At 71.0% G+C, this 56276-nt stretch carries 52 protein-coding genes (2 of these 52 only partly in view); 15 read left to right on the plus strand and 37 right to left on the minus strand.

Annotation, left to right across the window (positions count from 1 at the left end; translation table 11 throughout):
* Positions 1-109: the 3' end of a serine/threonine-protein kinase gene (locus ACQYVW_RS05380; protein WP_434935553.1), read on the plus strand. The gene continues 2714 nt to the left of window position 1, outside the view; 109 of the gene's 2823 nt are visible here — the last part of the coding sequence; its start codon lies off the left edge, out of view; its stop codon occupies positions 107-109.
* Position 110: 1 nt separating this feature from the next.
* On the opposite strand, the gene ACQYVW_RS05385 is transcribed toward ACQYVW_RS05380, so the two are convergent.
* Positions 111-734, minus strand: coding sequence for a thymidine kinase (locus tag ACQYVW_RS05385; RefSeq protein ID WP_434935555.1), 624 nt, complete (start codon positions 732-734; stop codon positions 111-113).
* A gap of 197 nt (positions 735-931) precedes the next feature.
* Between ACQYVW_RS05385 and ACQYVW_RS05390 the strand changes: the two genes are divergently transcribed.
* From ACQYVW_RS05390 to ACQYVW_RS05400, 3 genes are all read left to right on the plus strand, one after another.
* Positions 932-2908, plus strand: a complete 1977-nt coding sequence (locus ACQYVW_RS05390) for a UvrD-helicase domain-containing protein (RefSeq protein ID WP_434946286.1) — start codon at positions 932-934, stop codon at positions 2906-2908.
* Positions 2909-2969: 61 nt separating this feature from the next.
* A complete protein-coding gene (locus ACQYVW_RS05395) occupies positions 2970-3896 on the plus strand; it encodes a 5'-nucleotidase, lipoprotein e(P4) family (protein ID WP_434946287.1) in 927 nt (308 codons plus the stop codon).
* Positions 3897-4240: 344 nt separating this feature from the next.
* On the plus strand, positions 4241-5926 hold the full coding sequence (locus tag ACQYVW_RS05400) for a serine/threonine-protein kinase (protein WP_434946288.1): 1686 nt from the start codon (positions 4241-4243) through the stop codon (positions 5924-5926).
* Positions 5927-5944: 18 nt separating this feature from the next.
* On the opposite strand, the gene ACQYVW_RS05405 is transcribed toward ACQYVW_RS05400, so the two are convergent.
* From ACQYVW_RS05405 to ACQYVW_RS05485, 17 genes are all read right to left on the minus strand, one after another.
* Complete coding sequence (locus ACQYVW_RS05405) at positions 5945-6574, minus strand: hypothetical protein (protein ID WP_434946289.1); 630 nt, start codon at positions 6572-6574, stop codon at positions 5945-5947.
* A gap of 226 nt (positions 6575-6800) precedes the next feature.
* Positions 6801-7169, minus strand: coding sequence for a hypothetical protein (locus ACQYVW_RS05410; protein ID WP_434946290.1), 369 nt, complete (start codon positions 7167-7169; stop codon positions 6801-6803).
* A gap of 224 nt (positions 7170-7393) precedes the next feature.
* Positions 7394-7732, minus strand: a complete 339-nt coding sequence (locus ACQYVW_RS05415) for a hypothetical protein (RefSeq protein WP_434934886.1) — start codon at positions 7730-7732, stop codon at positions 7394-7396.
* Between the two features lie 76 nt (positions 7733-7808).
* The gene (locus ACQYVW_RS05420; RefSeq protein WP_434946291.1) at positions 7809-8345 is read right to left on the minus strand and encodes a hypothetical protein; all 537 of its coding nucleotides are present in this window, start codon (positions 8343-8345) and stop codon (positions 7809-7811) included.
* A gap of 154 nt (positions 8346-8499) precedes the next feature.
* Positions 8500-8850: a hypothetical protein gene (locus tag ACQYVW_RS05425; RefSeq protein ID WP_434934882.1), complete on the minus strand. Its 351-nt coding sequence runs from the start codon at positions 8848-8850 to the stop codon at positions 8500-8502.
* A 156-nt stretch (positions 8851-9006) separates the two neighbouring features.
* A complete protein-coding gene (locus ACQYVW_RS05430; RefSeq protein ID WP_434934880.1) occupies positions 9007-9216 on the minus strand; it encodes a hypothetical protein in 210 nt (69 codons plus the stop codon).
* Between the two features lie 125 nt (positions 9217-9341).
* Positions 9342-10070 (minus strand): type III secretion HpaP family protein, encoded by a 729-nt coding sequence (locus tag ACQYVW_RS05435; RefSeq protein ID WP_434946292.1) that lies wholly within the window; start codon positions 10068-10070, stop codon positions 9342-9344.
* Positions 10071-10081: 11 nt separating this feature from the next.
* Complete coding sequence (locus ACQYVW_RS05440) at positions 10082-10585, minus strand: hypothetical protein (protein ID WP_434946293.1); 504 nt, start codon at positions 10583-10585, stop codon at positions 10082-10084.
* On the minus strand, positions 10582-11937 hold the full coding sequence (locus ACQYVW_RS05445) for a FliI/YscN family ATPase (protein WP_434946294.1): 1356 nt from the start codon (positions 11935-11937) through the stop codon (positions 10582-10584). Before ACQYVW_RS05445 ends, ACQYVW_RS05440 begins: the two co-directional genes overlap by 4 nt.
* Positions 11934-12626, minus strand: coding sequence for a FliH/SctL family protein (locus ACQYVW_RS05450; protein ID WP_434934873.1), 693 nt, complete (start codon positions 12624-12626; stop codon positions 11934-11936). The genes ACQYVW_RS05445 and ACQYVW_RS05450 overlap by 4 nt, the downstream gene beginning before the upstream one ends.
* The gene (locus tag ACQYVW_RS05455) at positions 12616-13251 is read right to left on the minus strand and encodes a hypothetical protein (RefSeq protein ID WP_434946295.1); all 636 of its coding nucleotides are present in this window, start codon (positions 13249-13251) and stop codon (positions 12616-12618) included. Before ACQYVW_RS05455 ends, ACQYVW_RS05450 begins: the two co-directional genes overlap by 11 nt.
* 8 nt (positions 13252-13259) lie before the next feature.
* On the minus strand, positions 13260-14051 hold the full coding sequence (sctJ, locus tag ACQYVW_RS05460) for a type III secretion system inner membrane ring lipoprotein SctJ (RefSeq protein ID WP_434946296.1): 792 nt from the start codon (positions 14049-14051) through the stop codon (positions 13260-13262).
* 19 nt (positions 14052-14070) lie between these two features.
* On the minus strand, positions 14071-14463 hold the full coding sequence (locus ACQYVW_RS05465; RefSeq protein WP_434934868.1) for an EscF/YscF/HrpA family type III secretion system needle major subunit: 393 nt from the start codon (positions 14461-14463) through the stop codon (positions 14071-14073).
* A gap of 130 nt (positions 14464-14593) precedes the next feature.
* Positions 14594-14926, minus strand: coding sequence for a hypothetical protein (locus tag ACQYVW_RS05470; RefSeq protein ID WP_434946297.1), 333 nt, complete (start codon positions 14924-14926; stop codon positions 14594-14596).
* 145 nt (positions 14927-15071) lie between these two features.
* Entirely contained in the window at positions 15072-16334 is a 1263-nt protein-coding gene (locus ACQYVW_RS05475) for an FHA domain-containing protein (protein ID WP_434946298.1), read from the minus strand.
* Between the two features lie 68 nt (positions 16335-16402).
* A complete protein-coding gene (locus ACQYVW_RS05480) occupies positions 16403-18457 on the minus strand; it encodes an FHIPEP family type III secretion protein (RefSeq protein WP_434934862.1) in 2055 nt (684 codons plus the stop codon).
* A gap of 228 nt (positions 18458-18685) precedes the next feature.
* On the minus strand, positions 18686-19129 hold the full coding sequence (locus tag ACQYVW_RS05485) for a flagellar biosynthetic protein FliO (RefSeq protein WP_434934860.1): 444 nt from the start codon (positions 19127-19129) through the stop codon (positions 18686-18688).
* Between the two features lie 111 nt (positions 19130-19240).
* Here ACQYVW_RS05485 and ACQYVW_RS05490 point away from each other — a divergent pair, with 111 nt between their 5' ends.
* The 7 genes from ACQYVW_RS05490 (at position 19241) to ACQYVW_RS05520 (ending at position 26875) form a co-directional block, all read left to right on the plus strand.
* Positions 19241-20320, plus strand: coding sequence for a sensor histidine kinase (locus ACQYVW_RS05490; RefSeq protein ID WP_434946299.1), 1080 nt, complete (start codon positions 19241-19243; stop codon positions 20318-20320).
* Between the two features lie 3 nt (positions 20321-20323).
* Positions 20324-20920 (plus strand): response regulator transcription factor, encoded by a 597-nt coding sequence (locus ACQYVW_RS05495; protein WP_434934858.1) that lies wholly within the window; start codon positions 20324-20326, stop codon positions 20918-20920.
* A complete protein-coding gene (gene sctQ, locus ACQYVW_RS05500; RefSeq protein WP_434946300.1) occupies positions 20913-22025 on the plus strand; it encodes a type III secretion system cytoplasmic ring protein SctQ in 1113 nt (370 codons plus the stop codon). The genes ACQYVW_RS05495 and sctQ overlap by 8 nt, the downstream gene beginning before the upstream one ends.
* Before the next feature lie 48 nt (positions 22026-22073).
* Positions 22074-23075 (plus strand): hypothetical protein, encoded by a 1002-nt coding sequence (locus ACQYVW_RS05505; protein ID WP_434946301.1) that lies wholly within the window; start codon positions 22074-22076, stop codon positions 23073-23075.
* Positions 23076-23097: 22 nt separating this feature from the next.
* Complete coding sequence (gene sctS, locus ACQYVW_RS05510) at positions 23098-23364, plus strand: type III secretion system export apparatus subunit SctS (protein WP_280942213.1); 267 nt, start codon at positions 23098-23100, stop codon at positions 23362-23364.
* Positions 23364-24152, plus strand: coding sequence for a type III secretion system export apparatus subunit SctT (gene sctT, locus ACQYVW_RS05515; protein ID WP_434936637.1), 789 nt, complete (start codon positions 23364-23366; stop codon positions 24150-24152). Before sctS ends, sctT begins: the two co-directional genes overlap by 1 nt.
* Positions 24153-24436: 284 nt before the next feature.
* Positions 24437-26875: a protein kinase domain-containing protein gene (locus tag ACQYVW_RS05520; protein ID WP_434946302.1), complete on the plus strand. Its 2439-nt coding sequence runs from the start codon at positions 24437-24439 to the stop codon at positions 26873-26875.
* A gap of 18 nt (positions 26876-26893) precedes the next feature.
* Here the strand turns inward: ACQYVW_RS05520 and ACQYVW_RS05525 are convergent, their stop codons facing one another.
* From ACQYVW_RS05525 to ACQYVW_RS05595, 15 genes are all read right to left on the minus strand, one after another.
* Positions 26894-27928 carry a hypothetical protein gene (locus ACQYVW_RS05525; protein WP_434934425.1) on the minus strand — a complete coding sequence of 345 codons (1035 nt, stop codon included), beginning with the start codon at positions 27926-27928 and terminating at the stop codon, positions 26894-26896.
* Complete coding sequence (locus tag ACQYVW_RS05530; protein WP_434934424.1) at positions 27925-29220, minus strand: COG3014 family protein; 1296 nt, start codon at positions 29218-29220, stop codon at positions 27925-27927. Before ACQYVW_RS05530 ends, ACQYVW_RS05525 begins: the two co-directional genes overlap by 4 nt.
* On the minus strand, positions 29217-30038 hold the full coding sequence (locus ACQYVW_RS05535) for a hypothetical protein (protein WP_434934423.1): 822 nt from the start codon (positions 30036-30038) through the stop codon (positions 29217-29219). The genes ACQYVW_RS05530 and ACQYVW_RS05535 overlap by 4 nt, the downstream gene beginning before the upstream one ends.
* A gap of 13 nt (positions 30039-30051) precedes the next feature.
* The gene (locus ACQYVW_RS05540; RefSeq protein ID WP_434934422.1) at positions 30052-30534 is read right to left on the minus strand and encodes a putative periplasmic lipoprotein; all 483 of its coding nucleotides are present in this window, start codon (positions 30532-30534) and stop codon (positions 30052-30054) included.
* Positions 30535-30670: 136 nt separating this feature from the next.
* Positions 30671-31324, minus strand: coding sequence for an LpoB-related protein (locus ACQYVW_RS05545; RefSeq protein WP_434934421.1), 654 nt, complete (start codon positions 31322-31324; stop codon positions 30671-30673).
* Positions 31325-31599: 275 nt separating this feature from the next.
* The gene (gene mdoH / locus ACQYVW_RS05550) at positions 31600-33486 is read right to left on the minus strand and encodes a glucans biosynthesis glucosyltransferase MdoH (RefSeq protein ID WP_434946303.1); all 1887 of its coding nucleotides are present in this window, start codon (positions 33484-33486) and stop codon (positions 31600-31602) included.
* Positions 33474-34946: an OpgD/OpgG family glucan biosynthesis protein gene (locus ACQYVW_RS05555; RefSeq protein ID WP_434934419.1), complete on the minus strand. Its 1473-nt coding sequence runs from the start codon at positions 34944-34946 to the stop codon at positions 33474-33476. The genes mdoH and ACQYVW_RS05555 overlap by 13 nt, the downstream gene beginning before the upstream one ends.
* Positions 34947-35093: 147 nt before the next feature.
* Positions 35094-37124: a M3 family metallopeptidase gene (locus ACQYVW_RS05560; RefSeq protein WP_434946304.1), complete on the minus strand. Its 2031-nt coding sequence runs from the start codon at positions 37122-37124 to the stop codon at positions 35094-35096.
* Positions 37125-37263: 139 nt separating this feature from the next.
* Positions 37264-38850 carry a serine hydrolase gene (locus ACQYVW_RS05565; protein WP_434946305.1) on the minus strand — a complete coding sequence of 529 codons (1587 nt, stop codon included), beginning with the start codon at positions 38848-38850 and terminating at the stop codon, positions 37264-37266.
* A gap of 17 nt (positions 38851-38867) precedes the next feature.
* Entirely contained in the window at positions 38868-40004 is a 1137-nt protein-coding gene (locus ACQYVW_RS05570; protein WP_434934416.1) for a YkvI family membrane protein, read from the minus strand.
* Complete coding sequence (locus ACQYVW_RS05575) at positions 40001-41041, minus strand: N-acetyltransferase DgcN family protein (RefSeq protein WP_434946306.1); 1041 nt, start codon at positions 41039-41041, stop codon at positions 40001-40003. The genes ACQYVW_RS05570 and ACQYVW_RS05575 overlap by 4 nt, the downstream gene beginning before the upstream one ends.
* A 58-nt stretch (positions 41042-41099) precedes the next feature.
* A complete protein-coding gene (locus ACQYVW_RS05580; RefSeq protein ID WP_434946307.1) occupies positions 41100-43442 on the minus strand; it encodes a TonB-dependent receptor in 2343 nt (780 codons plus the stop codon).
* 98 nt (positions 43443-43540) lie between these two features.
* Positions 43541-44812, minus strand: coding sequence for a peptide MFS transporter (locus tag ACQYVW_RS05585; protein WP_434946308.1), 1272 nt, complete (start codon positions 44810-44812; stop codon positions 43541-43543).
* Entirely contained in the window at positions 44809-45822 is a 1014-nt protein-coding gene (locus ACQYVW_RS05590; RefSeq protein ID WP_434946309.1) for a dipeptide epimerase, read from the minus strand. The genes ACQYVW_RS05585 and ACQYVW_RS05590 overlap by 4 nt, the downstream gene beginning before the upstream one ends.
* A 71-nt stretch (positions 45823-45893) precedes the next feature.
* Entirely contained in the window at positions 45894-47912 is a 2019-nt protein-coding gene (locus ACQYVW_RS05595; RefSeq protein ID WP_434946310.1) for a serine hydrolase domain-containing protein, read from the minus strand.
* Positions 47913-48121: 209 nt separating this feature from the next.
* Here ACQYVW_RS05595 and ACQYVW_RS05600 point away from each other — a divergent pair, with 209 nt between their 5' ends.
* From ACQYVW_RS05600 to ACQYVW_RS05610, 3 genes are all read left to right on the plus strand, one after another.
* Complete coding sequence (locus ACQYVW_RS05600) at positions 48122-48838, plus strand: helix-turn-helix domain-containing protein (protein WP_434946311.1); 717 nt, start codon at positions 48122-48124, stop codon at positions 48836-48838.
* 172 nt (positions 48839-49010) lie between these two features.
* Positions 49011-49769, plus strand: coding sequence for a DUF72 domain-containing protein (locus ACQYVW_RS05605; RefSeq protein WP_434946312.1), 759 nt, complete (start codon positions 49011-49013; stop codon positions 49767-49769).
* Positions 49762-50493, plus strand: coding sequence for a DNA-formamidopyrimidine glycosylase family protein (locus ACQYVW_RS05610; protein WP_434946313.1), 732 nt, complete (start codon positions 49762-49764; stop codon positions 50491-50493). Before ACQYVW_RS05605 ends, ACQYVW_RS05610 begins: the two co-directional genes overlap by 8 nt.
* A 39-nt stretch (positions 50494-50532) precedes the next feature.
* Here ACQYVW_RS05610 and ACQYVW_RS05615 read toward each other — a convergent pair whose 3' ends face one another.
* Complete coding sequence (locus ACQYVW_RS05615) at positions 50533-51882, minus strand: NTP/NDP exchange transporter (protein WP_434946314.1); 1350 nt, start codon at positions 51880-51882, stop codon at positions 50533-50535.
* Positions 51883-51892: 10 nt separating this feature from the next.
* Positions 51893-52927: an SDR family oxidoreductase gene (locus tag ACQYVW_RS05620; RefSeq protein WP_434936011.1), complete on the minus strand. Its 1035-nt coding sequence runs from the start codon at positions 52925-52927 to the stop codon at positions 51893-51895.
* Between the two features lie 138 nt (positions 52928-53065).
* Here ACQYVW_RS05620 and ACQYVW_RS05625 point away from each other — a divergent pair, with 138 nt between their 5' ends.
* Positions 53066-53965 (plus strand): LysR family transcriptional regulator, encoded by a 900-nt coding sequence (locus ACQYVW_RS05625; protein WP_434946315.1) that lies wholly within the window; start codon positions 53066-53068, stop codon positions 53963-53965.
* Between the two features lie 520 nt (positions 53966-54485).
* Here ACQYVW_RS05625 and ACQYVW_RS05630 read toward each other — a convergent pair.
* The gene (locus tag ACQYVW_RS05630) at positions 54486-54863 is read right to left on the minus strand and encodes a hypothetical protein (protein WP_434936009.1); all 378 of its coding nucleotides are present in this window, start codon (positions 54861-54863) and stop codon (positions 54486-54488) included.
* 198 nt (positions 54864-55061) lie between these two features.
* On the minus strand, positions 55062-56276 hold the 3' portion of the coding sequence (gene rpoD, locus ACQYVW_RS05635; protein WP_434936008.1) for an RNA polymerase sigma factor RpoD. It continues 648 nt past the right edge of the window; 1215 of the gene's 1863 nt are visible here — the last part of the coding sequence; its start codon lies beyond the right edge, outside the window; the stop codon is at positions 55062-55064.

A 56276-nucleotide genomic window follows, 5' to 3' on the forward strand; every position in this document is an offset into this window, starting at 1 on the left:
ACTGCAGGTGCAGCTCGCCCAGGCGCGACCCGAGGGCGGCGCGCTGCCGCGCGAGATCGATGGCCTGCAGGCGGCCTGCCTGGGCCTCGCCGGTACGCGCGCGCGCTGATTCAGCGCAGGGGCAGGGGCGGTTGCAGCGGCTCGATCCGTCCCTCGCCGCGCGAGATCCGCTTGAACTCGGCGCGGCTGACCGAGACATAGCGCTCGTTGCCGCCGATTTCCACCTGCGGCCCTTCGCTGACCGCGAAGCCCTGCTCGTCCACGCGCACCGTCATGGTGGCCTTGCTGCCGGTGTGGCAGATGGTCTTGATCTCGCTGATCTCGTCGGCCCAGGCCAGCAGGTACTGGCTGCCCTCGAACAGCTCGCCACGGAAATCCGTGCGCAGGCCGTAGCACAGCACCGGCACGCGCAGGGCATCGACCACCTCGCCCAGCTGCCAGACCTGCGCGCGGCACAGGAACTGCGCCTCGTCCACCAGCACGCAATGCAGCCGGCCGTGCGCGGCGATGTCGCGCTCGACCAGCGCCTGCAGGTCGTCCTCGCGCCCGAAGGCCAGGCCGTCGGCCTTCAGCCCGATCCTGGATGCCACCGTGCCGGAGCCGGCGCGATGGTCCAGGCGCGGGGTCATGATCAGCGTGCGCATGCCGCGTTCGCGGTAGTTGTGCGCCGACTGCAGGAGGGTGGTGGTCTTCCCGGCATTCATCGCCGAGTAGTAGAAATAGAGCTTGGCCATGGGCGGAATTCTAGCGCCCGCTGCCCGGCTCCCTTCCGTTCGCGGGAACCCGCGTCCCGCGCAGCGGGCGGGGGCGGGATGCGACGGAAAGGCCGGCCCGCGGCCCGCGGAGGGGGTTGGCGCCCGCGGCCGCCCGGCAGCCCCCGGCGCGCGATGCCGCCCGGGTAGAATGCCCGGCCGATTCCAGCAGTCGCACGATGCACGGCCTCAACCCCCAGCAATCCGCCGCGGTCACCCACTGCGACGGCCCCCTGCTCGTGCTGGCAGGCGCCGGCAGCGGCAAGACCCGGGTCATCGTCGAGAAGATCGCGCACCTCATCGCGACCGGCCGCTACCCGGCCAAGCGCATTGCCGCGATCACCTTCACCAACAAGTCGGCGAAGGAAATGCGCGAGCGCGTGGCCAAGCGGATCCGCGGCGACGCGGCCGAGGGCCTGACCGTCTGCACCTTCCATTCGCTGGGCCTGCGGATCCTGCAGGCCGATCCGGACAAGGTCGGCCTGCGCCGCGGATTCTCGATCTTCGACAGCGACGACACCCTGGCGCAGATGAAGGACCTGATGCCGGGCGCCAAGCCCGACGCGGTGCAGGCGATGCAGTCGCTGGTCTCGAACATCAAGAACGCCGGGCTGTCGCCGGAGCAGGCGGCGGAGGCGGCGCGCAGCGCGCGCGAGCACGAGGCCGCTTCGCTGTACGCGCGCTACCAGCAGCGCCTGGCGGCCTTCAACGCGGTCGATTTCGACGATCTGATCCGCCTGCCGGTGCAGTTGCTCGAATCCGACGAGGACGCCATCGCCGGCTGGCGCGAGCGCATCGGCTACCTGCTGGTCGACGAGTGCCAGGACACCAACGACGCGCAGTACCGCCTGCTCAAGGCGCTGGCCGGGCCCAAGGCCAACTTCACCTGCGTGGGCGACGACGACCAGAGCATCTACGCCTGGCGCGGGGCCAATCCCGAGAACCTCACCCAGCTGGGCACCGATTACCCCAACCTGGTGGTGGTCAAGCTCGAGCAGAACTACCGCTGCTCCAACCGCGTGCTGCGCGCGGCCAACGCGCTGATCGCCAACAATCCGCACGAGCATCCCAAGACGCTGTGGAGCGCGCAGGCCGACGGCGAACGCATCCGCGTCTGGGAGTGCCGCGATGCCGCGCACGAGGCCGAGCGCGTGGCCGGCGAGATCCACTTCATCGCCACCGCGCGCAAGGTCGAATGGGGCGAGTTCTGCATCCTGTTCCGCGGCAACCACCAGTCGCGCGCGCTGGAGAAGGCGCTGCAGCTGTTGCGCATTCCCTACCACCTGTCCGGCGGAACCGCCTTCCTCGACCGCGGCGAGGTCAAGGATGCGCTGGCCTGGCTGCGGCTGCTGGCCAATCCGGAGGACGACTCGGCTTTCCTGCGCGCGGTGCAGTCGCCCGGCCGCGGCATCGGCGCTACCTCGCTGGCCAAGCTGGCCGAGATGGCCCGCCATGCGCAGCTGCCGCTGTCGCGCGCAGCCGAGTCGATGGGCCTGCTGAAGCAACTGCAGCCGCGCGTGGCCAACGCGCTCGGCGCATTCACCGACATCGTGCGCGGACTGCGCCGCGACGCCGCGCAGCTGCCCGCCGCCGACCTGGTGCGTGCGCTCAACGAAAAGTCCGGACTCATCGCGATGCTGCGCGAACAGTGCAAGAGCGACGAGCTGTTCCGCATCCGCCGCGGCAACCTCGACGAGCTGGCCGACTGGTTCGAAGGCGCCAAGGCCGCGGGTCCCGGCGAGCTGGCCGCGCAACTGGCCCTGCTCTCGCACGCCGACAAGGGCGATCCGGGCAACCAGGTGCGGCTGATGAGCCTGCATGCGGCCAAGGGCCTGGAGTTCCGCTACGTGTTCATCGTCGGCATGAACGAGGACACGCTGCCGCACGAGGCCAGCATCGACGAAGGCCGCCTCGACGAGGAGCGCCGGCTGCTGTACGTGGGCATCACCCGCGCCAAGGAGCAGCTGTGGCTGTCCTACCCCCGCGAGGCGCAGCGCTGGGGCGCCAAGCTCAGGCTGGCGCCCAGCCGCTTCTTCGAGGAACTGCCGGCGGCCGAACTGCAGCGCGACGGCGCCGATCCGGTCGCGGATGCAGCGCGCAAGGCCGAGCGGGCCGACGTCGGCTTCGCCTCGATCCGCGCGCTGCTTGAGGATTGACCCCCCGCGACGGCACGTCCACGGGCCGCAACATCGCTTCGTTACACTCCAGTTCCGATCCATGTCCGAGGTTCTTCGCATGCGCGCGCACGTTTCCGCCGCACCGCTGCTTGCTGCAGCCCTGTTCGTCACCGGCTGCGCGTCGCTGCCCACGGCCTCCTCCCCGCCTGCGGACGCCGCGCCGACCGCCGCCACCGCGGTCGGGGCCGCGGCGGACGACAACCTCAACGCCGTGCTCTGGGTCCAGCGCTCGGCCGAATACCAGGCCAACACGATTTCCCTGTTCCGGGCGGCGATCGGGCAGCTCGACGAAGCGCTGGCGACGCCCGGCTGGGACGCGCTGGTGCCTGCCGAGCGCGAACAGTCCGCCCCACTGGCGGGCCTGCCGCCTGCCGTGATCATGGACATCGATGAAACCGTGCTCGACAACTCCCCCTACCAGGCCCGCCTGGTGGCCGGCGGCGGCGAGTACAACGAAGTGACCTGGTCGAGCTGGGTCGAGGAACGGAAGGCGCGTCCCGTGCCGGGCGTGCTGGAATTCGCGCGCGCCGCGCAGGCACGCGGCGTGACCATCCTGTATCTGTCCAACCGCGCCCAGCACCTGCAGGAGGCCACGCTGGCCAACCTGCGCGCGGTCGGCATGCCGGTCAAGGACGAAGGCGTGTTCCTCGGACTGGGCACCCACGTCGAAGGCTGCGAGCAACATGGTTCGGAGAAGCTGTGTCGTCGTCGCCTCGCCGGGCAGCAATATCGCGTGCTGATGCAGTTCGGCGACCAGCTGGGCGACTTCGTCGAAGTCATCGCCAACACCCCGCAGGCACGTGCCACCCTGCTCGACACGCACGGCCCCTGGTTCGGCGAGCGCTGGTGGATGCTGGCCAACCCCACCTACGGCTCCTGGGAGCCGGCGCTGTTCAACAACGCCTGGGGCGACTCGCGCGAACTGCGCAGAAGCCAGAAGCGTGAGGCGCTGGAATTGTCTAAATAAATCAACTACTTGCAAAGCTTAAATTAGGTATTGCATCAGGTGCCCGGGCGGGCTAGGCTGTCCCGGCCACAACACAGTCCTCCGGCATCGCCGGATTGCGCGGGAAACCAGCCGGTTTCCCGTTTTTTTGCAGCGATCGAGGCAGGCACGGGCGACGCCCTCTCCGGGCGTCTTGGCCTGGGTGCCAGCCCCCTGGCGCAGGGGCCTGCAGGCCGGCGCATGAGCCGGCCTGCGGCGAAAGCCGGCCACCCTAGGGTCGACCCCGGGTATCGGCCCGCAAGCGCCCGTCGTAGCGTGGGGAAACCACCGGCCCGACGGACCGGCCCAGACCGCGGGGTGTCGCCATGTCCTTCCCCTCGCTGCACGATGCCCTGTCGTCCCTGCTTCCCGGCGCCCGCGGCGGCCCGGAATGGCTGTTGCGCGCCGGCCTGCCAGGGCTGGTCGACGATGTGGACCACGATGACCGTCGTGGCGATCCGGCACGGGGCAATGGACCGCCCGACGTGGACGCCGATGCGATCTCGCGCCCGCCCCACGCGACCGAGAGCGGCGGCGGAGGCTTCCGGCACGCGCATGCCGAGGTCGGCATTCCGCCGCAGGCGCGGCAGGCGATGTCCGAGGCGCTGCGCGGGCCGGCGTCGCAACCGCTCGCGCCGCCCCCGGCCCAGTGGGACGCTTCGCTGCAGGCGCTGGCGCGCGAACTGCAGCAACTGCCGCCCAGCGTGATCCGTCAGCTCGGCGACGCGCTGTCCAGCAATCCTGCCGCGCTGCGCGCCCTGCCCGCGCAGCCCGAAGCGCTCGCCACCGTGCTGGCGTGGGGCGCTCCCGAGGCCGGACCGCCCATGCACGCCGCCGGCGCGGAGGCGCGCCGCCTGGCGCAGGGCGGCGAAGCCGCGCCTGCGGGCCGGGGCGGTCCCGAACCGGAAGGCCGCGAGTGGCGACTGGCGACGTCTGCGGGCACCGTGCCGGAGGCCCGCACCAGCGACCCGAGGAGCGTGGCCGCCGCGCTCGAGTCGCGCATCGCCATGGCCGGCAGCGAGGCCCGGCCGGGCCAGCCCGCCGAGGCGCAGCAGGCGCGCGGTTCGGATCCGGCCCTGGCTGGCACGGTCCGTGGGCAAGGCGCAACCGAGCTATCCATGCCTGCGACGGCGCTGCGCGCGGATCCCCAGTCGGCCACCCATCCAGCCGGTGCCCCAACCGCCGCCACTCAGGCCCCTACGACGGCGCATCCGGAGGGCTGGCCGATGCCGGGCGCGCGCGCAGAAGCGGCCGGCACCGCGGCCGAACGCGGTGCGCAGGCGCCTGGCCTGGGAGCGCTGGGCGGGGTCGCGGCCGGCGTGACCCTGGCCGCCGTCGCCACGCCCGCCGGCACGACCCATGCGCATGCACCCGACAGTGCCGTGCGGGCGCGCGGCGCGGAGGACGCACAAGGCCGCCGGCGCAAACGCGGCGACGCGGATGGCGAGGGCCATGGCGGAAAAGACAATGGGCGTGGACAGGGCGGCCAGCATGCCCCCGGTACCAAGGCAGATCGTGCCGGAGCTGCCGCGCCCTCCGCCGCAGCAGCCACCGCCGGCCAGGCGGCGGGCGCGTCCCTCGCCAATGACGCGACTGCGGCGACTGGCGCAGCGACGACAGGCGCGACGGCCGCCCGCGCAGACGAGCTCGGAAGCCCCGAGGCCACCGCCCTCGCCGCGCGTTCGCCGCTCCAGGCCGGCCCCCAGCCGCCCGGAGGCGCGATGGGGCACACGGGTGCGGCGCAGCCCCATCAGCAGACGCCGGAGAGGATCGCGGCCGGCGCTCCGGAACAGGCCCCCGAGGCCCTGCAGTCGCGCCATCGGCAATGGCTGTACTGGTCGCTGATCGTGGTGACCTACGCCTGCCTGGGCCTGGCCCTGGCCACGGTGGCGCCGGAGCTGTCCGGCCTGCCCATCGCCCAGGAATCGCTGGGGCTCTGGCGCAATGGATTGACCGGCGTGGGCCTGCTCACCGGGCTGTGGGCCTGGCAGCTCGCACGCCGCATGCGCTGAGGCCTGCGGGCCGCGGCGTCAGCGGGACGACGCCGACTCGCGCGTGTCGAGCGGCGGAAGCCGGGCGACATCGCCATCGCGCAGGTCGATACCGTGCTCCGACAGGAACTCGGCTGCCACCTGCTCGCCATAGCGGCGCAGTGCGTCGGACTGGCGCGTCTGCAGCAGCGTTCCGTATTCCCGACTGCGGATCGCGGTCAGGAGCGTGGCGCGGTCGGCGGCCTCCTGCCGGGCGGCTTCCCCGGCCGACGCCAGTCCCGCCATCAGCGACGAGGACGCGACCGTCTGCCGAATCGCGGGCAGTTGCTCCGGCCGTACCCGGTCGCGGTTGACCACCGCCCAGTGCACGGCGTGGTGCAGGGCCAGCACATCCAGCAGGTCGTCGCGATCGAGCCCGAGCGCGTCCATTGCCGCTCCTGTCTCCCGGAACGCACTGCCGTCTTCCAGCATGGCCCGCAGCCCCTCTGAGGTGGCCTGCTCCAGCGGACGGTAGTCGCGCAGGAACGCCTGCACGACCTCGCCGCGGACCGCAGCCGACTGCCGCAGCCGGGTGCCCGGCCGCCTTGCGGAAGAAGCGTCGTCCCAGCCTTCGCGATACAGACGCTCGAACTCGGCATCGAACGCCGGTGCCTGTGTCTGAGCAGACACCCGCGCCACGGTGTCCGCGGGCGCGGTACGGGCCGGGTCGCCGTCAGCGGGCGTGTCCGACGGTGCCACACCGCAGCCCGGGAGGGCCCACCCTGCCAGCAGCGCCACCAGGACCGAAGCGCGGCCGCTTTTCCCCAGTGCGCGTGCGCGCAAACCTGCGGGCTGCTTTCCAGGACTCATCGCCCGGGCATCATCCATTGCACCGCGGCACCGCCACGGGAACGCGCTACTGGCCGTAGCGTGCGCGGACCTGAGCGCCGTCGCGGCGCCCCAGCTCGGTGGCGACCTGTCGCAGCCAGCGGTCGGCGCTGGGCCGGCCATCGTCGCGCACGCGCCGTTCGTACTCCGGCAACAGCTCGGCGCGCCGCCGATCGATCATGCGCCGCAGGTCCTGCTCGAGCGCCGCCTGGTCCACCCGCGCACCAGCCCGGGGAGCCGCATCGGCCATCACCTTGCCACCGTTCTTCCGCCGCAGTGCCTCACGGTCGACCCAGTCCGGGCCATCGCCCGTGCTCTGGTTGCGCATCAGCGTGTGCTGCTGCATCAGGCTGGCCTGCCCACCGGCGTCGAACTGCGCATGCACTGGCGCAAACATGCACGCACCGGCCAACAGGGCTGCAGGGAGTACGGCATAGCGCCGGACCGGCGCGCGCGTCATTGGCTGCATGACTTCCTCCTGACGGATCGACGTGCCGAACCTAGCACCGCGAGGATTAACACCCCGCAAAAAGCGCACAGGCGGTGCGGCGCGGATACGACGACGGCGGGCATTGCCCGCCGTCGCGCGAGGCGCTGGGTTGGCCCAGCACCGTCTCCCGCTTACTGCTTGCGGGCCACCTGGGCCAGGCCCTCGCCCACGGACTTGATCGCGGTGGATACCGCCTGCGCGGTCTGCGAGAAGATCTGCGACTGGACCTGGAACTCGGTCATGGCCGCCATGTATTCCTCCGACTGCTGCTTGGCATCGCTGTCGTAGGTGCGCTCCATGGTCTGCTGCGCATCGATCATCTTGCCCACGCGCGAGGCGAGCATCTTGCCCATCGCGGCGGCCAGCGCCTCGAACCAGGAGCCGCCCTTGCCGGGCTTCATGTCGGCGGAATTGACTTCGCCGCTCTCGATGCGCGACGTGAACATGTGCAGGACGTAATTCTCGGTCATGACGGTAATCCTTCTGAAGATTCGAATCGGACGTGCCGGAGGTTTCCGGCGATTGCTCAAGTGCGGAACCTGCGCTTCAGTCCGATCCGGGCGGCCCGCGCAGGCGCCGCGACCGTGACCTGGTAATGGATTGCTTGCCCGCGACCGGGCCGTCGTCGATCGTCGCGCCCGCACCGTGCGTGGGCGCGTGGCCCGCGCGCTGCGAGGCCAGCCACTCCATGGCCGCGCGTTCTCCATCGCGCTCGATGCGCCGCGCGAGTTCGAGCGCCACCTGGGCATCGCGGCTGTGCAGCACGCTCCCTGCTTCGCCGAACTGCCGGATCAGGTTCTCGCGCTCATCGCCGTCCAGCAATCCTTCGCTGGCCAGGCTCTCGAGCGTGTCGACCCAGGCCGTGCGGTCGATCGTACTGGTCGCCGGCCGCAGATCCGCGCCGCTGACCGCCTTGCGCATGTGCTCGATGACGAAGTCCAGATCCTCGTCGTCACCCGGCTGCGCGGTGGCGCGCAGCGATTGTTCGAGCAGGTCGAAGATCTCGCGCTGGGTGTCGGACGCCGCAACCGCCGCCTCCGCCTCGGGCGCGCTGGAGGCCGCAGTGGCCGCGATCCCACCCATGCCGGCATGCACCTGCGCGCCGCCGAGGGCGGGACGGGCTGCTGCTCTGCGGGGCGGGCGGATGGCCATGGGCCAGGAATCCTTGGTTCGCCGTGCGGTGGAGATTCGAGTGTCCCGCCGCTCCGGGGCGGCGACAACTGGGGCCGACCCGAGGTCAGGCCGGCGCGGACGGCTGGCTGAGCGCGGGGATGGTCTGGAACAACTGCCGCATGCGCGTGCCTTCGCGACGCCCGAGGGCTTCGGCGGCTTCGGACAGCCAGGTCCGGGCCGCATCCTGCCCTTCGCGGTCCGTCCGCTCGCGGAATTCGGCTTCCAGGCGGGTCTTCTCGACCTTCAGGTCGGCGAGCAGGGTGTCGTACTGGCGCAGGATCGCGGCCTCGTCGGCCATGTCCAGGCTCCCCTGCGCACGCAGTTCGGCCAGGGTCTCGACGAACTCGCCACGACTCAGCGGCAGGTCGGGCGCCTGCGCGCCCGCGGCCGGCGACGATGTGCGTTCGGACGTCACCGCCTCACGCGCGAACGCCGATGCGTTCGCAGGCGGGGCGCTGTCTTCGTGCCGGGTCTGTACACGCTGGGGTGGGCGTCTTGCCATGCTCTGCACCGTCATCCGGAAAAGGAAGCAGCGGCCGGCAATGCCGGCCGCTGCAACAGGACACGCCGATCAGGCGCCGACGGCATCCAGGAAGCCGTTGCTGAAGGCGGAATTGAACACGCTGTCGAATGCGGAATTGCCCGAGCCGCCCGACTCGCTGAGGACGGAACTGACGATGCCGCCCGCCAGCTGACCAAGCATCGGGTTGCCGGTATAGGCCGTGACCACGGCACTGACCACGGAGGAAAGAACGTCGCTGAGGCCGCTGAGGAAGCTCATGGGGGTGACTCCTGTCTGAAGTTGGGATCGATTCTTCGCATATCGCTGGTCCGCGCCCTGGAGTCTGTTGAGAGCGCCTCCCGCGGCCAAGCTGGGGCGTTCCCGACCTGGGGCGAACCCTGGTGTCAGCCGTCGAAATGCGGATCAATCTCCAGCGTGCCGAGGTTCTGTTCGGCAAAGCGCCTGGCCAGGGCCGGCCCGGCCTCGCGGATGGCGTCGTAGCTGTCGCGCGAGCGGACATTGGCGCGCAGGCGCCAGCCTTCGGCGGTGCGGCTCAGCAGCAGGTCGGTGCCGGGCAGGGTCGCGTCGGACATGCGCAGCAGCACCTGGCCATCGCCGGCGCCCGTTGCCGTGCCGTCGACCGCAAGCTGGCGGACGTGGCGTTCGAGCATCTCGGCCAGCGCGCGTCCGCTGGCCATCGGCTGCGGGGGCGGCGCGCTCGCCGCCATGCCGGACGCGTCGCGCAAGGCGGCCTGCGCCTGCATCATGGCCAGCAGGTCCGCGCCGTCGATGGCGTTGGCGCTCATGCCATGGTGATCGGCACCACCCTCCTGCTGGCCGCGCCCCTCCACCGCGCGCAGTGCGGCCTGGTCGTCGGCGCGCTGGGCCGCCGCGTGGGACGCGAGGCGTCCCGACTCCGATGCGCCGGGCCGCGCCTCCTGCAGCTGGCGCTCCTGCGGCAGGCCCGGGCGCCCCTCCTGGCGACCGTTCTGCATCAGCTGGCGGAAGCGGTCGACCTGTTCCTTCGCGGGCGCTTCGCGTGGCCGGTCGAGCGGGCGCTCGGCATCGGCCTGGCGCGTGTTCTGCGCCGGGCGGTTGGAGATCGATGAACTGCCGGGATGATCGATACCCATGCGTGCATTCCTCAATGTCGACTGCGGCTGAAGTGGGCGGCCTGCACCAGGTCGGCGGCCGCGTCCTCTTCGCGACGGGCCTCCAGCGCCACCATCTCGCCGCGCCAGACGCCCTTGCGCTTTTCCAGCGCGTCCTCGCGCGCCTTGGCGCGAAAGAATTCCTGCATGGCCGCGGCCAGCGCCTGTTCGGCCTGCTGCAGCTTCTGCCGGGCCTGCTGCAGGCGCTGCTGCGCCGCCTGCTCCTGCTCGCCCAGCCAGTCGATGTGGGCCTCGCGCTGCTCCAGCGCCAGCGGAAACGGAATGCCGGGGGGCGGCGGCTCCATCATCCGCAGCCGCTGGCCCGCCCGTTCGCTGCGCAGCCGGGCGATCTCCTGGTCGATGCGATCGCAGGCGTCGCGGCATTCGCGCACCGCGCGCTGCCTCTCCACCACCACCAGGCGCGCCTTCTCGGTGCGGTGCGCGCGCAGCTGCAGCAGTTGCTGCAGCGGGTAGCGCTTTCGCGCGGCGCCGCTCATGCGAACAGTTTCCGCAGCGTGTCGGAGGACTGGGCGAACGGCACCAGCTCGTCAGAAGGCTGCTGCAGCAGCTTGCGCACCGGTCCGATGCGCTCGATCGCGAAGTCCGCGTCCGGATCGCTGCCGCGCTTGTATTCGCCCAGCTGCAGCAGCAGCTCGATGTCCTGGTGCTTGGCCAGGACCTTGCGCAGCTGCCCGGCGGCGCGCAGGTGCGCCTGGTCGACCACGCGCGGCATGGTGCGGCTGAGGCTGGTGAGCACGTCGATCGCGGGATAGTGGTAGGCCGCGGCCAGCTTGCGCGACAGGACGATGTGGCCGTCGAGGATCGAGCGCACTTCCTCGACGATCGGATCGCCGCCGTCCTCGTCTTCGGCCAATACGGTGTAGAAGGCGGTGATGCTGCCGGTCTCGTTGTTGCCGGCGCGCTCGAACAGCCGCGGCAGGGCGCTGAATACCGACGGCGGGAAACCGCGTCGCGCAGGCGGTTCGCCGATCGCCAGGCCGACGTCGCGCAACGCGCGCGCGAAGCGGGTCACCGAATCGAGCAGCAGCAGCACGCGCTTGCCCTGGTCGCGGAAATGCTCGGCGATGGCGGTGCCCACCCAGGCCGCGCGGCTGCGCTCGAGCGCGGGCCGATCGGAGGTGGCGACCACGATCACCGACTTCGCCAGCCCGGCCTCGCCGAGGTTGTCGTGGATGAATTCGTTGACCTCGCGGCCGCGCTCGCCCACCAACACGATCACGTTGACGTCGGCGTCGCCGCCGCGCGCGAGCATCCCCAGCAGGGTGCTCTTGCCGCCGCCGGCGACGGCGAAGATACCCACGCGCTGGCCCTCGCCCGCGGTCATCACCGCATCGATCGCACGCACGCCCGTGGAGAAGGGCCGCGCGATCAGGTTGCGCGTGAGCGGATTGGGCGACGCGGCGTAGATCGGCATCTCGACGCCGCCTCCCACCGGGCCGCCCCTGTCGATCGGCTCGCCATGCGCATCCAGGATCCTGCCGAGCAGGCCGGGGCCGGCGCGCACCGACGCCTGGCGGCCGCTGGCCACGATCTCGGTGGTGGCCGAAATGCCGTCGAGTGCGCCCAGCGGTGTGAGCAGGGTGTGCTGCCGCGACACGCCGACCACTTCGGCGGCGAGGTTGAAGTTGGGGTCGCCATCGCCCGGCGGATTGCGCAGATGGCACAGTTCCCCGATCGCGGCCTTGAGGCCGGTCGCGCGGATCAGGGTGCCGTAGGCCTCGACCACGCGGCCGACGCGCTGGATGGATTTCACCCCGGCCAGGGCGCTCAGCAGGGGATCGAGGGTCGCCTCGTCCTGCGCCTGCGCCAGCGGGCCGGGCAATGTCATCGTTCCGCCGCCGCCACGCCGACGCCGGCCAGCGCGGTCCGGATCGCCTCGATCTGCTGGGCGACGCCGGCGCGCACCTCGCCCGCCTCCGAAACCACCACGCAGCTGAGCGGGTCCAGGCTTTCGTCGTCCACCAGTTCGATCACGCCCACCGCGGGATGCGCCTGGCGGACCGCGCCCAGGCCCGACTGGACCGAACCCCGCACGTCGGGATGCACGCGGATGAGCAGGAACTGCTCGGCCTGCGCGGCTTCGACCGCCTGCATCACCAGCGGCGGCACCACGCTGGCCGCATCGAAGCCCGGCGCGATGCGGGCGACGATGGCACAGGCCAGCTCGGAGATCCGGCCCGCCGCCTCCCCCAGCACGCGCGCACGGCGCTCGTTGAGCGAGGTGAGCTGCTGGGTCATCTGTTGCTGGGCGCGCCGCAGGCCCTCGGCAAAGCCTTCGGCATGCCCGGCGTCGCGCGCCTGCGCGATCCCGGCCTCGACCTCGTCGTAAAGTGCATTGACCCGCTCGAGCAGGGCGTCGAGTTCCTCGAGCCTGGCCAGGTGCTGCGGCTTGAGCACGCGCGCCGAGAGCGACCGCTCGAATGCGCGCCGCTCGAAGATCGCGACGCTGCCGCCGCCGGCGGGCGCCGCGGATGCTTCCGTGCCGAGGGCCTCGGCCGATGTCGCGCTAGTCTCCATCGCGCCCCTCATGGTGCGATACGACCACCAGCAGCGCCTTTTCCGGCAGATGCGCGGGCGCGGCATCCTCGCGCGCGTGCAGCAGCCGCGTCCAGTCCGCGAGCGGATGATCGCGGCACTGGGCCCAGGCCAGCAGCTCGCCCCGTCCCTGCCGGTCGAGCACCTCGCCCAGCAAGGCCGGATCGGAGAGGAAGCGCGGATCCGCCAGCAGCGCTTCCCAGCACGAGGACAGGCGGGCGTGGACGCCAGGCTCAACGCGCCCGTCCCAGATCGAACGGTCCAAGGCGAGCAGATAGCTGTTGCCAAGGCTGCGCCGCAGCCAGCGCACCGGTTCGCGACGGACTTCGGCCCGGATCAGCGGCGCGTGCGCCAGCACGCCCAGGTCGCGCACGAGCGCCTGCAGCCGCGACCGCGGCCAGCGGCGCAGGATCGCGGTGCTGGCCTTCGCGCCCGGCGCCGGGGCGAACAACCCGTCCATGTGCGTGGCCGGCAGCGCACGCAGCAGCAGCCGCCGGCCCAGGCTGCTGGCGCGCGCCTGCGCGCACAGCTGCGGGTCCAGCCCGCCCTGCGTGTCGACTGCGTGCCAGCCGGGGTGGAATTCGCCGAGCAGTGCCTGCAGCGACATGTCGCGCCTCAGCCGTTCCAGAGCCTGCCGCTGTCGGCCGCGGACTCGCGCAGGCGCCGCTGCCGGAACTTGCCCCACGCGGCCCAGACCAGGCCCAGCAACGCCAGCACGCCCAGACCCAGGCCGATCGAGGTAGCGTTGGCGGCCGACATCGCCGCCGGCGCCGCCGTTCTCTGCGGTACCGCGGGCGCGCCGGGCATGGGCACGAATTCCACCGACACCTTGTTGATGTCCTCCAGGCCTTCGATGCCGTCCTTGACCACGGTCTTGATCCGCGTCTGCAGATTTTCGAGGTTGGCGCCGGGCTGCTGGAAGATCACCACCGATGCGGAGGAATCGCCGTCCTCGCCTCCGAGCGGATCGCGACGCGCCAGCGCGATGTGCACGCGGGCGTCGACCACCCCCGGGTAACCCGCCAAGGTACGCGCCAGCTCCTGCTGCCGGCTGCACAGGTAGCGCGCGTTCTCCTCGATCGAGGACGAGGCGATGCCTTCCTTCTTGAACACATCGCACATCGACACGTACTGCTGCCGCGGCAGGCCGCGGGCCTGCAGCACCTGCATGGCGTGGGAGAAATCCGCGCGGTCGACCCGGATCTCCCAGCCGGTCTTGCTCAATGAGGTCCGCTTCTCCGCATCGACACCGGCCGACAGCAGCGCGGCGAAGACCTCGTTGGCCTGCCGCTCCTCCAGATCCCCGTACATGGTGACCCGGGTGCAGGCCGCGAGCATCAGGCAGGCCAGCACGATGCCTGCGCGGACCAGCCCGGCCCGGCCGCGGTGGAAACGGGAAAGATCCATCAGCGGCGCTCCGCGTAGGTCAGGACTGCTGCCGGAAGAGCTGCTGCACACCATCGGACGTGCGGTTGGCCACATTGGACGTGAGCTGCGACTGGAACAGGAACTGATGGCATTGCATCGTCATCTCCAGCATCTGCCCAGGCGTCATCTCGGTGGCGCTTGCGGACATGGCGCGCGACAGGTCCTCGATCTTGCTGGCGGCGCCATTGAGGCTGTCGAACGCGTTGACCATCATCCTGGCGGTCGCCGATTGGCCCTCCGCCACCGGCGCGACCGACGGGGCGGTTGCGTCGTTGCGCACGGATCCCGCGCCGCCGGCGCGCTCGAGCGCCTGCGCGAACTCGCGGACATCCACCGCCGCGGCCTGTGGCTGCAGTGCGGGTGCCGCGGCCGGATTGGCGGCCGCGTCCATTGCCGCGACCTGGATTGCATCGATCATCTGGCTTGCTCCTGGTACCTGCGCCGGGGGGCGCGCTGCCTGCCATCGACCGCCACCGCCCTCGCCCCGCGACGCTGCGCCGCGGTCGCCGGGCATGCGGCGATTACTGCTTCCTGGCGACTGCGCTCAGCGACTCGGCCACGCTGTTCTGCGAGGTCGCGGCGTTGTTGGACATGAACTGCATCTTGAGGCTGGCCGCGGTCAGCGCCACCATCTGCGAAGGCTGGTCCGAACCGGTGCCGATCTGGTCGGACAGGGAGGTGATCTCGGACGCCTGCGCATCGAGCGTCTGCCCCCACGCGCGCGACATCGCTTCGTACCAGCTGGTGCCGCCGGATGCGCTGCTGCGCGTGCCGGACGGGCCGCCCGGTCCATTGGCGAACGTCGCCACGCCAACGAACTGGTTGATGAGGTTGTTGTCGGTCGGGATCGTCATCGCGATGACTCCTTGTGCATGCGAGGCGCGCGCCTCTGGGGGATTCGGGGGAAACGGACCGGTTGCACCTGCGGGCGGTCACGCCTGGACTGTAGCGGATAAATGCGTCGGCCAATCGTCACCTAGGGTTTACCGCAGGGGGTGTTCACATCGTGTCTGCGGCGCCTCGCTGCCGCCCGCGCTGCAGCGGCGCAGCCGACGCGGCCAGGCCGGACACGGACCCGACCGCGGGCTTCTTCTCCGCCGATTCGGCCCCGCCTTCGGCCGCTGGCACGGGCGCGGGCGCGGGCGCCGGCGCGGGCGCGGGCGACGGCGTCAGCTTCACCAGGGTGCCGTCTGCCTGGATGACATGGGCGAACTGCCCGATCGAGACCAGTTCGCCCCAGCCGGGCACCGTGGCGCCGTCGTGGTACACGTTGCCGTCCGCGTCGACGATGTGCGGGGTTTCGCCACGCACGATCGAGACGATGTGCGCCTTGCCCTCGGCTGCAGCGGGGGCCGCGTCGGCCATCGCATCGGCGGCCGGCTGCCGGAGGTTCACCGGTTCGACCTTGTTCACACCGGTCTCGACCATCGCGCGCGAGGTGAGGAAGTCGTGCAGCGCCTGCTGGTCGTCGCCGAGATCGCCGGTCACGCGGACGTTGTTGTTGCCGAGATAATCCGCGCGGACCGCGTAACCGCCTGTGCGCATCACCTCGGCCACGTCGACGGCCAGGTCCTGGCCGCTGCGCAGGGCGACACTGCCTTGCAGGCCCTCCTCGGCGATGCGCGACTGCAGGCGCGCGCGCGTGCTGCCATCGTCCACGGTACCCGACAGCACGGCGCGGCCGTCGACATCCTGGCGGATCTCCACGTCGCTGACCTTGAACTCGCGAGCCAGCTCGCGCAGCCGCTGCTCCACGTCGACCGCAGGCGGCGGCGCCGGCATCAGGGCCGCGGCGATCGCGAGCGCCGACAGCGCCAGCACCGCAACGCCCGCGATCAGCGGCATGCGGCTGGCGAACGCCGGCCGTCGCCGGGCCATCGGCGCGTCCACGCCCGGGGCCGGCGCGAGGCTCAACCACTCGGCCGCATCGGCGCGGCCAAAGGCGATCGCGGCCTCGCCGAGCGCGATCCGCTGCACCTGCGCGACCTCGACCGGGTCGCCCGGATGCAGGGTGCCGCCGGGCAGCTGCAGCGGCGCATCGAGCGCACGCAGGTGGAAGCGCCCGTCGACGACGTTCAGCAGTGCATGGTGCGGCGCCACGCCCAGGTCGGCCAGCACCACGTCGCAGTCGTCGCCGCTGCCGATGAGCACCATCTCGCGCCGCGACAGCGGACGCGAGGCGCCTGCATGCAGGCCGGCGACGATGCGCAGCACCGCCTCATGGTCGCTGGAAGGGGAAGTCTCTGTCTCGGGGGATGACATCGGATCGGGCTCCTGCGGGCGGGGGATCCCACGGGATGGTCATGGAACAGGACACCGTCGAAGGCAGGTCAGGCATTGATCTGCCCTGCCTGGACGATGCGGAGGTCAGGTGCGAGCTCCTGGTAGGACAGCACCGGGAGATCGAAGAAATCCACTTCCAGCAGCTTGCGCAGATGCCGGCGCACGTCGAGCGAGCACAGCAGCACCGGGCGCACGCCGGGCGCCTGCCGCGCCAGGTGCGCGCGCACCTCGTTGCCCAGGCGCGCGGCGAGCTCCGGCGAGATCGCCAGCTGGCTGGCGCCGCCGGCCACGCGCACCGACTGGCGCAGCTTGTCCTCGAGCTCGGGATGGATCAGCAGCACGTGCAGGTTGCGGTCGGCATCCGACCAGCGTTCGGCGATCTCGCGCTTGAGCGCCACGCGCACGTACTCGGTCAGCAGCACCACGTCCTTCTCACGGCTGCCGACGTCGGTGATCGCCTCGAACGCGTCGCGCAGGTTGCGGATCGGCACGCCCTCCTCGGCGAGCCGGCGCAGGACGTCCGCCACCCGCTGCGGCGCCACTACGCGCAGCATCTCCTTCACCAGGTCCGGATAGTCGCGCTGCATCTTGCCGAACAGGTTGGACGTTTCCTGGATGCCGAGGAAACTGCCCAGGCGGCGGCGCAGGGCTACGTCCAGGTGCAGCGACAGCAGGTCCAGCGGCGCCAGCGCGCCCTCGCCCGCCGCTTCGCTCCAGCGCCCGTGCAGCACGGGAAAGAAACCCGGCAGCGCATCGGCGCCCGGCGCCTGCGCGACGAAACCGCCGCTGCGCGGCAGGCGTCCCGACGCCACGCGCGCGCCATGCGCGCTGAGCCGGTACTCGCCCTCGTCCAGCGACGCCGACACGCGCACCACGGGCACCGGCACCGGCACGCCGAATTCGTCGCGCACCCGGCGCGCGGCCTCGGAAGCGCGCGCGCGCGGCGGCTCCTGCCCAACGACTGCGGCCAGCGTCGGCGACAGTTCGAGCAGCAGCGGCGGCGGCGGCGCAAACTCGTCAGTCTCCACCGGCTTGAGCGCGGCGGTGATCTCCTCGTCGCTGATCCGGAACATGCGCCGCAGGCTCTCGAACTCGTAGCGATAGCGCCAGGCGCTGTAGCCCAGCAGCGCCACGCCCAGCACCAGGAACACCGGCCAGGGGAAGCCGGGCACCAGGGTCATCAGCAGCGCCAGCAGGCCGGTGATCAGCGCCACGCGCGGCTGCGCACCGACCTGGCGGCTGATCGCGTCGCCGAGGTGGCGGTCGTCGATCTCGCCGGTGGTGCGGGTGACCACCAGGCCCGCGGCCATCGTCGCGAGGATGGCGGGAATCTGCGAGACCAGCCCGTCGCCGATGGTCAGGATGCTGTAGGTGTGCGTGGCCTGGGCCAGGCTCATGTCCTTCTGCAGCACGCCGATCGCCAGGCCGCCCAGCAGGTTGACCAGGATGATGACGATGCCGCAGATGGCGTCGCCCTTGACGAACTTCATGGCACCGTCGAGCGAGCCGTGCAGCTGGCTTTCGGTCTCGAGCAGGCGGCGCTTGCGGCGCGCCTCGTCCTTGTCGATCAGCCCGGCGCGCAGGTCAGAATCGATCGACAACTGCTTGCCGGGCATGGCGTCGAGGGTGAAGCGTGCCGCCACCTCGGCCACGCGCTCGGAGCCCTTGGCGATGACGATGAACTGCACCACAGTGATGATCAGGAACACCACCAGGCCGACCACCAGGTTGTTGCCCGCCACCAGGGTGCCGAAGGTCTCGACGATGTGGCCGCCGTCGGCGTGCAGCAGGATGGACTTGGTGATCGCGATCGAGATCGCGAGCCGGAACAGCGTGGTCAGCAGCAGCACGCTGGGAAAGCTGGAGAACGCCACCGGGTTGGGAATGTAGATGCCCAGCAGCAGCAGACCGAAGCCGATCGAGATGTTGACCGCCACCAGCGCGTCGATGACCACCAGCGGCAGCGGCAGGATCATCACGCTGATGATCAGCACGGCGCCGAAGGCGAGGATCACGTCGCTGTAGCCGAGCCCCTTGCGGGGCGCGGCGCCGTCGGGAGCGGCGAACAGGGTGTTCAACCAGCTGCGTACGCTTGTGGTCATCCATGGCCCTCGGGGGAAGGGGCGTCGACGACGCGGGACGCGGACGTCGCGGTCGTTCCGTCGCATCGGGGGCTGCGCGCGGATCGGGATCGCGGTGAACGCGTCACGACATGCGACTGCATGCCGCATCGTCGGGTGCTACATATATCGCCGCGATGTTATACGCGAGTCAACAGGATGTTGCAGAAGATCACGTTCGCGGGACTGTGACCGTGAACACGCGTCGCATCACGGGCGTTTAACCCGGTAACGTTGTAATAGCGACGGCGGCGCGGTCTGCTGCGGCGGGGAGCCGTCGGCGGCGGGTCCAAGGTCTTCACGATCGAGATCGGAGATCAAGGTGACCGCGCCGGCGCTGACACCGACGGCGAACGCGCGGCCGGCGCGCGAGCGCAGCACGACGATGCGCTCTCGCGGCCCGACCGGCAGCACCTGGACCACGGACAGGGGGGCATCGGGACCGGCAAGACCGAAACGCCTCCGCAGTACCCGCAGCAGGACGAGCAGGCAGACGATGATGAAGGCCAGTGGCAACACGATCGCCAGCAATTCCCAGACGTACGACGTGCCGGCCGGCTCCGGTGCGACGACTGCAGCGGCGCTGCCCGGCGAGAGCGCGGCCAGCAGGCACGACAGCAGCAGCGGCAGGGCGTGGCGTGGGCTTGGCGGCATCGGAAGCGTTCCGGCGGGAGGATGCGCGGGCAATGCCTGCGCGATGGCGGCATACCCTAGCAGGCGCGCCGCGTCTGCGCGTGTGCACGGCGGCCAGCGGAGCGCGGCTGCGTGAGCCCCCCGGCCGTGGGCCGTCGCTCCGCCGCCGCGGACGCCGCCTCGACCACGCTGGGCACCATCCTCGACGCGGTGCCGTTCGCCTGCGCGGCATTCTCATGCGCCAACGGCGCGCTGGTCGCCGGCAACCGCGGGTTCGTCGAGGCGTTCTCGGCGCTGCCGGGGTACCGCGACCGGGCCACGCTGCTGGACGCGCTGCGCGCCGGGCCCGACGACGGTGCCGAGGTGCGTGCACCGCACAGCGGGCGCTGGTACGCGCTGCACTGGCGCCCGCTGGCGCTGACGAAGGGCGAGGTGGACCTGCTCACCGCGGTCGACATCAGCGAGCGCCTGCAGGCGCTGGATACGCACAAGCACCAGCAGGAGAAGCTGCTGTTCACCTCGCGCCTGATGTCGGTCGGCGAAATGGCCGCGACCCTCGCGCATGAGCTCAACCAGCCGCTGGCGGCGATCGTGAACTATCTGAACGGCAGTCTGCGCCTGGTCGACCAGGCCGGCGGGCCGGCGCAGGTGGAGCGCGCGCTGCTGGCGGCGCGCACCCAGGCCGAGCATGCGAGCGCCGTCATCGCGCGCGTGCGCGAATTCGTGCGCGCACGCGAACCCCGGCGCGACGCGCACGACGTCGGCGTTATCGCAGGCACCGTGCTGGAACTGCTGCGGCTGGAAGCCGAACGCCAGCAGCTGTGCATCGAGCTGGCCCTGGCCCCCGACCTGCCCGCTGTCTTCGCCGACCGGGTGATGGTGGAGCAGGTGCTGCTCAATCTGGTGAAGAATGCCATCGAGGCGATGCGCGAGGTGCCGCCGGGCCAGCGCGCGCTGCGCATCGAAGGCCGCGTGAACCTCGACGACGAGGTGGAGGTACGCGTGCTCGATCGCGGCGGCGGGCTGAGTCCGGCCCAGAGCGAGCAGCTGTTCTCGCCCTTCTTCACCACCAAGTCCGACGGACTGGGCATCGGGCTGGCCATCTGCCGTTCGATCATCGAATACCATGAGGGCCGTCTGTTCTTCGAGGCTCGGCCCGATGGCGGCAGCGTGTTCGCATTCACGCTGCCACGGGCGGAAGGGAGGATCTAGGGAATGGCATCCGCGCGGGTCTATCTGGTCGACGACAACGACGGCTTCCGCGATTCCACCGCATGGCTGCTGGAGACCGCGGGTTTCGAGCCGCTGCCCTATGCCTCCGCCGCGGCGTTCCTGGCCGCCTACGAGGCCGACCGCCATGGTGCGCGCGAGGAGTGCCTGGTCTCCGACATCCGCATGCCGCAGATGAGCGGCCTGCAGCTGCAGGAAGAGCTGATCCGCCGCGGCGTCCGCCTGCCGCTGGTCTTCGTCACCGCGCATGGCGACGTGCCGCTGGCGGTGGAGGCGATGCGCAAAGGCGCCGCCAACTTCCTGGAAAAGCCCTTCAGCGAGCAGGCCCTGCTCCACGCCATCCAGGCGGCCTTCGCGGCCAGGCGCGAGCAGGCGCCGCTGCACAACCCGGCGCTCGGCAAGCTGAGCCCGCGCGAGCGGCAGGTCCTCGACCTGGTGGTCGCCAGCAAGCCCAACAAGATCATCGCCGACATCCTGGGCATCAGCATCAAGACGGTGGAACTGCACCGCGCGAACATGATGTCCAAGCTCGGCGTGCGTTCGCTTCCGGAACTGATGAAGGTGGCACTGGGCCATGGCTGAGCGCGCGGCATCCACCGGCAAGGGTGCGCGCAAGCGCGCCACGGCCACGACTGAGGCCCCCGCGGCGACGCGCGCGACGCGGGCAGTGGGCGGCCTGCTGCCGGCGGTCTCGCCGGCCCAGGCGGCGGCGCTGCGCAGCTTCTTTTCCGCGCCGCAGACCTGGAGCCTGTCCAACGGCGGGCTGCTGCAGTTCGTGCCCGGCCGGCCGGCGCCGGCGGCGCAGACCTTCGAGATCGACGCCGAGGGCACCCGCATCGGCCTGTGCCTCCAGCACCCCGCGCATGGCGATGGGCCGCACTGGAGCGACTACCAGGGCCGCTCGCGCGTGCTTGCCTGGAGCCTCGCCCACGAAGCGCAACTGATGCGTTTGAGCGAAGCCTTCGGCGTGGTGCTCACGCCGATCGCCGATGCGTGCGAAGCGCCCGCCGACGGCACCTCGCTGCTGTGGCTCGATTTCATCGTCGACGAGGACGCGCCTGAAGGGTCGACGTCGCGCATGCCCGCGCTGCAGGGTGCGCTGCGCCTGCCCGCGGCGTGGAGCGAGCGCCTGCTCGAACGCGCGGACCCGCCCGGCGACACCGGCCCGCAACTCGATGGCTGGCGCGCACTCGGCGTGCCGATCCGGCTGCAATGGCGGATCGCGCCGCTGCCATGGTCGGACTGGAGCGGGCTGCGTCCGGGCGACGTGCTCGTGGTCGGTCGGCGCAGCCAACCGCCCGCCAGCGAAGCCTGTGCCCACGGCCTGGCCTGGCCGCTCGAGCCCGCGACCGGCGGCTGGCGCGTCAGCGGCCCGCCCCGGCATTTTCCGACCAACCTGCAGGACACGTCCCCCATGAGCGATTCCACGCACGCCGGCGATGCCGGCACTTCGACCGATCCCGACGCGCTGGCGCGCCGCCTGCCGGTCGAGGTGAGCTTCGAACTGGGCCGCACCGAGCTGCGCGTGGGCGAACTGTCCGCGCTGCAGCCGGGCTACGTCTTTCCGCTGGCGGGCGCGCTGGAAGGCGCGAACGTCACCATCCGCGCGAACGGCCAGGCGGTCGGCCAGGGCGAGGTGGTGGCGGTCGGCGACACCCTGGGCGTGCGCCTGCTGGGCTGGAGCTGAGCGGCCCACACCGCCCGTCCCGCCCCACCGCGCATCGCAGGAGCGTCCATGGATCTGAGCAGCTATTCCCCCGCCCTCGTCCTCGTCGTCATCGTGTCGCTGGCGCTGGCGCCGTTCGTCGCGGTGATGGTGACCTCGTTCACCAAGATCGTGGTGGTGCTGAGCCTGCTGCGCAACGCGCTGGGCCTGCAGCAGGTGCCGCCGAACGTGGTGATCAACGGCCTGGCCATCGTGCTGTCGATCTACGTGATGTATCCGGTGATCCTGGAAACCTACGATGCGGTGAGCGCGCACCAGCAGGGACGCCCGGTCCCGGCGTCCGTGCAGAAGAAGATCGACGATCGCCAGCGCGAGCAGGACCTGCGCAACCAGGCGCTGGCGCGTCGCGCCGCCGAGCGCGCGGCACAGGCGCAGCCCGCGCCGGGACCGTCGCTGGCGCCGGCGGCGGACGGGCAGGCGGCCGCGAGTCCGGCCGCCGCCGATGCGCTGCGCGCCGAAGCCGAAGCCGCGGCGGCGGGCGCCGTCGCGGGCGATAACGTCCCCGGCCCGTTGTTTCGCAACGTGGTCACCGGCTCGACGCCCGAGGCCGGCGCCGCGCCGTCTCCTGCACCGGCCGCCGCGCAGGCCCCGGCGCCGCTGGCGCCACCGGGCAGCGATGGCGCGCGGCTGCTGGCCTTGTTCGAGGCGGGCAAGGAGCCCCTGCGCTCGTTCCTGATCCAGCATTCCAACCCGTCAGAGCGCGCCTTCTTCCTGCGCAGCGCGCAGAGCCTGTTGCCCGAAGAGCGGCGCGGCGCACTGACCGCCAACGACTTCATCGTGGTGGTGCCCGCCTTCACCGTGAGCGAGCTCACCGCCGCCTTCCAGATCGGCTTCCTGATCTTCCTGCCGTTCCTGATCATCGACCTGGTGGTGGCCAACATCCTGCTGGCGCTGGGCATGATGATGATGTCGCCCACCACCGTGTCGCTGCCATTCAAGCTGCTGCTGTTCGTGCTGATCGACGGCTGGGCCAAGCTGGTGCACGGCCTGGTGCTGACCTACACCCCCTGACGGACGCGCGACGGAGGCGAGGATGGGCGAGACGCTCGAGCTGACCCGGCAGGCCCTGTGGCTGGTGCTGATGCTGTCTGGACCGCCGATCGCGGCCGCGGCCATCGTCGGCCTCGTCGTGGCCTTCCTGCAGGCGGCCACCCAGATCCAGGAGCAGACCTTCGCCTACGCGCTCAAGTTCGTGGCGATCGTGCTGGCGCTGTTCGTCACCGGGGCGATGATCGGCGGCACCCTGTACACCTATTCGAACCGGATCTTCATCGAGTTCCCGAGCCTGACCCGGCGCTGATGGAGTTCTTCTCGTCCGCAGAGAACGCGATGCTGGCGCTGGGCCTCACCCTGCCGCGCATCATCGGCGCCTTCATCATGCTGCCGCTGATCAGCCCGCAGAACATGCCGGCGATGGTGCGCAACAGCTTCCTGGTCAGCCTCGCGATCGTGGCGCTGCCGATCGTGGTCGTCACCGCGCCGGCCGGCACCATGAGCACGCTGTCGTGGCCGGCGCTGGTGGTCAAGGAACTCTTCATCGGCATCGCCATCGGCTTCTGCTTCGGCATCGTGTTCTGGGCGATCTCGGCCGCGGGCAACGTCATCGACACCCAGGTCGGCATGAGCATGGCCACGGTGTTCGACCCGATCCAGGGCCACCAGACCTCGCTGCACGCGGAGTTCCTGTCGATGTTCGCCGCCTGGGTGTTCATGGCCAGCGGCGCCTTCCTGATCTTCCTCGACCTGCTGCTGGGCAGCTACGCCATCTGGCCGCCGACCTCCTTCTATCCCAACCTGCCGGCGGCGGGGATGAACCTGTTCGTCGGCCATTTCGGGTTCTTCATGACCACCATGCTGGTGCTCGCGGCGCCGGTGATGGTGATCCTGCTGATCATCGACCTGTCGTTCGGCCTGGTGAACCGCTACGCGCCGCAGCTCAACGTGTTCGCGCTGACCCTCCCGCTCAAGGCCTGGGCCGCGACCGGCATCATCCTGCTGCTGCTGGGCGTGTACGTGGAGGTGCTGGTGCGGCGGCTGCACGACAGCGAAGGCCTGCTGCAGTTGCTGCGGCGGACCTTCGGCGCCTGAGGTCGCGCCTGCGCAGGACGCATCGGACGCTGGCCCATGGGGCCGCCTGGCCACCGCGGTCCCTTCGCAGGAATCATCCGGCCGCCTGGGCGCCGCCGCCCTCGCCCGTCGCCCGCTGATCGCGCCGGATCGACAGTCACCTGCAAGCACGGGCACTGTATTTACCGCAGCGGACGGCGGGCGCAGCGCGGCTGGCACGGGCCATGCAGGGAGATCGCAGCCGCCGGCCTGCTTGTCCGCGCCCGGCGCCTGCGCAATGCTGTCGCCAACTGCAGAGGGAATGCATGACGATCGAAGACCTCCCGGCGCCGTCGCCAGCGGCCCCGCCGCCCGGTCTGTGGCGTTTCGGCGACGCCGTGCTCGACGAACAGCAGGCGTCGCTGCATGTGGGAGGCGTGCAGGTCGCCCTCGACCGCAGCAGCCACGACGTGCTGCTGGCGCTCCTGCGCCACTCCGGCGAGGTCGTCACCAAGGAAGAGCTGCTCGAGGCCGGCTGGCCCGGACGCGTGGTCTCGGAGAATTCCCTGGCCAAGGCGGTGAGCCGCCTGCGCCAGGCCCTGGGCGCGCAGGGCCAGGGCCTACGCGCAGTGCACGGCTATGGCTATCGCCTGGCGGCCGCGGTGGAATTCCGGGCGGCCAGTCGCGAGGCGGCGCCACCGCAGCGCGACGACGACGCGCTGCCGGCCGAAGGCGACGAGGTCGGGCAGCGCCCGGGCTGGCGCCTGGTGCGGCGGCTGGGCGGCGGCAGCGCGTCGACCGCCTTCCTCGCCCGCGATCCCGGCGGCGACCTGCGGGTCATCAAGTTCGCCCAGGGCGAAGCGGGGCTGCGCGGGCTCAAGCGCGAGGTCGCGCTGTCGCGCTACATCGCCTCGGTGAAGGCGGCGCTGCCCGATGTCGCCTGCGTGCTCGACTGGAACCTGTCGCAGCCTCCGTTCTTTATCGACCTGCCCTACTTCGCGGACGGCCACCTGGGCATCTGGGCGGGCAGCGCGGACGGGCTGGCGGCGATGGACCGCACGGCCCGCATCGCGTTGTGCGCGCAGCTGTGCGAGGCGGTGGCCGGACTGCATGAGATCGGCATCATCCACAAGGACCTCAAGCCCGAGAACCTGTATCCCTGGCGCGACGAGTTGGGCCAGCTGCGGCTGGTGATCGCCGACCTGGGCGCCGGCCAGGCGGCCACGTCGCAGCGCCTGCTGGAGATGGGAATCACCCTGAGCATGGCGGCCGGCCAGCTCGAGGAGCGCGCCGGCAGCGCGCTCTACGTCTCGCCCGAGGTACTCGCCGGCGGCGTCGCCACCCAGCGCAGCGATGTGTATGCGCTCGGCGTGCTCGTCTACCAGGTGCTGGTGGGCGACCTGCGCCGGCCGCTGGCGCCGGGATGGGAGGCCGACCTCGAAGACCCGCTGCTGTGCCAGGACATCGCCCTGGCCGCCGCGGCGAACCCGGTGCGCCGGCTGCCCTCGGCGTCCGCGCTGGCCGAGCGCCTGCGCACGCTCGGAGCACGACGCGCCGAACAACGCCGCCATCGGCAGGCCGAACGCGAGCAGGCGCAGGCCCGGCGCGTGCTCGAACGCCAGCGCGCGCGCCGGCCCTGGCTGTTGGCCACCGGTGTCGCGCTGAGCCTCGGGGCCGTGGCCAGCGGCTTGCTGTACACGCAGGCGCTGAAGGCCGGCCACGTCGCGCGCGAACAGGCGGCCATCGCCGATGCGGTCAACCGCTTCTTCAACGAGGACGTGCTCGCCGCCGCCTCTCCCTACGAACATGGCGGCCAGGCGGAACGGACCGTGCGCGAGGCCATCGACCACGCTGTGACCCGCATCAGCGAGCGCATCGGCGACCAGCCGGTGGTCGAGGCGACCGTGCGTCTCGCGATCGGTCGCGCGTATGGCGAGGCCATGATGATTCCGCAGGCGATCGAGCAGAACCGGCGCGCCGTGGCGCTGTTCGAACAGCACCTGGGCCCGCACGACACCCGCACCCAGCGCGCACGTTACCAGCTCGCGTCGGACCTGGTCGACGACTCGCGCTTCGACGAGGCCGCGGCGCTGATCCACAAGACCGACGCCCTTCGTGCCGCCCGCCAGCGTCCGGATCTCCAGACGGCGCTGGCCGCGCACCGCGCCAGCTGCTACTGGCACATCCGCAAGGGCGACTACGAAGGAGGCCAGGCGCCGTGCGAGAACGCCGTGTCCGCGCAGCTGGCGTTCGACGACCAGGACCACAACGCGCTGGTCAAGGTCCGCGCGAACCTCGCCGTCCTGCACAGCCGCGCCGGACGCGCCGCCCAGGCCGAGCGGCAGTTCGAAGAGTTGGCGGAGGCGTTCGCGGCGCTGGGCGACACCGGCAGCCCGACCCGCCTGCGCATCCTCTACCTGCACGGCATGAACCTGCTGGCGCTTGGCCGGCTGGACGAAGCCGGGCGGTCGCTGGCCGAAGCGCACCGGGGTTCGGCGGCCACCCTGGGCGCGGACAATCCGCACACGCTCGAGATCCAGGTGGGGCTGGCCCAGCTGCACATGGTGGCCGGCAGCCATGCCGAGGCCGTGCCCCTGCTGCGCGAGGCGCACGCGGCCTATGTCCAGCAGCTTGGCGAGGACAACCACTACACGCTGGCGGCGCGGCAGCAGCTGGAAGCCGCGCTGTGCGCCGTCGGCGGCCCGGCCGGCGCCGACGCGCGGCCGTGCGAGGCTACGCGGCCGGACGCCGCCTCCGAGGCTTGAGCCGGCCGCGGTCCGCGCCTACGGCTCCTGCGCCAGGAGGGCCTCGCGGAACGGCGCTCCGCCCAGGCTGAACTGCACATGCAGCGATTCGCCCTTGGCCAGGTGCGTTTCGTGGTGCGTTTCGCTTGCCTGGCCGAGGCGGCAGGCGCCGCGCCCCTGGGGATCGGCGCTGATGCTGACCCGTACGTCGCCCGCCGGCACCAGGAACCGTACAGCCTCCGACTCGTCCAGACGTGCGGCCCAGCGCCCGTTGATGTAGACCGCCGCATAGCAGGCGCTGCCCTCCCAGGCCTTGGCACGGGAGACTCGCAGCGTGCCGGAGGGGCCGCGGACCGGTTCCTGATAGGCGAGCACGCGCTCGGCGGGCACATCGGTCAGCGCCGCGTCCGGGATTCCGGCCTCGCGCAGCGCGACACGGGCGGCCTCGCGCGAGGCGAGCTTCTCCGCCGCCTGCTCGACGCTCCGCTGCTCGTGCGCCGCCGAGGCGACGTCGCGGTAGATCGCATGCGCCTGCACCTCCCCGCGCTTCAGGGTCTTGGTCTCGTAGCTGTCCTCGTCGACCAGGCCGATCACGCTCTCCCAGCCGAACGGCATGTCGAACGTCAGCGTGCCGGCGTCGGTGATCTGGCCCGTCGAGTTCGGTGCCATCTTGACGTCGAAGGTGAGCCTGCCGGGACCCGCTGGCAGGATCCGCATCCGCGGGATCTCGGAACCGTTGGTGCTGGTGCCGGTCTCGACCATCACCTGGCCGGGCACCTCCCACTGGATGCTGCGCGTGGCGCTGGCATAGCCCGGCCAGCCGGCGACGGTCTCGCCCGCGAACGTCCTGCCCACCAGCCGCGCATACGGACCCCAGACGGCGGGGTCGGCCTCGGTGGCATCCGGCGGTGCGATGCCCTCCTGCTCGGCGGACTGCGGCGCCGGCTCGGCAGTTGCGGCGCTCTGCGCGGTAGCGGTGTCCTGCGCGACCGCCTCCTGCGCCCGCGCACCTGGCTGCAGCGCCAACAGTGCGCACACGATGAGCGCTCCAGACCTGGCGATGATCGATGTCATGGCAGTTCCGCCCCCGCAATGGAATCGGTGTCGGCCTGGAAACGCGCGCCCATCTCTTCGCGGAAGCGGGCGTCGCGCGCCTGGTTGCGTCTCGACAGGGACTTGCGCTCGGCCGCGGAGAGGTTGCTGACCGGCTGCGCGCGCAGCGCGCCCGGTTCGCGGGTCCGGTACACCAGCAGGCGACAGGACCCGGCCGTGGCGTCCAGCACCGGCGCGGGCACCTCGTAGGCGTCCCCGTCGGCGGTGATCTCCGCGACCGCCGGGGCCGGCGCGCCGGCGGGAAGGAAACCGCCGTGGATGCGGTCGGGCAGGTTCTCCCAGGCGCGGATGTCGGCCTTGGCCTTGGTCGCCGAGCTGAGCAGGATGGCGGCCACGCCCACGAGCGCGAGTGCGCCCGCCGCACCGCTGTCGCCGCTGCCCAGCGCCGCCTGCACGCCGAGCATGCCGACCTCGGCCACCGTCTCGCTGCCCTGGCGGAAGCTGGCCTTGCCGTTGAGCACGACGTCGATCTGGCGTCCGCCCAGGGTATTGGCCTGCCAGCCCAGGTCGCCCAGCACCGGCAGCGCCTGCCCGCCGGCCGTGACCGAGGCGAAGGGGTTGTCGCCGGCCTGGAACTTCAGCGCCTCGCCGTAGGGACCGGTCGCGATCTTCACCGGCGAGGTTCCCGACTCCACCAGCAGCAGCGTGCCGCTGCCCGCGGGCGGCGGCTGCAGGCCTTCGGGCTGCTGGGTGGCGGCGCGCTGGTAGAAGTCCTCGGCCATGGCGGGATCGCCGGCGCAGCTGGAAGCCCAGCCGGCCAGCAGCGACATCATCCCGAAGTCGCCGGCATAGGTTTCGTCGTTGGAGATCGTGTCCTGGTACTCGGCGGAACGGAAACTGGCGCGGGCGTTCTCGTGATCGCCCTCGGCCAGGAACAGCAGGCCGCGGTAGTAGTAGGCCATCGCGCGCTCGTACGGTTCGCCCTTGTAGTCCTTGACGCCCTCGGACGACCACAGCGAACGCGCCTTCTTGGCCGAGTCGGAATTGGCATAGACCAGCTCGATGCGCTCGATGGCGGCATCGAAGGCGCGCGCCGCGATGTCGGGCCGGCGCTGGTCGATGGCTTCCAGCCCGAGCCGCTGCAAGTTGAGCACGGCCCCCCACTCGCCTTCCTCCAGCAGGGCGTCGTAATAGGGAAGCAGGCTGTCGGGCACGCCCGACGCGACTTCCTGCGCCAGCGCCGGCAGGGTGCAGGCCAGGCCGAGACAGGCCGCGAGCGAACGGGCCAGCAGGCCATGACGGGGCGCGCTCATCGCCGCACCCCCACGGCGAACTGGCGCCCGGTCTCGATGGCCAGCAGCCGGGCCACCTCGGCATCCGTGGCGATCGCCGTCCCGGCGCGCTCGAAGCCGTTCGCGGTCGCCACCCAGGGCCGGGGCCCCTCCTCCGCGGCTTCGGCGGCCGTCTCGAAGTCGACCAGGGTTTCGCCGCTGGCCACGTCGCGCAGGGCGACATGGAACCGGCGTCCCGAGGCGGCATCGGGTACCGGCCGCGACGTCACTTCCATCAGGTAGTCGGCGTGGTCGACCAGGCCCTGGGTCTCGATCGCGTGCACGTTGGGGCGCTCGCCCTGCACGTCCATGCCGGCCAGCCGCGTGGCCAGGGTGCGGTCGATGAAGCGCACGCCGCCCAGTCGCAGTTGGGCCATGAACTCGGACTGCAGGCTGCGCGACGCGTCGGACAGTGTCGCGGCCGCCGGGGCATCGTCCTCGCTGTAGCGCTCGCGACGCTCGTGCAGGTGCGAACGCGCCCCCGCGACGGCGACCCCGCTGGAGCCGTCGTAGTGGTGCGCCACGCTGCCCGCCTGCGCGGCCTTGCCGTGGACGGAGCGGTCCAGCGTCTCGACCTCGCGGTACCGGGTCGACACGCCGGCATCGAGGCCGGCCTCCCAGAACAGCATGACCCGGTTGCGCGCGCCCAGCCGCTGGCGCAGCTCGGTCCAGGGAACGGGCACCGCCACCGGCTCGCGGTGCGCGGGCGTCAACACCTGCGGCTGGCCGGGGCGCATCTGCGCGACGGCCTGCATGGGCAGGGCCAAGGTCAGTGCGGAAGCGATCAGGACGATGCGCATGAGGTCCTCCGGTTTACTGGTTCGGGGCCAGCTCGATGTAGTAGTGCGCGGCTGCGCCGAACGAGGACTCCTGGTAGACCGCCATGCCGCCGGGCGGCAGGAATACCGTGCGCCAGGCCGAAACCGGCTCGGCCGGGCCCATGCCCTGGTCGAGGAAGGCGGTGCGCGCGCGCACGCTGAAGCCGGCGCCGGTGCAGTTGGCCAGGCGCGCGGTGACCTGCACGGTGCCGCCCGCGGTGGGCTGGGTCGCCAGCTGCTGCACCATCACGCTGCGGAACAGGCCCGCATCGCTCATCAGCACGGCGTCGGCCGGGATGTCCTTGACCGCGCCGTAGGCCACCGAGGTCAGCGCCGGGCCGCCGGTGGGCGCATTGCGCTTGAGCGCCTTGTAGTCGCAGGTGAGCAGGGCCTGCGGGCGCGTGTTGGGCGTGGAGCAGGCGGACAGCAGCAGCACCAGCACGGCGCTGCAGCAGAGGGTCGGGGCGGCAAGCTTCATGACGTCTCCTTCGGATGGGTGGCGGCATCCTTCGCGGCGTGACGGGCGCACGCGTCCGGATCGCCGCATGCGGCGATGGGTCGGGGGAAAGTGGCGACCTCCGTGTCGCTGCCCCGCGGGAACAGCGCGAGGCGGATCAGCGATAGACCACGTCGTCCGCGGCGGCCCGCTGGAACTCGTACATGCCCGTCCAGACCACGGCCCCGGTTTCGGCATCGACCAGTTCGAAGGCGATCTGGTTGTAGCGCTGGACCACGCCGCTGCGCGGGTCGCGGCTGTCCAGGGTCATCAGCGCGCCGGCCAGGAAGAAGTCGATGCCCGCCTGGCCGCCGGTCAGGCCGGTGGTGCCCACGTCGGTGGTGCCTTCGCGCTTGAGTTCGCGCTGCTTGGCGACCATGCCGGCATAGCGCTGGCCGACGAAGCTCATGCGGCCCTGCGCGGCGCGGTTGAGTTCGGTCATCAGGCGCTGGGTGATCATCCGCCGGTTGATGATCTGCGAACCTTCGTTGCGGAACTCCTGCTCGTCCACCAGCACGCGTGGCGCGTGCTGCAGCTGGTTGAGGAAGCCGCTGGCGAACATGTCGCGCGCCATCTGGTTGGTCATGCTCTGGATGTCGTGGGCCTCGATGCCCACCCCGGTGACCAGCCCCTTCTGCCCCGGGTCGAGGTCGCGTGCCTGCACCCCGTGCCGGTTCTCGAGCTTGCGCTCGCGTGCCAGGCCGTCGCCGCCGGCGAGCAGCAGCAGGCCGCATGCCAGCCACAGGCCGGCACTCAAATGGTTTGCGCTCACGATGTCCCCCTGTTGCGATGTCGGGCGGCCGGTCCGTCGGACGGCGGCCACCGCGTCCTCCACCTGTGCGGCGGGAACGTCGGGGCGAGTGGAGCATGGGCCCGGCCGTGAATGCTTGGCCGTCCCCTGAAAGTTTCTGAAAACTTTTGAACCCCCGCCAACGGCGGCGGCCTGCGGGCGGTCGGGGGCCGCCGCCGGGAGGTCAGAAGGTGGGACGGACGGGCAGCGGGACGGGCGCCTGGCCCGCCAGCTCCGGGACGGCGGCCGCCGGGGTCTCAGTCCTCGCGGCGCAGCGCCTCGGCCCGCAGCAGGATCGGCGGGGGGACCACCTCTTCCGGGGTGGCGAAGATGCCGACGCGGCGCAGCCACTGGCCCGGCCCGGGCGCCGAGGTCAGCGCGACGACCGGGACCGACAGCAGCATGCCGGCGAGCACCGGCGACATCCATGCCGCCAGTCCCGGCGAGACCAGCCAGGCGACCACGGTCGCACCCAGGCCGAACAGGCTGAGCCCGCCGTAGCGGGCGAGCAGCGCCGACAGCGGCAGGGTTCCGTCGTCGCGGCGCTGCGCATCCCAGCCCGAGTCCTTGCCGGCCAGCACCTCGGCCACGCCGCGCGACTGCAGGTACATGGTGATCGGCGCCATCAGCGCGGCCAGCACCGTTTCCAGCAGCGCGCCGACCGCCAGGCGCAGCCCGCCGCCGAAGGCGCGACGCGCCGTGCCGTCCAGCAAGGCGGCCGCCAGGCCCAGCAGCTTGGGTCCGAACAACAGGGCCATGGTCAGGCCGAAGATCCACAGGAAGCGTGACGGGTCCGCCTCGCGCCAGTACGCCAGCGGCGCATAGCCCTCCTCCACGCCCGCCTGCAGCGGGATCGAGAGCCCGACCAGCATCAGCATCGCCCACATCGGCGCGGTGAAGTAATGGCCGATGCCGATCATCATGTGCAGGCGGCTGACCGGATGCAGCCCGCGCGCGGGCACCACCAGCGAGTGCTGCAGGTTGCCCTGGCACCAGCGCCGGTCGCGCACCAGCATGTCGGTGAGCGACGGCGGCCCTTCCTCGTAACTGCCGCCTAGCCCCGGCTCCATGTGCAGGGCCCAGCCGCCGCGCCGCATCAGCGCGGCCTCGACGAAGTCGTGGCTGAGCACGTTGCCGCCGAACGGCGCGCGCCCCTCCAGCGCCGGCAGGCCCGCGCACTCGGCGAAGGCGCGGGTGCGGATCATCGCGTTGTGGCCCCAGTAATTGCTCTCCGCGCCGTGCCACCAGGCCACGCCGTGCGCGATCACCGGGCCGTAGACGCGGCCGGAAAACTGTTGCATGCGCGCGAAGACCGTGCTGCCGTTCACCACCAGCGGCAGGGTCTGGATCAGGGCCACGTCCGGGTTGCGCTCCATCGCCGCGGCCAGGCGCACGATCGTCGCGCCCTCCATCAGGCTGTCGGCGTCGAGGATCAGCATGTTGGCGAAGGCGCCGCCGAAGCGGCGCACCCAGCCGGCGATGTTGCCGGCCTTGCGCTCGGCGTTGTCGCTGCGGCGGCGGTAGTACACGCCCAGTTCCTTGCCCAGCTTCGCACGCAGCGCGAGGAAGGCCGCTTCCTCGGCGGCCGCGACCTCGGGACGGCGGGTGTCGCTGAGGATGAAAACATCGAAGCAGGCAGCGCGCCCGGTCGCCACCAACGATTCCAGGATTGCCTGCACCCCGGCGAAGGTGCGGTGCGGATCCTCGTTGTAGACCGGCACCAGCAGCGCGGTGCGCGTGGACAGTTCGGGCAGCGGACCGCTGGTCGACAGCCCCAGCCGCAGCGGGCGTCTGCGCAACACCTGGATGAAGCCCGGCACCGCGCTGGCGAAGGACAGCGCAACCCAGGCGAACAGCGGCACGAACAGCGCCAGCAACAGCAGCTCGAGCACGGTGATGCCGTCGGCGCGCAGCAGCCACCACATCTGCCAGGCCGCGAGCAGGCCCAGCAAGGCGGTGCCGCCGAACACCGCGGCGCGGCGCAGCGCCATGCGCGGCGGCGTGCTCGGCAACCGCGGATTGACCAGACGGCCCTGGCGCAGGCCCTGCACCGGCATGTCCAGCGGCGCCTCGGGAGGCAGCCAGGGTGCCTGCGCGGCGGGCGGATCGGTCGCCACGGCGGCGGGAGACATCACGCCGGCCATCGCGACAGCCAGGTTTCCGACAGGGCCTCGCCACCGCCATCGAGCAGCCGCGCGCGCAGCTCGACCACTTCGGCCGCGCCCGGCAGCAGTTCGAAACTCATGCGCCAACGACCATTGGCCAGCCGGTACACCACCGGATTGCGCAGCTCGCCCGCCGACGCCCAGGCCTCGACCCGCGGCGCGCCGTCGTGCGGCACGGCGTCCAGCCGCCCGCCCGCGAAGTCGACCACGAACTGGCGCGGCGCCACGCCTTCCGCATCGCCCTGGCCGGTGCGCGTGGCGAGCGCGCGCGCCAGCTGCGGCCGCCATGCGTGGTCCGCGCACCAGTGCAGGCGGTAGGCGAAGCGGTGTTCGCGGCCCGGCGCCAGCGGATCGCGCGGACGCCAGAAGGCGACGATGTTGTCCGCGAACTCGTTGCCGGTAGGCAGCTCGACCAGGTGCACTTCGCCGGCGCCCCAGTCGCCCAGCGGCTCGACCCAGGCGCTGGGGCGCTGCTCGTAGCGTGCCTCTGCATCCTGGAACGCCTCGAAATCCCGCTTGCGCTGCATCAGCCCGAAGCCGCGCGGGTTCTCGTCCACGAAACCGCTGTGCGCGATCTCGCGCGGATTGCGCAGCGGCCGCCAGACCTGCTCGCCGGCCCCGTTGAAGATGGCCAGGCCATCGGAGTCGTGCACCGCGGGGCGGAAGTCGTCGATGCCCACGCGGTCGCCCGCATCGAATTCGAACATGCTGGTCAGCGGCGCGATGCCGGCGTTGCGCAGCTCAACGCGCGGGAACAGGCGCGCATCCACTTCCATCGTCGTTTCCTCGCCCGCCGGCGCGATGACGAAACGGTAGGCGCCGGCGACGCTGGGGCTGTCGAGCAGCGCATGCACCACCATCGACGTGGCGCCGGGCGCCGGCTGTTCCAGCCAGAACGCGCGGAACAGCGGGAACTCCTCCGGCCCCGGATCGCCGCTGCCCAGCGCCAGACCGCGCGCCGACAGGCCGTAGGCCAGGCCGCGCGCGACTGCCCGGAAGTAGCTGGCGCCCAGGAATACGCAAAGCTCGTCGAAGTAGTCGGGACGGTTGAGCGGCGCGTGCAGGCGGAAGCCGGCGTGGCCGAGCGCGGGATCGTCGGCCGGCGCCGGCTGCGGGCCGAAGTCGAAGCGCTCGCGGCGATACGGCAGCGGCGCCGCGCGGCCGTCTTCCACCAGGTGCAGGTCGACGCGGTCCTTGAAGATGAAGCCGCGATGGAACAGCTGCGCCTGGAAGCCGGCGCTGCTGTCGCGCCACAGCGCCTGCTCGGGGCGGAAGCGGTAGTCGCGGAACTGGTCGTAGCTGATCGCGTCCAGCGCGGCGGGCAAGGCGCGCGGAGGCGGCACGTAGGCCTGCGCGGCAAGCGCGCGCGCCAGCGCGGGCACGGTGTCCGCATCGAACGGGGTGGACGGTCCCGACTGCGCGGCCCGGAGGACGCGCACGGGCCATCCCAGCAGCAGCGGCATCGACATACCGGCCGCGATCAGTTGACGGCGACGCAAGGGCAGCCTCGAGGGGAGCGGGGAAAACCGCGCACCATTAGACGGGCGGCTCCTTAACGCCGCGTCAACGCCGGCGGGTGCCCTCGCTCAGCCGGCCATGCCGGTGTGCCGCAGCAGCGCCTCGATCCGCGGCGCCCGTCCGCGGAAGGCACGGAAGTTCTCGGCCGCGGCGCGGCTGCCGCCGCGCGCCAGCACCTCGTGCCGAAAGCGCCGGCCGATCTCGCGCTCCAGGCCGGGCGCTTCCTCGAAGGCCGCATAGGCGTCCGCGCTCAGCACCTCGGCCCATTTGTAGCTGTAATAGCCGGCCGCGTAGCCGCCGGCGAAGATGTGGCTGAACTGGTGCTGGAACCGGTTCCACGCCGGCGGCAGATTCACCGCCACCTCGGCGCGCACCCGGCCGAGCAGCGACTGCACCTCCTCGACCGCCGGCGCCGGCCCCGCGTGCAGCAGCATGTCGAACAGCGCGAACTCCAGCTGGCGCACGGTGAACATGCCGCTCTGGTAGTTCTTCGCCGCCAGCATGCGCTCGAACAGCGTGTGCGGCAGCGGCGCGCCGGTGTCCACGTGCGCGGTCATCGCCTGCACCCGCGGCCACTCCCAGCAGAAGTTCTCCATGAACTGGCTGGGCAGCTCCACCGCATCCCACTCCACGCCGTTGATCCCGGCCACGCCGAGTTCGCCGATGCGGGTCAGCAGCTGGTGCAGGCCATGACCCATCTCGTGGAACAGGGTGGTCACGTCGGAATGGCTGAAGGTCGCCGGCTGGCCGTCGACGCCCCTGCCGAAATTGCAGACCAGGTACACGATCGGCGTCTGCGTGCCTTCGGCGCGCACGCGGCGGTTGCGGCAGTCGTCCATCCACGCACCGCCGCGCTTGCCTTCGCGCGCATACAGGTCGAGGTAGAACTGCCCGACCAGGGTGCCATCGGCATCGACCAGGCGATGGAAGCGCACGTCCTCGTGCCAGACCGGGCCGCTGTCTTCCTCGACGCGCAGGCCGTACAGGTCGTGGATGAGGCCGAACAGGCCGGCGAGCACCTTCGGCTCGGTGAAGTACTGCTTCACTTCCTGCGCCGAGAAGCTGTAGCGGGCCTGCTTGAGCTTCTCCGACACGTAGGCCAGGTCCCAGGCCTCGAGACCGTCGAGTCCGAGCTGCTCGCGCGCGAACGCCTCGAGTTCGGCGCGGTCGCGCTGCGCATGCGGCCGCGCACGCACCGCCAGGTCGCGCAGGAAGGCCAGCACCTCGTCGGGCGTGTCGGCCATCTTGGTGGCCAGCGAATAGGCCGCATAGCTGTCGAAGCCCAGCAGGGCGGCCAGTTCGGCGCGCAGCGCGAGGATGCGTTCGATCAGCGCGCTGTTGTCGAGCGCCGGATCGTCGCCCAGTTCCGAGGCGCGCACCGCGTTGGCGCGGTACAGCGTGGCGCGCAGCTCGCGGTCCTCGGCATAGGCCTGCACCGGCAGGTAGACCGGCATCTGCAGACCCAGCTTCCAGCCCGGCAACCCGTCCTTCTGGGCCGCCGCACGGCAGGCGGCGCGCACATCGGCCGGCAGGCCGGCAAGACGCGCCTCGTCCTCGACGTGCAGCGACCAGGCATCGGTGGCATCGAGCACGTTCTGCGAATACTTCGCCGACAGCGCCGACAGTTCCTCGCGGATCGCGGCGAAACGCGCCTTGTCGTCTTCCGCCAGCTCCGCGCCACCGAGGCGGAAGTCCCGCAGCGCGTTCTCCACCACCTTGCGGCGCGCGTCGTCGACGGCGTCGAATTCCGGCGCTTCCGCCAGTGCGCGGTACTGCGCGTACAGGGCCAGGTTCTGCCCCAGCGCGCTCCAGAACCGGGTGACCCGGGGCAGGGTCTGGTTGTAGGCCTCGCGCAGCGCAGGCGTGTTGACCACCGCCTCCAGGTGGGCCACCTGCCCCCAGGCGCGCGCCAGTCGCTCGGTGGCGTCGTCCAGCGGCACCACGAAGCTGTCCCAGCCGACCGGCGACACCCGCTCGGCCGCGCGCACCGCCGCCTCGGCCTCGGCCAGAAGCTGGTCGATGGCCGGCGCGACGTGTTCAGGCCGGATCTCGTCGAAACGCGGCAGGCCGGAGAAATCGAGCAGCGGATTGGCGGACATGGCGAGGCGGGAGCGGGACGGGACGCGCAGGATGCCACGCCGCCGCGTGCGTCGAAGGAACAGCGCGTGACTGTCCCGCCGCAGGCGCCCGCCGGCGCAGGCGCGGATCCCGCCACCCTGCCCGCGCGCAGGCCGACGGCTAGTGCGCCACCGGCTCGAACAGCAGGTCGTGATAGTCGTAGCTGAAATCGGCCGTGGGCGAGACCGCCTTCATGGTGATGCGCGCGACCTTGCCCTCGGCGTCCAGGGCGAAGCTCACATAGGCCGGCTCGATCGACGCATCGTCCCAGTCGGCGCGGAAGGTGTCGTACTGCCAGTGGCTGAGCGTGCCGGTCATGCCCGGGCTCTGCGAGAAGTCGATCCGCAGCCGGCCGCCGGCGTGTTCGATCGCGATCGGGCCGTACCAGGCATCGGCATAGCGACCGGCGTAGCCCGCGAGCGGCAGCGAGGGTCGCGAGGCCTTGGGCCGCGCCGCGCCCATCGACTCCAGCGCGGACAGTCCCGCCGCCAGGCGCGCGCGGTTCCATTCGCTGAAATCGGCCACCCAGTCGCGCGGCTCGAGCTCCAGGTAGTGGTCGAGCAGTTCGTGGGCGAGGCCGCGGATCACCTCCACGTCCTCGGAATTGATCTGCAGCGCGATGCCGATTCCCCGCTCGGGCACCAGCGCCACGAAGGCGAGCACGCCGAACACCGCGCCGCCGTGCTGCACCACCTTCACGCCGCGGTAGTCCTGCACGTTCCAGCCGAGCGCATACCCGGAGAACTGCGGGGTGAGCGCGGCGATGGGCTCGGGATAGGCGCGGATCGGCACCTGCACCTGCGGCGTCCACATCTCGCGCGCGGCCGCCTCGCTGTAGAGACGCGCACCACCCGGCACCGCCCCGCGGCCCAGCTGCACCTGCAGCCAGCGTGCGAAATCGTTGGCGCTCCAGGACAGCCCGCCGGCCGGCGCGCCGACCTGGCCCAGGCCCTCGCGCTCGGGCAGCAACTGCTGCGGGCCGAGCCCGCGCAGGCGCGGATCGAGGCGCGCATGCGGCTGCGCGCGGTTGGGGTTGGCGAAGCGCGCGTCCTCGTGGCTCACCGCGGTGCGCATGCCCAGCGGCGCGAAGATGCGTTCGCGCACGAACGATTCCCAGTCCTGCCCGCTCACCGCCGCCACCAGCTCGCCGGCGACGATGTACAGGATGTTGTCGTAGGCGTAGCCGCTACGGAAGCTGGTGGCCGGCCTGATGTGGCGCAGCGCGCGCACGATGTCGGCGCGGCTGCGCGAACTGCGCGGGATGAACAGCAGGTCGCCCGCGCCCAGGCCGAGGCCGCTGCGGTGCACGAGCAGGTCGCGCACGGTCATCTCGCGCGTCACCCAGGCGTCGTACATGCGGAAATCGGGCAGGTGGTCGATCACCCGGTCGTCCCAGCCCATCTTCCCCTCGTCGACCAGCAGCGCCAGCGCGGCCGCGGTCACCGCCTTGCCGGTCGAGCCTGTGGGGAAGATGGTGTTGGCATCGACCGGCGCATCGTCTCCGAGCGCCCGTACGCCATACCCCTTCGCCAGCGTCACCTGGCCGTCCTCGACCACGGCGATGGCCATGCCGGGCACATCGCGCGCGCGCATCGCCTGCTCGACGCGTTCGTCGAAGCCCGGCGGCGGGGCGGCGAGCGCAGGGAACGAGGACAGCCCGGCAATGGCGACGGCCATCGCGCACAGGCAGCTACGGATCGGATGCATGGTGTCTCCTTCGGATGTCATGGCGCGGGCCCCGCAGCCGCGGTGTTGGTGACGGCGACCCGTGGCGCGCCCCGCCACAGTCGCCACAGCCCCCAGGTCATCAGCGGCAGCACGTAGATGGCCAGGAAGTACCAGGTCAGCGTGCCGTAGCCGCGGGCGATCAGGTCCACCAGTCCCACCGCCGTGGCGGCGTAGACGGCGAGCAGCATCGTGCCGACCGCGATGCCCGGGCGCAGCGCGCGCGGCATCGCGCGCTCGCGTTCGCGGAAGGCTGCGGCGACGCGCTCGTTGATCGCATGCAGCAGGGCCACGCCGGTATCGACCAGGGTCAGCATCACCGCAAGCTGGAAGGCCCATTCGAACCACGGCGCCTGCAGCCTGGCCAGCAGGAAGGCCGAAGGCAGCGCCTGGTCGGCGATCTCCAGGTGCCAGCCCATCATCGCCACGTAGAACAGCACGCCCGGCAGCATGCCCAGCGGCCCGGCCAGCGCCCCGGCCACCAGCGCGTCGCGGCTGCGGCCGAAATGGCGCACGCAGAACAGCACCGCGGGGATGGTGGCGACGTTGTAGCCGGCATAGGTCACGCCGGCACCGAGCCAGCCGCCGTCGACCGGCCCGGTGGCGAACGCCTCGCCGATGCGGTCGCCGAAGGCGATCACGCACCAGACCACGAACACCGCGTACACCAGGTACAGGTAGCCGACCGACGCCACCAGAAAGCGCTCGATGCCCGCGGCGCCGACCGTGAGCAGCGCGCCGGTGGCGACGATCATCGCCAGCGAGCCGGCCAGGCGCGGCAGCCCGAACAGGCTGTGCGCGATCTCGCCCGCCGCTGCGCCCATCACCGCCAGGATGACCAGCATCAGCGCGACGTAGCCGATCTCGAACAGCCACCAGCCGCGGCCCAGCAGGACGCGGAAGAAGGCGCGGTAGTCGTATGCGCGCGCGCGACGGGCCAGCTCGAAGCTGGCCATCAGCACGACGCTCCAGACCAGCATGCTGACTGCCATTCCCAGCAGGCCGCCCCAGGGGCCGGCGGGCAGGAAGAACTCCACCAGTTCGCGGCCGGTGGCATAGCCGCCGGCGATCACCGCCGCCTGGAACACGAAGCCCGGCAGCAGGAAGCGCTGGAACCAGGTGGCAGCAGGCCTCATCCCAGGCAGGCGTCCACCAGCCGCTCGAAGGCCGCACCGCCGCGCATCGGATCGGCCACCGGCATGCCCAGCCGCGCCGCCAGCGCGTCGACCGCTTCGTGCGCGGCCTCCGCCTCCAGCCGCCCGGTGTTGAGGCTCACCCCGGCGCAGCGGATGCCGGGACTGGTGCGCGCGCCCAGGCGCAGGGCGAGATCGATGGTCTCCTCGATCGAGGGCAGCGCGAACTGCGGATGGCCTAGCACGGCCTCGCGCCCCTGCTCGTGACAGACCACGATCACGTCTGGCTGGCTGCCGTGCAGCAGCGCCAGCGACACCGCCGCGTAGGCCGGGTGCGAGAGCGAGCCCTGCCCTTCGATCAGGTCCCAGTGCGCGGCATCGGCCTCGGGCGAGAGTTGCTCGGCCGCGCCCGCGGCAAAATCGGCCACCACCGCGTCCATCGGCACGCCCTGGCCGGCAATCAGGATCCCGGTCTGCCCGCTGGCGCGGAAGTCGGCGTCGAGTCCACGCGCGCGGAAGGCGCGCGTCAGCGCCAGCGCGGTGTACTTCTTGCCCAGCGCGCAGTCGGTGCCGACCGTCAGCAGGCGGCGCCCGCTGCGCTTGCGCCCGGTGGCCACCGGCAGGCCCGGCGGCGGTTCGCGCACGTCGATCAGGCGACGGCCGTGCACGAGCGCGGCATTGCGCAGCGGCTCGATCCCGCCCAGTCGCGCATGCATGCCGCCGATGAGATCGAGCCCGGCCTGCAGCGCCTCGACCAGCGCCGGTACCCAGCTTTCCGGGATGCGTCCGCCCGGATTGGCCACGCCGATCACCATCGCGCGCGCACCCTGCAGTCGCGCCCTGGCCGGCGTCATCGCCGGCAGGCCGGCGCTGACGGTCGCACCAGCGCAGGCATATTCGCCCACGCAGCGCTCGGGCGCCCAGTCGCGCAGCCCGAACGCGGTCTTGGCGTAGCCGGGCTCGGTGATGTCGCCGAGGAACAACAGGTAGGGCTGCGGCAGGGCCTCGGCCTCGCGCGCGATTGGAACTGCGGTCTGCATGCGGTAGCGCCCGATTTCCCTGCGCAGCATTGGCCGCCCGCGTGCGGGCGGCGTGGGGTCAGAAGCGGAAGTCGAATTCCAGCCCGAAGGTGCGCGGCTGGATCGGCACCGCGGCCAGATGCTGGGTGACGCCGGTGAGCGCGCCGGTGATGTCGGTGAGCGACGACCAGGCGCGCTTGTCGCCGGCGTTCTTCACGTAACCGCGCACGGTCCAGCTGCCGTTGGACAGCGAGGCGTACAGGTCCAGCGCGCCGTAGCTCTGGATCGTCAGCGGCTCGGTGATCGTCGTATCGAGCACGGTCCTGGGATCGGCGATGGCGATCACCTGGCGCTCGGTGGTGGCGTTGGTGCGGTCGTCGACCCAGCGGTAGCCGCCGCCGAAGCCGGCGCTCCAGCCGTTGGCAAGGGCGATGGTGTAATCCACCGTCGCCGACAGCGTCAGGTCGGGCACGTAGGGCATGCGGTCGCCGCCCAGGCCGGTGTTGATCTCGAGCACGCCGCCGGGCAGGTCCGGATCCAGCGGCACCACGATGGCCGGGAAGTCCTGGTCGAGTTCGGAGTCGTTGTAGGCGCCGTTGAAGCCGAGCGTCAGCCCGCTCACCGGGCGCCACTGCAGCGAGGCCTCGATGCCGCGGCTGGTGGCTTCGCCGCCGTTGACCAGGCCGCTGACGCCGTTGACCTGCGATGCCACCTGGATGTCCTCCCAGTCGATCTGGTAGGCCACCAGGTCGAGCATCAGGCGGCGCCCGAAGCCGGCCTTCCAGCCCAGCTCGTAGCTGGTGAGCATGGACGAATCCACCGCCGAGGGCAGGCCCACCGCGACCACGTTGGGGCCACCGGGCTGATAGCCGGTGGAGGCCTTGGCGTAGACCATAGAATCGGGCGTGATCTGGAACTGCGGGGTGATGCTCCAGGTGAACACGTCCTCGCTGGAACTGTTGTCCTGCACGCCGATCGGGATCAGCACGCCGCCGGTCACGTTCTGCTGGAACTTCTGGTCGTTGCGCGAGAAGCGCACGCCTGCGCCCAGCTTGAAGCGCTCGGTGAAGCGATAGCTGGCGTTGGCGAAGACCGCGGTTTCCTCGTAGGTGCTGGGAATCACCAGTTCGCCCAGCACGCCGATGATGTCGTTCCAGGGCGCCGGCAGCGGCGAGCCATCGAGGCTGTTCAGCGCCACGTACTGGCTGTTGTCGCCCTTCTCGTCGGAGTAGAAGCCGCCGACCAGCCATTCGAAGTCGCCGCCCGACTTGGACTGCAGGCGCACTTCCTGGGTGAACTGCCTCAGCTCCAGCCGGTTGTCGAGATAGGACGAGCCCGGCTCGAGGGTGGGATCGGCATCGAGGAAAGCGAGCGGATACTCGCCGTAGCTGAGCGAGACGTCGCTGCGCACGGCGGTCATCGTGTCGGCGTAGCTGGTGGCCGAGACCAGGTCGGCGAAGCCGAGGTCGTGCTCGAAGGTCAGCGCGTAGTGGTCGATTTCCTTGCGGAACGGCTCGTCGACGTAGACGCGGTTGGACAGCCCGGCGAGCGGGCGCTGGGTATCGGCGTCCACCGCGATGATCGAGTTGTTGTCGCTCTCGACCTCCTGGCGCATCGCGGCGAGCTGCAGGCTCGAGGCCTCGCCTTCCCAGCGCAGTGCGACGCGCGCGCTGGTCTGCTCGCCGCGGTTGATGTCGCGGCGGCCGTCGACCAGGTTGTCGACGTAGCCGGGCAGCTCCTGGCGCGCGGCGCTCAGGCGCAGCGCGAACGCGTCCTGCACGATCGGCAGGTTCATGCCGAAGCGGTAGTTCTGGCCGGTGCCGCCATCGGACGGCGACGAGACGCCCGCGCCGACTCGGAACTCGCGATGCGAGGTGTCGGGCTTGCGCATGGTGTACTTGATCAGGCCGCCCATCGCGCCGGCGCCGTACAGCGTGCCCTGCGGCCCGCGCAGCACCTCGATGGCCTCGATGTCGTAAGGCAGCAGGTCGAGCTGGTAGAGCGTGGCCTGCTGGTAGAGGCTGTTGGAGCCGACCGGCGCATCATCCACGTAGGTGCCCACGGTGGACCCCGGCGAGAGCGCCGCCACGCCGCGCATCGAGACCTGCACCTGGCCCGGCGTGCCGTTGGACTGCATCTGCAGGCCGGGCACGTAGCTGGCGTAGTCGGCCATCTGGGTGGCGTTGAGGTTCTCCAGCTGGGTCTCGCCCAGGCGCGTGATCGCGGTAGCGACTTCGCGGATGTTTTCCTGCCGCTTGTTGGCGGTGACGATGACGCTGTCGAGCTGGACCGGCCCGGCCTGGTCATCCGCGGGCGCCTGCTGGGCGAACACCGCGGCGGGGGCGGCCACGGCCATGGCGGCCACGACGGCGAGGGCGAGCCGCGAGCGGCGGGCCGGGACGGACGGGACGGATGCGGTCATGCAGGCTCTCTCCGGTCAGCTTCGCACCGGGGACAACCCGGTCCTGATCAGGGATCATGATCCCGATTGGAAAATTGTCAATACAGAATGAAAAATGGCTAGGCGCGCCCTGATTGGCGGATCGGCCGGTCCAGCGCGCGCAGCAGGACGGCCGCCAGCACCGCCAGCCCGGCCAGCAGGACGAAGAAGCCGGCATGGCTGGCGCGCGACCACAACATCCCCACCAGCCCCGCCAACAGGCTGCCGCTGAACACCGCCAGGAACCAGGACGCGACCGTGGTCGCGCCCAGCCGCGGCGGCGCGAGCTTCGCGAACAGGCCCAGGCCGGTCGGCAGGATGTACAGCTCGCCCAGGGTCAGCACCAGGAAGAACGTCAGCAGCCAGGGCCAGGCCACGCGTGCGTCGCCGGCCATGGCGCTGACCAGGGCCAGCAGCAGATAGGCCGCCGCCACCAGCAGCGCGCCGGTGGCCATGCGCGCGGCCGGCGAGGACTCGCGGCCGCGCGCGGCGCGATGGCGCCAGACCATCAGCAGCAGCGGCGTCATCGCGATCACCAGCAGCGGATTGAGCGACTGGAACCAGGTCATCGGGATCGTCCAGGCGCCCAGCGAGCGGTCCACCCCGCTGTCGATCCACAACGGCAAGGTGTTGCCGATCTGCTCGTAGGCGCCGCGGAAGATGGTCGCCGCGATGCCGACGCCCAGCAGCAGCCACCAGATCCGGCGCCCGTCGCGGCGAGCCTGCGCCGGCAGCGGCGCCGACCTAGCAACGCGCGCCGGCTCCGGCGGCAGGTATTTGCGTCCGGCCAGATAGATGAGCAGTCCGACAAACATGCCGATGCCCGCGGCGCCGAAGCCGTAGTGCCAGCCGTAGAGTTCGCCCAGGGTGCCGCAGACCAGCGGCGCCAGCAGGCCGCCGACGTTCAGGCCCACGTAGTAGACGTTGTAGGCGCGGCCGCGGCGCGGGTCACCCTCGGCGTACAGATCGTTGATCTGGCTGGGCAGGCTGGGCAGGAACAGGCCGTTGCCCAGGGCGATGATGGCCAGCGCCGCATAGAACATCGACTCGGACGCCATCAGCAGATGGCCCAGGGCCATGATGCTGCCGCCGGCGATCACCGCATTGCGCTTGCCCAGCCAGCGGTCGGCGATCGCGCCGCCGAGGATCGGGGTGAAATAGGCCAGCGCGGTGTAGCTGCCGTAGATGAAGGAGGCCTTCTCCTGCGCGAACAGCAGCTGCCGGGTCATGTAGTAGACCAGCAGCGTGCGCATCCCGTAGTAGGAGAACAGCTCCCACATCTGGGTCAGGAACAGGATCGTCAGCCCGCGCGGCTGCCCGAACCAGGTCGGCTCGTGGGGCTGCGCGCTCATCCCGCGGCCGCCGGCCCCCAGACCTCTTCGCCGCAGACGATGTAGCCGTCCTCGTAGCGCACCGACGGGCTGCGGTCGCGCGCGAGGAACACCGGGCCGTCCAGATCGACCACGTCGCAGAGCTGGCCGAGCACGAAGGCCGGCGCCGCGGCCAGGCTGGTGCCGGCCATGTTGCCCACCATCACCTGCTTGCCCAGCGCGCGCGCACGATGCGCCATCATCAGCCCCTCGGTGAGGCCGCCGCACTTGTCGAGCTTGATGTTGATCACGTCGAAGTGGTGGTGGCGCGACTCCAGCTCGCCCAGATCGAGAATGCTCTCGTCGGCGGCGAACGGCAGCACGCGATCGATCCCGGCCAGCGAATCCTCCGCGCCGCGGGCGCAGGGCTGCTCGAGCAGCGACACGCGCGCCTCCACCAGCACCGGCAGCAGCGCCGGCAGCGTCTCGGCGGTGTAGCCCTGGTTGGCGTCCACGCCGATCCACGGCGCCGGGCAGCGCGCACGCACCGCGCGCACGCGCTCGGCGTCGAGCTGCGCATCGCCGGTGAGCTTGAGCTTGAGCGCGCGTGCCTGCACGAAGGCGGCGGCGTTGCGCGCCATCACCTCCGGCGTGTCGGCGCCCACGGTGAAGGTGGTCAGCAGCGGACGCACGCGCTCGAGCCCGGCCAGCCGCCACACCGGCACACCCGCACGGCTCGATTCCAGTTCCCACAGCGCGCAGTCCAGCGCGTTGCGTGCGCCACCGGCCGGCAACAGCGTGCGCAGCGTCTCGCGGTCGAGGCCGGCCTCGATGCGCGGACGCAATGCCTCCAGCGTGGCGAGCATCGCGTCGGGATGGTCGTTGTTGTAGTAGACGCCGGCGGCCTCGCCGCGGCCGGCGTGCACACCGTCGTGCAGTCGGACGACCGTGGCCGGCATCGCTTCGAACACGTGACCGGAGATCCGGAAAGGCGCCGCCAGCGGCAGCGGTTCATTGTGCAGTTCCAGGGTCACGGGCACGGCGGTGCTCACGCGGACCTCCACGGCATGTCAGGGGATGGTGCCGGCGGCGGACCGCCGGCGGGATGCGCGGCCAGCGCCGCTCAGTAGTAGGCGCCGAAGCCGATCACGTGATGCGCGATGCCGATCCACAGCGCGTACAGGCAGGCCAGGGCGAGCAGCAGCGCCCACAACTTGGCCAGCAGCCGGCGCGGCGCGCGCAGCACGTGCCAGGCGTTCCACACCGCGACCGCCGCGCCCAGCGGCAGTGCCACGGTGGCGAACAGGCGCAGGGCGATGATCATCCCGTCGCTGTCGGGGCTGGTCATCTCCAGCGAGCTGAGCATCGCGACCACGAAGCCTAGCGCGCCGCCCAGGGCCAGCAGGACTGCCAGCGCGGCGATACGGACCAGTCGGTGCATGCGCGCGTCCTGCCCCGCCAGGCGATACGGCGCGCGGTAGTAGCGCCGCACCATCGCCGACACGGGCCAGGCCAGCACGGTCAGCGCCAGCACCAGCAGGCTGGCCACCAGCAGCGGCATCGACAGCGCGCGCCAGGTCGACAGGCGCTCGAACACCATGATCGGGGCATAGGGCTCGAGGCTGAAGCGCGTCACCCGGCCATCGACGACATCGGCCGCGAGGCGATCGCTGCTGGCGGTGTCCTGCCAGACCCAAGGCGAGACTTCGCGCCACTTCTTCGGCGCGCCGCCCGGCCCCAGGGCAAGGGTCACGCTGATGGTGCCGTCCTCGTTGGCGACCACCTTGACCGGGCCGAGGATGTTGGCCAGGGAAACGAAGTTGCTCTGCGGACGGCGGCTGCTGGCGTAGGTGCCGGCGATCAGCTGCGCGTGCTCGCGCGCCTCCGCCTCGGAAACGCCCGCCGCCGGGGCGGGCTCGCCCGGCAGGTAACGGTCGGCGAAACCGCGCGAGAGCGCATAGCGCACATGTCCGGTGGCGCCCTCGCGGCCGGAGCTGTTCATCGACACGAAGAGACCGATACCGTCGTCCGGGAACAGCTGCAGGTCGCTGTGGAACCACTGCGTGTCGCCGCCGTGCGAGATCGCGCGGTGGCCGTTAACCGAGGTCTCGTAGAAGCCCAGCATCATCCGGTTCAGGGGCCCGACCGACGCCTGCCCGGTGGTGTGCATCATCCGCGCGGTGTCGGCGCCGAGAATGCGCGCATCGCCGTAGGCGCCCAGCTGCAGGTGCGCGATCATGAAGCGCGCCATGTCCGCACCCGTCGCCGCCAGGCTGCCGGCCGGCGCCAGGCTGATGAACTCGTAGTCCCTGGGCTGGCCGTCGGAAGCGCGCGCATAGCCCTTGGACATGCCGGCCAGCAGTTCCGGCTGCAGCGGCTGGCGGAAGCTCGAGCGGGTCATGCCCAGCGGCTGGAAGATCCGCTGTTCGATGTAGTCGTCGAACGTCTGCCCCGACACGCGCTCGACGATGTAGCCGGCCAGCGCGGTGGCGTAGTTGGAATAGGCCGGCGTGGCGCCGGGCACGTGGATGCGCTCGGGCACCCAGTACTTGAGCGCTTCGCCCAGCGGCGTGATCGAGGCCTCGCTGGCGGTGATCAGGCCGCGGATCTGCTCCTCCATGCCCGTGGTATGGGTCAGGATCTGGCGCAGCGTGACCGGCGTGCCGTCGCGGTGCGGGATCTCTAAGTCGAGGTACTGGTTGACGTCGGCATCCAGGTCCAGCTTGCCCTGTTCCACCAGCTGCATCACCGCGGTCCAGGTGAACAGCTTGGACACCGAGCCGGGGCGGAACAGGGTGGCGTCGGGATCCACCGGCGTGCGCTCGGCCAGGTCGGCGTAGCCGTAGCCCTTCTGCAGCAGCACCTGACCGTCCTTCACCACCACCACGACCGCACCGGCGATATCGCCGGAGGCCAGGGCGTAGGGCAGGAAGCCGTCGAGCCAAGCTTCGACGTCGGCGCGATCGAGCACTGGCGTCCCCGACGGCGTCGCCTCTGCAGGCACCAGGCCATCGCCGGGCTGTTCCGGCACCGGCGGCAGCGTTGCCGGCGCAATCGCGGCCGGCGCGGGGTCCTGCGCTGCGGCCGGCGACAGGAATGCGGCGAGCAGCCAGCCGCACAGGATCTTGGGAAGCGAACGCATCGGACGGTCTCCGGATGTTCAGGTTGCGCCGCCCCAGTGGGCGCTATCCTGATTTGGCGATAATGATCCCAATCGGAAAATTGTCAACATGACCAATGCCCTGGTGTGCCGGCATCCGTCCGGCCCATCCGCCTCTTCCCGGCGACCGCCGGGGAAGCGATGATGATCCCGACCAGGACAAGACCGCAGCCACCGGAGAACCGGCAAGGATGACCCAGCAGCACCCCACGATCGGCGGGCTCCTGCGCTCGCTGCGCGCGCGCAAGGGCTGGACGCTCAAGCAGATGAGCGAGCACTCGGGCATCCCGCTGTCCACCCTGTCCAAGGTCGAGCACGATCGGCTGACGCTGACCTACGACAAGCTGCTGCAGCTGAGCCAGCGGCTCAACCTGCGCATGTCCGAACTGTTCGCAGAACAGGACGAGACGCCCGAGCCGCCGGTCACCGCGCGCCGCAGCATCGGCCGCATCGAGGACGCGATCCGGGTCACCACGCCCAACTACGACTACTACTATCTGTGCCCGGAGCTGCGGCGCAAGCGCATGATCCCGGTGCTGACGCGGGTGCGCGCCCGCTCGATCGGCGAGTTCGGCGACCTGGTGCGTCACTCGGGCGAGGAGTACATCCATGTGCTGGAAGGACGCATGGAGCTGCATACCGAGTTCTACGACCCGATCGTGCTGGACGCGGGCGAGTCGGTGTACATCGACTCCAACATGGGCCACGCCTACATCGCCGCCGAAGGCTGCGAGGAGGCGTTGCTGCTGGGCGTGTGCTCGAGCCCGGACGAGCAGCTGATGGAATCGTTGATGACCCTGCACGGCGACGAGACGGCGCCGCGCGCGGCATCGGTCCGGCAGCTCAAGGCGCCCTCGCCCGCGGCTCCCGCCAGGCGGCCGCCGCGCGCCGCGCCGCGTCGCGACTGATGCAGGTCGGGCGGCCTGCCCGTCGCATCACGGCGTATTGATCGCGCCTGCGTCAGCCTCCGGCCTCGTTTCCGCCGGAGCCCGACGTGGACCCGAAAGCAGGCAACCGGACAGCCGTCCGCCGCTGCGCGATGCCCGGCGCGGGTCGCGCCCCTGGCCGGGGCGTCTGAGCATGGCCGCGCGCCGCATCCGCATCGGCTGCGCAGGCTGGTCGATCGGGACGCCGCAGCGCGGATTGTTCGACGACGGCGCCAGCATGCTGGCGCGCTACGCCACGCGCTTCGACGTGGTCGAGGTCAACTCTTCGTTCTACCGCCCCCACCGCCGAGAAACCTGGCGGCGCTGGGCCGAGAGCGTGCCCGCCAGGTTCCGCTTCTCGGCCAAGCTGCCGCGCACCATCTCGCACGAACTTGGCCTGCGCGCGGCGGGCCCCGCGCTGGACAGCTTCCTGTCGGAGGTCGACGGCCTCGGCGGCAAGCTCGGTGCCCTGCTGCTGCAGCTGCCGCCGAGCCTGGCGCTGGAACCGCGCAGCGCCAGCGCGTTCCTCCGCATGCTGCGTCGTCGCACCGACGTGCCGGTGGCCTGCGAGCCGCGCCACGCCAGCTGGTTCGACGCGCGCGCGACTGCGCTGCTGCAACGGCACGCGGTCACGCGCGTGGCCGCCGATCCGGCGCGCCTGCCCGAAGCCGCGCGCCCGCCGGCGGACGCGCCCTGGAGCTACTGGCGCTGGCATGGCTCGCCGCGGATCTACTACAGCCGCTACGAGGATCCGGCGCTGGACGAACTCGCCGCCGCGGTCGCGTCCGCCCGCGCCGCGCCGGCCTGGGTGATCTTCGACAACACCGCGCACGGACACGCGGTCACCGATGCGCTGCGCTTCCAGACCATTGCCGGCGCCGCGCCGCGCATCCGCCGGAGGAGCCATGCCTGAAGGCCCATCCATCGTCATCCTCAGGGACGAAGCCGCCCATTTCCGACGCAGGACGGTGCGCCAGGTCGAGGGCAACAGCAAGCTCGACATCCAGCGCATGCAGGGCCGGCGCGTGGTGGCCGTGCGCAGCTGGGGCAAGCATTTCCTGCTGGAATTCAGCAACTTCAGCCTGCGGGTGCACATGCTGATGTTCGGTTCCTACCGCATCGACGATCCCAAGCCCGGCAAGCCGCCGCGGCTGGCGCTGCATTTCGACAACGGCACGCTGTACTTCTATTCCTCGTCGCTCAAGTACGTCGAGGGTCCGCTGGACGAAAGCTACGACTGGCGCGGGGACGTGATGTCGCCGGACTGGGATCCGGCGCTCGCGCGCCGCAAGCTCAAGCGCGAGCCGGACACCCTGGTCTGCGATGCGCTGCTCGACCAGGACGTGTTCGCAGGCGTCGGCAACATCATCAAGAACGAGGTGCTGTTCCGCATCCGGGTGCATCCCGAAACCCGCGTCGGCGACCTGCCGCCGCGCAAGCTGGGGCAGATGATCGCCCAGGCGCGCGAGTACAGCTTCGACTTCCTCGAGTGGAAGAAGCAGTACGTGCTGCGCAAGCACTGGCTGGTGCATCGCCGGCGCGAATGCTCCGAATGCGGATCGCGCCTGGAACTCGCGCACCTGGGCACGCGCCAGCGCCGCACGTTCTGGTGCAACCACTGCCAGCTGCGCTACTGAGGGCGACAGCGCACCGCCTGCCGCGGGAGCGCATCCGGATCAGCCGGGCAGGCCGACCGGCGCCGCATCCTTCGGCGCGGATGGCAATGCGCCGCTGTCCGCGCGCCGGCGCACCAGTGCGTCCGCCCGGCCGCCGAGGTACCAGCCGAGCGCGGCCCACGAGAGCGCACAGGCGGCTCCGATCACGGCGACCAGGACCATGCCTTGGCCAAGCAGGTCGAGCGCGGCCCTGATCCACGCGCTGGCGGCATCGCCCGCGCGGTAGACCACTGTATCGATGCACGCCTTGGCCTTGTACTTGGTCTGCGCGTCGAGCGGCGCGAACAGCATTTCCCGGCCCGGGCGCACGAAGGCGTGCTCGCCGATCCGGCGCACGATCATCAGCGCGGCGAGCATCGCGAACCCCGGCGCCAGCGCCAGGCCGACGAACCCGGCGCTGACCAGCAGCGGCACGCCCGCAAGCAGCACGCGCACCCCGAGCTTCTGCGCCACGCGCCCGGTGACGAAGGCCTGCGCCAGCAGCGCGCCGGCCTGCACCGCGATGTCGATCAGGCTGAAGACCCGCACCTGCGTGTCGCGATCGGGGAACAGCGCAGCCACCAGCCTGGCCTGCTCGAAGTACAGGAACGTGGTGACCGCCGCCAGCAGCAGGACGAATCCCGAGACCGCCAGCAGATAGGGCGAACGCAGCACGCCGGTGAACCCGCTCAGTGGATTGCCCGGCACCGGACGGCGCGTGCTTTCCGCGGGCACGGCCCCAGGCCGGCCGGCCCCGCCCTGCTCGCGCCACCGCATCAGTGGACGCCTGAGCGCCAGCGCGCCGCCCAGCAGCGCCGCTGCGATCAGCACCAGGCCGGCATGCCCCACCGCGCCCACCAGCAGCGCCCCTGCGGCCGGGCCCGCGAGTCCGCCGACGCTGGCTCCCGCGGCGATGAAGGCGAACAGCCGCCTGGCCTGGGCCGCGTCGAACACGTCGGCCATCACGCTCCAGGTCACCGAGACCACGAACAGGCTGTAGACCGAGATCCAGACATAGAACGCGCGCGCGATCCAGAGATCGCCCTCCCGGGCATGGAAAGCCAGCGCGAACGCCACCAGGTTGGCGCAGAACACCAGGTACACCCAGCCGGCGAACGCGCGTCGCGGCACCCGCGAGCTGAGCCAGGCGAACAGCGGCACCACCAGCACGGTCGCGACGAAGGTGGCGGTGAACAGCCACTGCAGCTGGTCGACACCAGCGGCGATGCCCATCGCCTCGCGCACCGGCCGCAGCATGAAGTAGCCGGCGAAGATGCAGAAAAACAGCGCGAAACCGGTGAGCGAGGCACCCACTTCTTCCGGCTCGGCATGGATCGCGGTGGCGATGGCACGCGAAATGGCGGAGGGCATGGCCACGGCCTCAGGGAAACTCGAGGCCGGTCAGGCGTTCTGTCAGCGTCCACAGGCGCGCGGCGGCGTCCGCGTCGCGCGCGGCATCCGGTACCCGCGCCAGGCCCAGCGGCCCGCGATGTTCGTCTGCGCCGACGGGGCCGTAATAGCTGCCCGGCTGCGCCTCCGTCGCGGTGGCCGCGTACAGCGTCGGGATCGCGCCCTGCGCGGCGGAATGGTATTCCTCCCGGTCCTGCGCCCACTCGCGACCGAAGTCGCTGTCCAGCCCCGGCCCCCTGCGGACCAGTTCGGTGACCGCCACGCCAGGGTGCGCGGCGAAGCTCGCGATCCCCCAGCCGCCGGCATCGCTGCGCCGCTGCAGTTCGAACGCGAACATCAGGCAGGCCAGCTTGGACTGCGCGTACCGCGCGTAAGGGTCGTAGCCGCGCTCGGCCTGCAGGTCGTCGAAGTCGATGCGCCCGCGCGCGGCGGCGATACTCGACAGCGTGACCACGCGCGGCGCCTCGCTCCGTCGCAGCAGCGGCAGCAGCTCGGCGGTGAGCGCGAAGTGGCCGATATAGTTGGTCGCGAGCTGGGCCTCGAAGCCGTCGGCGGACACGCTGCGCTCGGGCGGGGCCATGATCGCGGCGTTGTTGATCAGCCCGTCCAGACGCGGCAGCGAGGCGCGCAGGCGCTCGCCCAGCGCGCGCACCGAAGCGAGGTCGGCCAGGTCGACGGGTTCGAAGCGCACCTGGGCGCGCGGATGGTCCTTGCGGATGCGGGCGATGCTCTCCTGCCCGCGCTCGGGGTTGCGGGCAGCGATCACCACCTGCGCGCCAGCCGCGGCCAGCGCCTTGGCATCCTCGTAGCCCATGCCGCTGGTGCCGCCGGTGACCAGGAAGATCCTGCCGTCCTGCGCAGGCATGTCGGCCGGGGTCCAGCCGGGTTCGGGCGCCGACTGCGCCAATGCATTGCCGAATTGCAGCAGTCCGCCCAGCGCGAGGGCGGCCAGGCCGCGGCGCGACGCCACGGGTCGGGAGCTGGTGGAGGGAAGGTTCGCAGGCATGGTGGGGTCCTCGGAGGACGGCCGCCCACAGCGGGCAGCCTTGGCGAGGCCATGCTCCGCCCGTCCTCAGTCCGGATAAACCGGATAAATGCGAACGCCTTGTACGATGAGCCGCACAATCCCTTGTGGGAGATCCCCATGCGCCGTCCCGACCTGAGCGATGTGGCCCTGTTCGCCGCCGTGGTGGAGGCCGGAGGCTTCCGTGCCGCAGCCGATCGTCGCGGCGTCGCCCCGAGTTCGTTGAGCGACCGTATCCGCCGGCTCGAGCGCGACCTCGGCCTGCGGCTGCTCCACCGCACTACCCGCAGCGTGACGCCGACCGATACCGGACAGCGCCTGCTCGACCGGCTGCGCCCGGCCCTGGCCGAGATCGAGTCGGCCTTCGACGACCTCGGCGACGACATCCATCGCCCCGTCGGCACCTTGCGCCTCAACGTTCCGGTACCGACCGCGCGCTTCGTCCTACCGGGGCTGGTTCCGCCCTTCCTCGCCCGCTATCCGGGCGTGAGCGTGGAGGTGGCGATGGACAACACCCACATCGACGTCCTGGCGGCGGGCTACGACGCCGGCGTGCGCTACGAGGAAAGTCTGGCGCGCGACATGATCGCGGTACCGATCGGCCCGAGACGGCAGCGCTTCGTAGCCGCAGCCGCGGCCGCGTACCTCGACCGCCACGGCACGCCCCAGCATCCGCGGGAACTCGTCGAGCATCGCCTGATCGGCCACCGCTTCGAAAGCGGCAAGCTCGCGGTCTGGGAGTTCGAGCGCGACGGCGACACCGTCCGCGTGCCGCCGCAGGGCCCGCTGCTGACCTCGTCGCAGGACCTGGAAGTAGGCGCCGCGCTGGCTGGCAGCGGCATCATCTACACCTTCGAGGAGTACCTACGGCCAGCCCTCGACGACGGCAGGCTGCGGCCGGTACTCGAGTCATGGTGGCAATCGTTCGAGGGCCCGTACCTCTACTACACCGATCGGCGCCATGTACCGGCGCCGTTACGCGCGTTCGTCGACTTTCTCAGGGAGCAGGCAACTGCCTGACAACGCGACGGCAAGGCCATCTGCGCGATGGTTATCGTGGGCCCACCAGGATTCGAACCTGGAACCAAGGGATTCGCTTTGGCCGCGGGTTTCCCTGCGGAGCGGACTATCTCTTCACCCTTCGCCGCGGCGGCTGCCGGGCGGATGGGGTGCGGGACGCTCGAGCCTGTGATCAAGGGCACTGCAGCCCCCAGGTAGTCTCTGCACCTTCCGGCGGTGTACCGCCGGCTTGGCTCAGGATTGCCACCGGCCGGCCTCGCGGCCGCCGCTGCGGTTTCCCTGAATTCATCCCGTTCCCGTCCGCGCATTCCTGCGCGGCGGCACCTTTCGATGAGTCCCCTGCTCTAACCGTTGAGCTATAGGCCCGAACGGGCATCCTAGCAAAAGCGACGCCAGCGCTCGCGGCGCCGGTCCATGGTGCATACAAAAGATCGCGCAACCGCGACCGATCGACGAGTACCGGCCACGGCCGCGCGACACGAGCCGGGCGGCGAGGCCGCCCGGTCGTCGGGGTGACGGCTTACTGGCCGTCGGTGTTGTTGCGGCCGTCGGCGGCGGCGTTCGCCTCCTCGGCGGCGTCCTGCGCCTGTTCGGCGGCGTCGGCGGCCTTCTCCGCCGAGTCGGCGAGGTCCTCGCGACGGGTCATGTCGTCGGCACCACCGACCTGGCTGGCGATCTGCGAGCTGGCATCGGCCGCGGCGTCCGCGGCCTCGGCGGCGGCCTGCGCGGACTGCGCGGCTGCCATGTCGCCGGTGTTGGCGGCGTTCTGGGCCGCCTGCTGCGCCTCGGTCGCCGAGTTGGCGGCTTCCTGGGCAGAGTTCTGGGCCTGGTCGGCGTTGGAACAGGCGCTCAGACCAGCGGCCAGGGCCAGCGCGAGAAGGGTCTTGGTCGCATTCATCAATGATCTCCTGGTTCCGGCGCTCGCTGCGCCGTCGGGTAGCGACTTTGCCCGCGCGGATGTCGGCGCGGCGCGAACGCGGCGCGCCCGCAGCCGCAGGCGTTCAGGTTGGCGCCCCACAACGAAATCGCCCCGGGGCGACGAGGCGCACCGGGGCGATCGGAGTGTCGTGGAGCGCCGGCTGGCGCGCCGGACGGCTCAGTCGATGTCGAGGAACGAGCGCAGCTGCTCCGAGCGGCTCGGGTGGCGCAGCTTGCGCAGCGCCTTGGCCTCGATCTGGCGGATGCGCTCGCGGGTGACGTCGAACTGCTTGCCGACTTCCTCGAGGGTGTGGTCGGTGTTCATGTCGATGCCGAAGCGCATGCGCAGCACCTTGGCCTCGCGCGGGGTCAGCCCGGCCAGCACGTCGCGCACGGTCTCGGACAGGTTGATGTTAGTGGTGGCCTCGATCGGGGACTCGACGTTGGTGTCCTCGATGAAGTCGCCCAGGTGCGAGTCCTCGTCGTCGCCGATCGGGGTCTCCATGGAGATCGGCTCCTTGGCGATCTTCATCACCTTGCGGATCTTGTCCTCGGGCATGTCCATTTCCTTGGCCAGCTCCTCCGGCGTGGCCTCGCGGCCGTACTGCTGGAGCATCTGGCGGGAAATGCGGTTGAGCTTGTTGATCGTCTCGATCATGTGCACCGGGATGCGGATGGTGCGCGCCTGGTCGGCGATCGAGCGGGTGATCGCCTGGCGGATCCACCAGGTGGCGTAGGTCGAGAACTTGTAGCCGCGGCGGTATTCGAACTTGTCCACCGCCTTCATCAGGCCGATGTTGCCTTCCTGGATCAGGTCGAGGAACTGCAGGCCGCGGTTGGTGTACTTCTTGGCGATGGAGATCACCAGGCGCAGGTTGGCCTCGACCATCTCCTTCTTGGCCTTGCGCGCCTTGGCCTCGCCATAGGCCATCGCGCGGTTGATCTCGCGCAGGTCGGCCAGGGTGACCATCATCGCCTTCTCCACCGCGAGGGTGGCTTCCTGCTCGGCGATGATCTGGTCCTTGACCTCGCGCATGCCGCTCGACCACTTCTGCTTGCGCTTGAGCACCTCGTCCACCCAGCCCAGGTTGGTCTGGTTGCCTTCCCAGGCGCGGATGAAGTCCTTGCGCGGCATCTTGGCCACGCGCGTGGACAGGTCGAGGATGCGGCGCTCGTGGTCCTTCACCTGGCCCACCACGTCGCGCAGCTTGCGCACCAGGGTGTCGGTCAGCGGCAGCGGCAGCTTGAAGGTGGTGAAGATCTCGGCCATTTCCTCGCGCAGCTTCAGCACCGGCTTGGCTTCGGCGCCGGACTTGGCGTAGGTCTTCTGGAACTTGGTGTAGAGCGCGGCCAGCGCCTCCATGCGGCGCGCGACCTCGGCCGGATCGGGTCC

Source organism: Luteimonas campi (assembly GCF_051162505.1).
GTDB lineage: Bacteria > Pseudomonadota > Gammaproteobacteria > Xanthomonadales > Xanthomonadaceae > Luteimonas.

Coding starts and splice junctions, on each gene's coding strand:
- ACQYVW_RS05385 (WP_434935555.1), bottom strand. CDS start 734: ATGGCCAAGCTCTATTTCTACTACTCGGCGATGAATGCCGGGAAGACC.
- ACQYVW_RS05390 (WP_434946286.1), top strand. CDS start 932: ATGCACGGCCTCAACCCCCAGCAATCCGCCGCGGTCACCCACTGCGAC.
- ACQYVW_RS05395 (WP_434946287.1), top strand. CDS start 2,970: ATGTCCGAGGTTCTTCGCATGCGCGCGCACGTTTCCGCCGCACCGCTG.
- ACQYVW_RS05400 (WP_434946288.1), top strand. CDS start 4,241: ATGTCCTTCCCCTCGCTGCACGATGCCCTGTCGTCCCTGCTTCCCGGC.
- ACQYVW_RS05410 (WP_434946290.1), bottom strand. CDS start 7,169: ATGTTTGCGCCAGTGCATGCGCAGTTCGACGCCGGTGGGCAGGCCAGC.
- ACQYVW_RS05415 (WP_434934886.1), bottom strand. CDS start 7,732: ATGACCGAGAATTACGTCCTGCACATGTTCACGTCGCGCATCGAGAGC.
- ACQYVW_RS05420 (WP_434946291.1), bottom strand. CDS start 8,345: ATGGGTGGGATCGCGGCCACTGCGGCCTCCAGCGCGCCCGAGGCGGAG.
- ACQYVW_RS05430 (WP_434934880.1), bottom strand. CDS start 9,216: ATGAGCTTCCTCAGCGGCCTCAGCGACGTTCTTTCCTCCGTGGTCAGT.
- ACQYVW_RS05435 (WP_434946292.1), bottom strand. CDS start 10,070: ATGGGTATCGATCATCCCGGCAGTTCATCGATCTCCAACCGCCCGGCG.
- ACQYVW_RS05440 (WP_434946293.1), bottom strand. CDS start 10,585: ATGAGCGGCGCCGCGCGAAAGCGCTACCCGCTGCAGCAACTGCTGCAG.
- ACQYVW_RS05445 (WP_434946294.1), bottom strand. CDS start 11,937: ATGACATTGCCCGGCCCGCTGGCGCAGGCGCAGGACGAGGCGACCCTC.
- ACQYVW_RS05450 (WP_434934873.1), bottom strand. CDS start 12,626: ATGGAGACTAGCGCGACATCGGCCGAGGCCCTCGGCACGGAAGCATCC.
- ACQYVW_RS05455 (WP_434946295.1), bottom strand. CDS start 13,251: ATGTCGCTGCAGGCACTGCTCGGCGAATTCCACCCCGGCTGGCACGCA.
- sctJ (WP_434946296.1), bottom strand. CDS start 14,051: ATGGATCTTTCCCGTTTCCACCGCGGCCGGGCCGGGCTGGTCCGCGCA.
- ACQYVW_RS05465 (WP_434934868.1), bottom strand. CDS start 14,463: ATGGACGCGGCCGCCAATCCGGCCGCGGCACCCGCACTGCAGCCACAG.
- ACQYVW_RS05470 (WP_434946297.1), bottom strand. CDS start 14,926: ATGACGATCCCGACCGACAACAACCTCATCAACCAGTTCGTTGGCGTG.
- ACQYVW_RS05475 (WP_434946298.1), bottom strand. CDS start 16,334: ATGTCATCCCCCGAGACAGAGACTTCCCCTTCCAGCGACCATGAGGCG.
- ACQYVW_RS05480 (WP_434934862.1), bottom strand. CDS start 18,457: ATGACCACAAGCGTACGCAGCTGGTTGAACACCCTGTTCGCCGCTCCC.
- ACQYVW_RS05485 (WP_434934860.1), bottom strand. CDS start 19,129: ATGCCGCCAAGCCCACGCCACGCCCTGCCGCTGCTGCTGTCGTGCCTG.
- ACQYVW_RS05495 (WP_434934858.1), top strand. CDS start 20,324: ATGGCATCCGCGCGGGTCTATCTGGTCGACGACAACGACGGCTTCCGC.
- sctQ (WP_434946300.1), top strand. CDS start 20,913: ATGGCTGAGCGCGCGGCATCCACCGGCAAGGGTGCGCGCAAGCGCGCC.
- ACQYVW_RS05505 (WP_434946301.1), top strand. CDS start 22,074: ATGGATCTGAGCAGCTATTCCCCCGCCCTCGTCCTCGTCGTCATCGTG.
- sctS (WP_280942213.1), top strand. CDS start 23,098: ATGGGCGAGACGCTCGAGCTGACCCGGCAGGCCCTGTGGCTGGTGCTG.
- sctT (WP_434936637.1), top strand. CDS start 23,364: ATGGAGTTCTTCTCGTCCGCAGAGAACGCGATGCTGGCGCTGGGCCTC.
- ACQYVW_RS05520 (WP_434946302.1), top strand. CDS start 24,437: ATGACGATCGAAGACCTCCCGGCGCCGTCGCCAGCGGCCCCGCCGCCC.
- ACQYVW_RS05525 (WP_434934425.1), bottom strand. CDS start 27,928: ATGACATCGATCATCGCCAGGTCTGGAGCGCTCATCGTGTGCGCACTG.
- ACQYVW_RS05530 (WP_434934424.1), bottom strand. CDS start 29,220: ATGAGCGCGCCCCGTCATGGCCTGCTGGCCCGTTCGCTCGCGGCCTGT.
- ACQYVW_RS05535 (WP_434934423.1), bottom strand. CDS start 30,038: ATGCGCATCGTCCTGATCGCTTCCGCACTGACCTTGGCCCTGCCCATG.
- ACQYVW_RS05540 (WP_434934422.1), bottom strand. CDS start 30,534: ATGAAGCTTGCCGCCCCGACCCTCTGCTGCAGCGCCGTGCTGGTGCTG.
- mdoH (WP_434946303.1), bottom strand. CDS start 33,486: ATGGCCGGCGTGATGTCTCCCGCCGCCGTGGCGACCGATCCGCCCGCC.
- ACQYVW_RS05560 (WP_434946304.1), bottom strand. CDS start 37,124: ATGTCCGCCAATCCGCTGCTCGATTTCTCCGGCCTGCCGCGTTTCGAC.
- ACQYVW_RS05565 (WP_434946305.1), bottom strand. CDS start 38,850: ATGCATCCGATCCGTAGCTGCCTGTGCGCGATGGCCGTCGCCATTGCC.
- ACQYVW_RS05570 (WP_434934416.1), bottom strand. CDS start 40,004: ATGAGGCCTGCTGCCACCTGGTTCCAGCGCTTCCTGCTGCCGGGCTTC.
- ACQYVW_RS05575 (WP_434946306.1), bottom strand. CDS start 41,041: ATGCAGACCGCAGTTCCAATCGCGCGCGAGGCCGAGGCCCTGCCGCAG.
- ACQYVW_RS05580 (WP_434946307.1), bottom strand. CDS start 43,442: ATGACCGCATCCGTCCCGTCCGTCCCGGCCCGCCGCTCGCGGCTCGCC.
- ACQYVW_RS05585 (WP_434946308.1), bottom strand. CDS start 44,812: ATGAGCGCGCAGCCCCACGAGCCGACCTGGTTCGGGCAGCCGCGCGGG.
- ACQYVW_RS05595 (WP_434946310.1), bottom strand. CDS start 47,912: ATGCGTTCGCTTCCCAAGATCCTGTGCGGCTGGCTGCTCGCCGCATTC.
- ACQYVW_RS05600 (WP_434946311.1), top strand. CDS start 48,122: ATGACCCAGCAGCACCCCACGATCGGCGGGCTCCTGCGCTCGCTGCGC.
- ACQYVW_RS05605 (WP_434946312.1), top strand. CDS start 49,011: ATGGCCGCGCGCCGCATCCGCATCGGCTGCGCAGGCTGGTCGATCGGG.
- ACQYVW_RS05610 (WP_434946313.1), top strand. CDS start 49,762: ATGCCTGAAGGCCCATCCATCGTCATCCTCAGGGACGAAGCCGCCCAT.
- ACQYVW_RS05615 (WP_434946314.1), bottom strand. CDS start 51,882: ATGCCCTCCGCCATTTCGCGTGCCATCGCCACCGCGATCCATGCCGAG.
- ACQYVW_RS05620 (WP_434936011.1), bottom strand. CDS start 52,927: ATGCCTGCGAACCTTCCCTCCACCAGCTCCCGACCCGTGGCGTCGCGC.
- ACQYVW_RS05625 (WP_434946315.1), top strand. CDS start 53,066: ATGCGCCGTCCCGACCTGAGCGATGTGGCCCTGTTCGCCGCCGTGGTG.
- ACQYVW_RS05630 (WP_434936009.1), bottom strand. CDS start 54,863: ATGAATGCGACCAAGACCCTTCTCGCGCTGGCCCTGGCCGCTGGTCTG.